Below are 46,214 nucleotides of genomic sequence, written 5' to 3' on the forward strand. Positions count from 1 at the left end.
CCCGCGACATCTATAACGCCGTCTATTCGCCCATCCACGCCCTGGCCAAGCTCGATATCAGCGCCGACGAGATTCCGACCGACCAGGGCTTTGCCACCCGCCGGATGCTTTCCGACGCTAATTTGCCCGAGGAAGTCAGGAATTCCACCGCAATGCGGCAGTACACCGGCGGCTACGACTGTCTGGCCGGCTACAAGGACAGGACCTATCCGCTGATGGAACAGCCGGCGGCCATGGCCGGCTAAGGGGGGACGCCATGGAAGATTTGAAAAACGAGCGCGTCGAACTGCTGATCGACTATATCATGAAAAAGTGCCTGTGGCAGTTCCATTCCCGGGCCTGGGACAGAAAGGACCAAAACGAAAACATCTTGACCCGCACGCGCCAGATCCTGTGCGGCGAGCACGTCAGCTTGGAAACCCCGGCCGACCGCTGCTTCTGGGTGGATGCCGTGCTTCTGGCCGAAGCCTACCGGGAACGATTCCCCTGGCTCATTGCCATGCCCAAGGAACAAATCGCCGACCTGTTGCAGGCGGTCCACGAACGCATGGACTTCCTGACCATCACCGGCTCGCTCAACCTGGAACTCACCGACCAGCACTACTAGAAGGGCATAGCATATGTCTTGCGAATTACAGGAAAAATCACGGGCAGGCGTCATCAATCCGATCATGACCTGCCAGCCGGCCGGGGCCCAGTTCGTCAGCATCGGCGTGACAGACTGCATCGGCATCGTCCACGGCGGCCAGGGCTGCGTCATGTTCGTGCGCCTCTTATTCTCCCAGCACTTCAAGGAGAGCTTCGAACTGGCCTCGTCGTCGGTGCACGAGGACGGCGCGGTGTTCGGGGCCTGCGGCCGGGTGGAGCAGGCCGTCGACGTCCTTTTAATGCGCTACCCCCACGTCAAGGTGGTGCCGATTATTTCCACTTGCTCAACCGAAGTCATCGGCGATGACATCGACGGCGTGGTCAGCAAGTTAAGCGCCGGCCTGCTCAAAGAAAAGTATCCCGACCGCGAGGTCCACCTCATCCCCATCCACACCCCGAGCTTTGTCGGCAGCATGGTCACGGGCTATGATCTGGCTCTTCGCGACTTCGTCATGCACTTTGCAACCAAGACCGAACCAAACGGCAAGCTCAACCTCATCACCGGCTGGGTCAATCCGGGCGACGTCACGGCGCTCAAACACCTGCTGGCGGCCATGGACATCGAGGCCACGGTCCTTTTCGAGATCGAAAATTTCGATGCGCCGCTCATGCCCCACGGCAACCACGTGGCCCACGGCACCACCACCATCGCCGACCTGGCCGGCACGGCCAATGCCCTGGGCACCCTGGCCCTGAACCGCTACGAAGGCGGCAAGGCAGCGGCCTATCTGGAAAAAGAGTTCGGTATGCCGACCATCGTCGGCCCAACACCCATCGGCATCCGAAACACCGACACGTTTCTGGCCAACCTCAAAAAGCTCACCGGCAAGCCCATCCCGCAGTCGCTTGTGCGCGAGCGCGGCATCGCCATCGATGCCCTGACCGATCTCACCCACATGTTTTTCGCGGAAAAGCGCGTGGCCATCTACGGCAACCCCGATCTGGTCATCGGGCTGGCGGAATTTTGCATCGACCTGGAGATGAAGCCGGTCCTGCTGCTCCTTGGCGACGACAACCCGGCCTACGCCCGGGACCCCAGGATCAAGGCGCTGACGGAAAACGTCGATTGGGACATGGAGATCATAACCAACGCCGATTTCTGGGAAATGGAAAACCGCATCAAGAACGAAGGCCTCGAACTCGATCTGATCCTTGGCCATTCCAAGGGCCGGTTCATTGCCATCGACAACAACATCCCCATGCTGCGGGTGGGCTTTCCCACCTATGACCGGGCCGGCATGTACCGCCACCCGGTGGTCGGCTACGCCGGAGCCATCTGGCTGGCCGAGCAGATGGCCAATGTCCTTTTCACGGACATGGAGCACAAGCACAACAAGGAATGGATTCTCAACATGTGGTAGGCGGCGCGCCCTGGCCGCGTGCTTGACTCCCGGCCGCGCCGGCCAGGACCCGGGGGTCCCGGCCGGCGCGGCCGGGACAGGGAGGTGACGATGCAGCGAAGAACCGAAATGGCGCCGGGAAGCAACGCACCACCCGGGCCGGTGGTGACCGGGCACGGGCGCAGGCTTCTCTATTTCTCGTACGGGGCCGAGATGCTCTCCAGCCGCATCCGGTCGCGCTGCGCCGCGCCCAAGGTGGTGGCCACGGCCAGACTGGCCGACCACCGCCTGGGCTTTTACGGCTACAGCCCGATCTGGGACGGCGGCCTGGAAACCGTGCTGCCGGCCCCGGGCTGCGAGGTCTGGGGCGTGGTCTATGCGCTCAGTTTCTCCGATGCCGACAGCCTGGACACCTGGCAGGGGGTGCGGCTTAACGGCACCGGCACGTATTTTCACTCCCCGGCCGAGGTGACGGACGGCCAGGGCACGGTGTATACTGTCCTCGTGTTTAAAAAGGATGTGCTTGGCGAACCGACCCGGCCAAGCCGCCCCTATCTCGACGCCATCGTTGCCGGAGCCCTGGAACACGGCTTGCCGCCTGCCTCCATCCAGTCGCTGCAGGACATGGCGTCAAAGCCGGCCGCCTACCCCGTGCCCAGGTTCGGCCTGGCCCGGCAGCCCGGGGTCCTCTCCGGCGAATCCTGCGCCGATTGCGGCAGCCTGGCCCCGCCCCGGACCGGCCGGCACAACCACGCCTGAACGGCTGCCAACCAAGGAGAAGCACATGTCCGAAGCAAAGCATCCCGGCCATCCCCATGGGGCCATGCGGCGAAAGGACCGGGAGATCACCGACCGAACCGCCATTGACGCCATCATCGACGCCGGCCGGGTCCTGTATCTGGCCCTGGCCGATGACAACATCCCCTTCGTGGTGCCGGTCTTTTACGCCTATGACCACACGGGCCTTTTTTTTCATTGTGCCCGGGCCGGGACCAAGGTCCGCATCATGCAACGCAATCCGGCAGTGAGCTTTGCCATTTCCCTGGATCACGGCGTGATCGAAAGCGACGCGGCCTGCGACTTCGAGGCGCGCCACCGCACGGTCATCGGCTTTGGCCGCACCGTTTTTATCACGGACGAAGCCGCCAAAATAGCAGCCCTGGACCGGATCGTGGCCCGCTTTACGCCGCAGCACTTCGACTACCCCAAGACCAATCTGGCCGCCACGACCGTGGTGCGTATCGAAATAGACTCGGTCAAAGGCAAAACGCACGGCCTGTAACACGCCGGCCGCCCGGACCTGCCGTCAGCCAGACCCGGCCTGACCGGAGGGGCGTCACAGCCTGCCCTCCCCAGCCATCGCCGCAACCACTCGGAAAACAAACGGCCGGGACCCTGTGGTCCCGGCCGTATCTGCTTGGGGTCTGCTGCGTCAGGCGGTTAGAATTTATACGACAGACCGAAGGAGACCTTCCAGGTGTCGCCGTTTCTGGACTGGTTGACCAGGGAATGGCCCCAGACGCTCTGCTGGAACTCGCCATGGGCCCAGCCGGTCTCGACCACGGCGGAGAGGTTCTCATAAATCATGTACTTGTTGTCGAAATTCACGCCATAGACATGCTCGTTGATGGTCAGGTCGCGCCCCATCTGGAAATAGGGGTTGCTGCCCATGAGCGTATTGAGCGTGCGGATGGCCCGGGCGGAGTTGGTGCCGTTGACGAACAAAAACGTCAGGCGATGGGTGAGCTTCTGGACAAAGGAGACATCGTCGAGGGTGACGCCAAGGCCCCAGGAACCGACCGGGCTCATGCCCATGTTGGAGTTTTTGACCAACTCCTGGCTGTCGTCGAACAGGAAGCTGTTGCCGGGTCCCCAGTTGGGACGGATCATGGGCATCCGCTCGGAACCGTTTGCAGTCGAACCGTCTTCGCCGGTGGACCACCAGCCATAGGCCTTGGGCGTCAGGACATCCCAGCCGGTGTATTCCACGCCGGCATCCATGAACCAGCCGCTGCGATGGCTCTTTTTACGGTCGCTCTCGGCTCCTGCGCCATAGATCACGTCGGCGTAGAACTTCACGGGATCAAGAGCGCTGACTTCAAACGCGCCGCCGGCCCACCAGAAGGCGTTCTGGTCGTTTTTCCACAGCTTGGGCGTGGCATAGGTCCCGGCCGAGGTCAGGTTATCGGCGTAAAACGACGAATTCTGCTGGGAGCTTTTGAGCGTGAAGAGATTGGCGTCCTTGCCGGCCACAGCGACAGCGCCCCAGGGCGTGGCCTTGAAGCCGTCCAGGGTGATCGGCAGGGCCAGGAAATAGGCGTCGAGTTCGTCGGCCACCTGGGTGGTCGTCGTATCGTAGGTCCGGTTGGTGTCGATCAGCCGGCCATATCCGGCCATCACCGAAAGGGTCTTGTCGATGAGCGGAGCCTTGACGACAAGGGCGGCCATGCGGTCGCCAAACACCGGCGAACCGTAGAACATCTTGCTCTGCGGCAGGGCCACGTTCTGCAGGCCGGCCGTAACATCCACATCCGTGCAAGGCAGCTTGAACTGCAGATACGCTCCGTAGATCATAATGGCGACTTCCGGGTTGGCGGCAGTGAACGTGCCGTGTCCCCAGGTGTCCTCCACCTTCATTTCCAGGCGGAACTTCACGGCCTCGTTGGCCACAAAGTCCGTGCGCAACCGGAACCGCTCCCAGATTTCAAAGGCTTCCTCGGTTTTCTTGCCGGCCTTGCTCCAGGTCGGTGTGGCGGAGGTCCAGGCCGGAGCGTTCCAGCCGGTGAAATTGCGGTTGGAGAAAAACGATCCGTAGACCAGGGCGTCGCCCACCATGCGCACTTCCGTGGCCGCCAAAGCCGCCGTGGCCATGGCCAGGACGAGAAACACCGCCAAAACCGAGATGCGTGTTTGTTTCATAACTCCCTTCCTCTAAAGCTGTACAAAACCGGCGAAACCCAATGTCGCGCCACCGTTCACGGCGAATGAACGTGCGGCCGAATGTTACAAATTTGAAAAATGACAGCAAATCAAAAGGAATAGAAATTCACAAACAATCACAGGCTGTTAAGATAATCCTTTGAAAAAGCTACTGACACGCTTGCTGTAATTTGCAGAATTTAATATCAACTCAGTCTATTACTTTCAAAAAGTACGATCACGACAAATGCAAGAAGCGTGATCGTCAAAGCACGGACAGACAGACCCTAGGCACTGCCCATTACAGAATAGCATATTGCGTGAATTCTGTGCACAAAACACAACCCGCCAGGAATCGGTACGTCCGTTCAACACGCACGCACCTGACACTCTTTTTTTACAAAGAATCGAAACAGGCGCGAAGCAACCAACCGGCAAGGGCAAGGTCTTGCAGGCACTGGAGACGCTGGACAAGACCCGGCCTCGAGGCCGCGACCCTGTCAACGCCCGGACCGCGACGGCCGCACGCCGCGCGGCCTCGCCATCACTGGGAAAACGGGAAGTGAAAAAGGAAAAGGAATCGGCAGGGGCAGGTCCATGATCACACGGCATCATGGCTGTGCAGGCGGGATTCGTTGCTCGTAACGCTGGCAACACTCCCCAGGCCGGCGGAAGCCGGCGGGGGTGGGCACAGGAAGCGCCCTATCCCGCAGCCCGGGCCTTGGGCGAGGAATTGACCGGGACGCTGGCCGGCCTTGCCCGTTCTTGCGGATGCAACACCCGGCCAAAGCCCAAAAAAACACTCTTTCGGCCCCGCGCCGGCGCGGCCTGGGACGCGCCGGCGCGGGGTTGGGCCTACCAGACGGGATTGCTGATCGGCACGATATAGGTCTGGACCATGTTGTCGTAGCGCAGCACCACCCGCAGGGAGTGGATGCCGAGGTTGGCCGGGAAGTACAGATAGCCCGGCATCAGGCCCATGGGAGCGATGGGGGCGGCCCTCCAGGCATAGGTGGCGATGTCCTGGTAAAGCGTGGCCCGGTACTGGTCCATGCTCGGCTGCTGAGCCAGAGCCGCGCCGCCGACAGCGCCGATGCCGGCGCCGATAAGCGCTCCGGGGCCGGCTCCCCAGCCGCCGTTGAAGCCCGAACCAATAAGCGCCCCAAGGCCCGCGCCCACGGCCCCGCCGGTCAGGCCGCCGACTACCGCCGCCTCGGCGCTCTTCTTGTAGGCCGTGGAGTTGAACACAACATCAGCCGCCGCCGCCACAGGATACGGCGGATATTCCACGCCGCCGGGCCCTATGCCGCGACACTCCTCGGCGTAGACCACCGGGTTGTAGCCCGACTTGTTGCGCACCAGCAGCAGGGTCGGGAACAGGCCGGCCTCATAATAGTTGATGCCGCTTCCGGACCAGGCATAGCGCACCGCACCGATATCCCACTGGGCCGTGCGCACGGCGCTTGGCAGCATGGCCGGATCGACCACCCCGTTGATCTGCGGGTTGGGCGGCGTGTACGTGGCGCACGACGCCAGGGCCAGGCTCAGGAGGAGTGCAGACACAACCTTGGCCGGGCCGGTGAGAAAGGACAGTCGTTTCATAAGACCTCTTGCATGATGCAGACGTGGTTTGGCAGCGGAAAAGACGTCTCCGCTGTTGGCATCTTCTACCGGCAGAACCTGATGGAGTCCATGATCTGGCGCAGGACGGGCCGGGCCGCCGCGAAATCCTTGTTCTCGCTGTGGGCCATGAAGTTCATGTAATAGTTCTCTCCGTCATAGGCCTGCCAGATGATGCGCTGGTAATCATTTTTCTGCGGTGCTTCAACAATTTCCCAACCGATGACGCCACATTTCTTTTTTGCGTCGCCATCGTCCCGACGCTTGGCCTCCAGGTACTTGTTTATGCTGACCATCTCCTTGGCCTGCTTGAGCGAGGCCTCCACCGAGGCCTTGCGCGGAAAACTCGGCACCATCTGCTCCAGGTGGAACTGGAAGCCCCAGGTGGTGCCCGGTTTCATAAACAGCACGGATTCGCTGGCCGGATCGCCGCTCTCCAGTTTCCAGCCGGCCGGGATGGTGAACGCAAAGCCCCGGGCCGGGTTTGTATACGTGGTGTCCATGCCAAGCACCGCGCCGCCGGCCCCGCCGCCCTTGGCGCCGGGGCCGGGGGTTGTGGCCGGTTCGGCGGCTTTCTTGCCGCTGGTCACGGCGTCAAGGCCCTGTTGCAGGATGCCGAACTGGGCCAAGGCAGCATTGGGCAGACACACAGCCAGGGTCAGCAGCAAGGCGGCAAACAAACGGTCCATGCGTTCTCTCCTTCGCTACGGGCGGTTTATCGTCCTTACTCCACCAAAACGCCGGCGTATCCCACCACCTGTCCATAGTCGCCGCTGACCTCGGCCGACGTGGCGTAGGCAGCCAGTCTGGCCGACTTCGCCCCCAGGGCCAGGACGACAAAGAGTCCAAGGACCATGGGCAGCACCCCGCACATGGTGATGCCGGCCTCGCGCACCACCTGATACAGCCCCGGCGGATCGAGGGCCAAAATCCGGTCCAGGGCCAGGGAGTCGCGCGTTTTGGCGGTGTCGTGGGAAACGTAATGGCTCATGTCCGAACTGACGACCACCGAGACCGGCTGTTCCCAGCCGGCCAGGACCCCGGCCACGGCGGCAGCGGTTTCGGCCAAAGCGGCCAGGTCCGGCTCGGCCACGGCCACAGGCACAATGCGGCAGGCCGGGCGGACCTGGCACAGAAACGGCAACAGCACTTCCAGGGAATGTTCGCCCAGATGGGCGGCCTGATCCGGGACCAGTCCCGGCGCGGCCGCCAGCAAGGCTGCGGCCAGGGCATCGTCCACAGGCACGTCGTGGCCCGGGATGCGCCAGACCCCGGACGGCCAGACAGCCAGACGCGCCCCCTGGCCGGTGTGGTTTGGCCCCAAAAGCAGCAGGGTATCGGCCAGACGGGCCGCGCCCAGGGTGCGCCCGGCCACCGGGCCGCTGTAGACGGCTCCGGCATGGGGGGCCATGGCCAAGAGGGTCGGCTGCTTGGACGACGGTTCGGCCTGGGCCAGATAGCCGGCTGTTTCCCGGTCCAGGCCGGCGGCATCGCCGGGATAGAAGCGACCGGCCACCACGGGCTGTCGCAGGCTGCCTTGTCGGGCTGTAGTGTGGGGCATGGCCGACTCCTTGTCTACCGGCCGCGAGGGTCGGGACAGTAGCGCCAATCTAGCCCGGATCGGGGCTTCTTGACAAGAGCGCGGCAGTTACTTGCCCCGGGTCAGGGAGTCGAGGCGGTTTTGAAGGCCGCTGGCGGCCAGATCGGAAGCGGCCATCCGGCCGTAGAGGGAATCGGGCGAGGCGTCGCGCATGGCGGTCAGGGTGGCCCGCCAGCCGTCCAGGTCGCCCATGGCCCGCTGGATGGCGGCCATGCGCATCCGGTTGCCGGCCCAGTCGTCGTCGCCTTCCTTGCAAAGCGTGGCGTATTCGGCGGCATGCTTGAGGGCCTTGGCGTACTCGCCCTGGGCCCGGGTGGATTCCACCAGGATGTTGACGGCAGCCTTGCGCTTGTCGGCGTCGCGGCCGGTCTCCTGAAACATGAAGGCCGCCTCGCCGGCATAGAGCTGGGCCTTTTCGTATTCCTTCTTGGCCATGGCTTCCTTGGCCACGAAATACAGGGCATAGCAGCGTTTTTCGGCCTCAAGCTGCTGATCGCCGGCCATCTTGGCCCAGAGTTTGAGGGCCCGGTCGGATTCGCCGAGATTCTCCAGGGACTCGGCCACGAGATACTCAAGCCCCCGGCGCTGGTTGGGGGTGAACCGCCAGCCCTGGACCTGGCGGGCCAGATCCACGATGTCGCGCCAGGACCGTTCATTCTGGTAGACCGACATGGCCATGGTCAGCGCCCAGTTGCCGTTGTCCGTTTCCTTGGGGCCGACATAGGGCAGGGCCTCGGCCAGGGCCTGGCGGGTCTTGCCCAGGCGCAGGTAGGCCAGGGCCAGCCCGAGGCGGGTGGTGTCGGAGAGCATCCCCCGGTTGGCGTTGATGAGCCGATGGTCCTGATAGGCGGCCACCAGCCGGTCGTAGTCCTTGTGGGCCAGCATGTCGGCGGCCATCTTTTCAAAGGCGGTGATGGCCGTTTCCTCGGCTTTGGGGGCCAGTTCGCTTTGGGGATAGCGTTCCAGATAGGCAGCGGCCTCTTTGAGGCTCCCGGGGTAGTTCTGCTGGTGGAGCAGCCACATGGCGAGCTTGAGCTGGGCCAGCGGGGCCAGCGGGCTTTGAGGGTGGTCGCGGATGATGCCGGCGTAGATTTCCTCGGGGCTGCCGTACTCGGGCTTGTCGAAAAGCGAAAACATCTCGGAGATGGTCGGCTGGTCGTGGACGCCCTGCTCGGCCAGGCGCATCTTGGCCACCAGTCCGCCTTCGCTGTCGGGATAGTCCTTGATGGCCAGATTGTAGAAATCCACGGCCCCGGGTTTGTTGCCGAGCCTGGCAAAGATGTCGCCGAGCTTGGCCAGGACCAGATCGGCATCCTTGACCTTGGGGTCCATGTTGTAAAAGAGCATATAGGCGTCACGCGCTTTCTTGAAATCCCCGTTGCGGTAAGCGATGTCGCCGGTTATGCGCAGTATTTGCGGAAATTCGATATAGTAGCGCGGCCAGCGCTTGTCCACGTAGTCGGCAATCTGAGCCGCATCCTTGTAGCGTCCAAGGCGTACCAGGGTCTTGGCCAGACCCATGGCTCCCTCGCGCACAAATTTGCTCTCGGGAAACTTCTCGACCAGATTCTTGTATTCTTCCTCCGCTTTCTTGTACTCACCCCGGTCATAATAGTATTCACCCCAGGCAAAGTTGACCAGGGGCACGTTGGCGTCGGTCGGGTACTTGCGTGTGAGCACATTGAAATAGCCCTTGGCCTCCGGGATGTTGCCCACGCGCAAATTGAGCATCCCAAGCTGCAACAACGACTCCGGCACCCGGTAGGAGTTGGGGTTGACGTTTATGGCTTCATTGAGCGCCCGTTGGATCTCGTCATAGTGGCCGGCCGGATCGTCCTTGTGCAGATCGACCAGCACCCCGGCCAGGGAGTGCATGGCCTCTTCGCGCACGTCGGGCTTGAGCCCGGTTTTGGCCACCAGATCGCGCATCATGTTCTGCGCCCCAAGCAGATTGCCGCCCAGCCGTTCGGCCTGGGCCGACACCAGGGTGTTGGCGTCGTGGTCTTCTTCCTTGGCCGGCGGCGGCTCGACAGCCGGAGCCGGCGGCGGCGGAGTGGCCTCGGCCGTGGCTTTGGGCGGGGACGAAACGGGCTGCGGTCCGGTCCCGGGCGGGGCGACCGGGCTGCGGGTCTGGCCGCCGCTGGCGATTTCCGGCGGAATCGGCGGTAATTTGACGGGCTGGCGCAGTTCGCCGTTGCCGCTGGCCCGGCCGGCGGCGGCCTGCCCGCCCTGGCCGGCCGGCTTGTCGGCCAGGGCCGGGGACGGAACCGTCTCCAGCCCGGCCGGACGCAGCACCGGGGATTTCTCCGGCCCGACGCGCAGGGCCGTGGCCCGCATGGACGACGGCACGGCGTAAAAGGGTTCCCTGGCCGCTTCAGCCGCTTTGGCCGCTGCCGGGGAGGCTGCGGCCGGAGCCATGGAAGGCGGCAATGGTGGCAGATCAAGGGGTCCTGGCGTGTTGTTGGGCGGCGTGACCGGCAGGGTCAGGGACGAGGCCGGCTTGGGCGCGGCCCCGGCCGGCGGCCAGGTGGTGTTGGCTGCCGCGGTTGGCGCGCCAGGCGTCCAGTTGGCCCCGGCCGGGTCGCGGTAGACCTGGAGCTTGAGTCCCTGCTCGCCTTCGGGCCAGCCGACAAAGCCGAAGGCATCGGATTTAAGGCGCACCAAAACCGTGTCGCCCTCCACCCGGACCCCTTCAAGGAGCCGCGAAGAATGGAAATCCGTCTCGGCCGGAGGTGGTTCGCCAGCCATGGAGCCGGGCGGAAAGGTCAGGCTGATTTCGACCGGACCGGTGCGGGCAATGGTGGGATAGGCCCCGCGCCGGGAAAATTGCAGGATCAGCGAGTCCGTATCCGGCCGGGTGACCGTGGACACGGACAAGGCGGCCGCCGGACCGGCGGATACCATGGCCAGGAAGGCCGCAAGAAGGAGTCGCCGCAAGACGGCGCAGGAGAGAAGGCTCACGCCGGGCTTCCTTGCAAGGAACATGCAACGGCCATGGGCGCGCGACAGGGCACCCCGGGCTCACTCCCCGGCCATGTTGCGTTTTTTGAGCTTCTCGATCAGCGTCGTGCGTTTGATGCCAAGCAGTTCCGCTGCCTGATTTTTTACGCCGCCAGCCCGCTCCAGGGCCTCAACGAGAAGCGTTTCCTCCATGGCGTCGAGAAATTCCTTGAGCCCCATGGATTTCTCGCCCAGATCAGCCAGGGTCGGCCAGCGGAAACCCGCAGCCGCAGCCTCGACCACCGGCGGCGGCAGGACCACGCCGGCGTTGTCGAGGATTTTTCGCGGCAGATCGTGCGGCGTGATCACGTCCTGGTCGCACAGGATGGAGAGGCGCTCCATGAAGTTTTCCAGTTCGCGGACATTGCCGGGCCAGGGATAGCCCAGGATGAGATCCCGGGCTTCGGGGGTAAAGGTCTGGACGCAACGGTTTTTCTGGCGGCAGAAGCGGCCGAGGAAATGGGAGGCCAAAAGCAGGATGTCGTTGCCCCGCTCCCTGAGCGGCGGCAGGTGCAAGGGGATGACGTTTAAGCGGTAATAGAGGTCTTCGCGAAACCGGCCGGTCTCCACCTCGACTTCCAGGTCGCGGTTGGTGGCGGCCACGATACGCACGTCGGCCTTCATGGTCTTGTCGCCGCCAACGCGCTCGAATTCCTTTTCCTGAAGGGCTCGCAGGATCTTCACCTGCAGGCTTAAATCCATCTCGCCGATTTCATCGAGAAAGATGGTCCCGCCCTCAGCCAGTTCAAACCGGCCCTGGCGGGTGCGAACGGCCGAGGTGAAAGCCCCTTTTTCGTGGCCAAACAGTTCCGATTCGAGCAGTTCGCGGGGGATGGCCCCGCAGTTGACCGGGACAAAGGGCTTTCCGGCCCGATGGCTGTTGGCGTGCAGGGCGCGCACGAGCAATTCCTTGCCTGTGCCGGATTCGCCCGTGACAAGCACGGTCGAGTCGGTGGGAGCCACCTTGCCGAGCACCCGCAGCACTTCGGCCAAACAGGCGCTTTGCCCGACCATGCCGGAAAGGTTCAGTTCCATCTGGCCTCCGGAAAAAAGCACCGCCCGATCCTGGCGGCTTTCCATGATCTATAGCTTCGTTCCGGGGCTGTCAATTTCCTGACGGGAAATACCTGCCTGGACACGGAAACCGGGCAGGGCCTTGAGCGGGGCGGCAGTGGGCCTCGGCGGCGGCCAATAAACGGTCTCGCGGCGTTCCGCCCTCCCCTGCCGGCCAGGCCGGCTTCGGGTGCAGCCCGCCTAGACGCGCGTGTCCAGCAGGGTGCCGAGCATGTCGTCCTGGGTGCGGATCACGGCGGCGTTGGCCTCAAAGGTCCGGGCGGTCTCGACCATGTCGACGGCCTGGCGGGCCAGATCCACGTTGCTGGTCTCGACCATCCCGGCGGTCGGCTCATACACGCCGGCCTCGTTTTGGGCGCTGACCGCGGCCGGGCGGTAGCCGCCGGCCGAATCGTCCTCGACCACGTCGCCCACCCGCACGCCCTGGCCGCCCGGGCCGGTGGCCAGCCGCACGTCCTTGGACTTGTAGCCGTCGGTATTGACGTTGGCCACATTGTTGGCCGTAACCGCCATGGACGTGGACATGGCCCCCAGGGCCGACTGGGCTGAGGAGATGGCGTCGATCATGGTGTACGCCTCCTGGCCTGAAAAAAAACAGGCTCTTTCTCTATAATGCACCCTGGGCCGGCGGGCAAGGCGCGTCGGGCGGTCTTTGGTTGAAGCGACGGCCCGGCCATGCTAGAGGCGGGCATGCGCCGCATTCTCCTGCTTGGGCTGGCCATGGCCCTGCTCCTGCCTGCCTCGGGCTGCTACGAAGCGCCGGCAAGCGTGGATCGCTACATCAATACCCCGTATCTCTTCAGCTTCATCCCGCCCCAGGGCTGGACCGTGCGCGAAGAAAAAACAGCCGCCTGCCTGGCTTCGGTGGAAGCCCGGCACGGGGATTGCCGGTTTTACATCTGTGTGAGCGAGCGCCCCGAAGACTTTCTGCCGACCACGTCGGACTTTGCCAATTGCGAGCTGGTCAAAAATTATGTGATGGATACGCTCAAGGGCTACAACGTGAGCTGCCGCCCGTCCACAACCCATGGCCGGCGCAGCTACGACGCCATCTACCTGCGAAACGTGGCCGACGAGGCCGGAACGGTGCGCCTGCAACTCGTTCGCCAGACGTTTTTGTCGCGCGGCCGGATGCTCTATACCCTCACCTCCTACGTGTTTGGCCGCGACGAAGCGGAACTGCGCACCCTGGCTCCGCCCTGCGACAGCGACATCCTGCGCTCGGAAGCGACGTTCTTCCTGCACCAGCCGGGTTCCATGGGCCATTAGCGAGGGGAAGGGAAGAGGAAGAGTGCCTCCGGCGGCCAAAGGGCTGAGCCCTTTGGAATCCCACCTGGGGGAAGTTTGATCAGACCGGGTGCGTTGCCAGGTCGATGGGCGAACATTGCGCAGGAAAAGACGAAAACGGGCCGCTCCAGAAATGGAGCGGCCCGTCTTGCGTCAGAGGAGCCCGGCCGGCTGCCCGGCGGGCTACCTGGGAATGAGGTCGCCAACGGCCTTGGCGGCAGCGATTTCGATGACCGATACACCCTTGGCGGCCAGGGCCTTGGAAAAGGCCTCGCGAATCCCGGCCGGGGTGGACGCCTTGGCCGTGGCCGCGCCGTAGCCCTGGCCAAGGGACACGATGTCGAGCCCCGGCAGGTCCAGGCCCGGCACGCCCGGCGTTTCCTCCAACCGGGCAAAGGCCTTGAGGATGCCGTATTCCTCGTTTCGAAGGACCACGAACACCACATGGGCCCCATGCTGCACGCCCGTCCAGATGGACTGGAGCGAATACTGGAAGGAACCGTCGCCAATGATCGCCACCACCGGCCGATTGCGGCCGGTCTGCGCCTCGGCCAGGGCCAGGCCCACGGCGGCAGGCATCCCCCAGCCAAGCCCCCCGGAAGCCATGACATACGAACTGTCGGGCCGGGTCACCACGCCAAGAGGCGTCGCTGCCAGCTCATGCATGTTGGAAGGCGACTCGTTGACCACGATCACGTCTGCCGGGGCGACCTGGGACAGCACGGCAAAGATCTGGGCCGGGGTCAGGGGCAACGGCGCATTGTCGGGCACGGCAACCGTCGGGGCTTTCTGCCGGACCGGCCCCCGGGCCGGCCGGCTGCCCACCAGGGGAACAAGGGCCTCCAGGGCCAACAGGCTGTCGGCCACGAGGCTGTCGCCGGTGACGGACTTGGCCGCCTCGTAGGGGTCGTCGATGATCTGCACCAGTCTGGCTCCGGCCGGCAGGATCTCCCCGGCCACCCAGGGATAGTAGCGAAAGACCGGCGCACCCACGACCACGACCAGATCATGGCCGGCAAGCGCCTTGCCAAGCGGCCCCACAGCCGGCGGCAGCACGCCGGCAAAAAGTGGATGGTTGCCGGGAAACGGCACCCGCTCGGTAAAGGGTCCAAGCCACACCGGGGCCTGCAGGGCCTCGGCAAAGGCGATGCCGGCCTCCCAGGCCCGGCTGCGGGACAGGTCGCCGCCGTAGACCAGCACGGGATTTTTGCTGGCCCGGATGCGGGCGGCGAAATCCTCGATGCGCGCCGGGTCCGGGGCATGGCGGGTGGAGACGGTGCGGGAGACGTCAAGGGCGTCCATCTCCTTTTCCCAGTCATCGAGCGGCAGGGAGAGAAAGACCGGTCCCGTGGGCTGCTGCACGGCCATGGCGTAGGCGCGCATGAAGGCTCCGGGCACGTCCTGGGGGCGTTTGGGCTCATAGCTCCATTTGACCCAGGGCTTTGGCAGCAGGGTTTCGTCGATGTTGGTGAGAAACGGCTCGCCCAGGAGCATGTCGCGGGTCTGCTGCCCGGCGGTGATGATCAGCGGCGTCTTGTTGAGGTAGGCCGTCAGGATGCAACCCATGGCGTTGCCCATGCCGGCGCCGGTGTGGACGTTGACCAGGACGGGCTTGCCCAGGCCCTGGGACAGGCCGTCGGCAATGCCCACGACGCTTGATTCCTGAAGGGCCAGGACATAGGTGAAATCTGTAGGGAAATTTTTAAGAAAGGTCTCTTCCGTGGAGCCGGGGTTGCCGACGACAACAGTCAGATCGAGACGACGCAGCAGTTCAAACGTCACATCGCGCACAGAAGGCATAGTATTCTCCCGAGGTACGACAGTTGGAGGTGGTTCCATGCTTACGCCGCCCAGGCAGCGCCAAGGCTGTCGGCCCCCTGCTCCGACACGCGGCAGGGAGGTCCGACTATGGCCAGCATTGCCACCAGTCGGGAGGAGAGGTCAAGACGGGAAGGCGTTGGTTGACGGCGGCAGGTTTGCCAGGACGGTGTTTTCCCCAACGGCATGAAGCTGTTCAGACTGCCGGTTCTTGCTGGGTTTTCCCGAGAGCAAATACATTACCGAATGCATATTGACCAATAAAAAGACAACATGATATAATTTTATAAAATAAGCGTTCTGGAAAAGGACAAATCGTTCGCCTGGGATACCGGAAAAGGAGGCCACCACAATGTCCACCGACCCATCCCCCTGGGGCGACGCCATTGTCGGCACGACCGGCGTGTGCATCGTCAGCCTGTATCTCGTCAGCGCCTTCCTGTTTCTGATCTTTTCCCTGGCCAGAGTCTGGCCGCCAATCGCCCTGTGCACCGAAGGCGCGCCGGCCGCTGGCGCATCCGGCCCTGCCAAGCCAGGTGAGAAACCGGCCCAGGCCGGGACAGGCGCGGCCAACGCCCCTTCCGCCAACCAGGCGGAGGAGAAGCCGGCTGAAGCCGAGAAGGGAGCCCCCGGCAAGCCTGCATCCGGCAAAGAGCCGCAAGAACCCGTTCAAGCCGGGGCGGGAACAGGCACGAAAGCCGGCATTTCCGATCCCACCCTGCTGTGCCTCGTGGCCATCGTCGGCGCTCTCGGGGCGATCATTCACGCCATGCGTTCCTTTTACGCTTTTGTCGGCAACGGACAGTTCAAATACTGCTGGCTCCCCATGTATGTCCTGCTGCCCTGCATCGGTTCAGCCCTGGCTTTGATCTTTTTCCTCATTCTCAAAGGCATCCTGTCCAGCGGCGCACCGGCAGGCGTCAGCTACAACACCACCCTCGGCTATCTGGCCGTAGCCGGTATCGTGGGACTTTTTACCGAAGAGACGACGGTGAAAATCCAGGAAGTCGCCCAGAGCATACTGGGCAAGAAGCAGGACCAGAAAGACCCGCTCACCCCCACGCCTCCTCCGGGCAAACCAGGGGCCAATCCTGGCGCGACCGGCAGCTAGGCAGGAACGATGCGGACAGAGGGTGGAACGTGAAAGACGGGAGCGCCGCCAAAGCCTAGGCCGGGCCGGCCACGCTCTTGAGGTTGGCTTCGAGCACCTCGGCCAGCTGTTCGATGGAGTGCGGCTTGGCCAGATAGTCGTTCATGCCCAGGCGTAAAAACCGCTCCCGGTCCTTTTCGCTGGCATAGGCCGTCAGGGCCACCACCGGGATGCGTTTGGACAGGCCCGGCACTTCGCCGTTGCGGATGTGATGGGTGCACTCGATGCCGTCCATGACCGGCATCTGGATGTCCATGAGCACCGCGTCCACCTGCTCCCGGGAAAGCACGGCCAGCGCTTCCTGGCCGTTTATGGCCTCGAGCACGTTGTAGCCAAGACGCGCCAGGGTGCGCCCGGTGGTCAGGCGGTTGATGCGCTCATCCTCGACCAGCAGCACCGTATACTCTTCGGGCGAAAAAACCGGGTCCTCGCTGGTGTAGACCACGGCCGCATCCCGGCATTCATAGTCGGGCATGGCAAAGGGCACCGTGAAATAAAACGTGCTGCCATGGCCAAGCGTGCTTCGAACCCAGATATGCCCGCCAAGCATCTCCACCAGATGTTTGGCAATGGACAGCCCGATCCCGGCCCCGCTCAGGCGTTTGGTCAGATAGTGCTCAGCCAGCTCGAAATCCTCGAAAATCTTCCCTTGCAATTCCTTGGCAATGCCGATGCCGGTGTCGCGGACCATGAAAAGCAGGGTGCAGTACTGGGGGGCGAAGGCGGCCCGGGCCGAGGCGATCCGCTTGGCCCGGACCTCGATGGCACCACAACTGGTGCATTTGAGGGCGTTGTCCACCAGATTGGACAGGATCTGGCGCAGGCGGAACACGTCCCCGACCAGACGCTCCGGAATACGCGGGTCAAGGCGCGTGGAAAAGCTGATGCTTTTGACCTTGGCCCGCACGCCGTAGCTGCGGCCGAGCGAGGCCAGCAGATCGCGCACGCTGCACGACGACAGCACCGGCTCAATGGCTGCGGCATCGATGTCGGCCAGCTCCAACACGTTGTTGACGATGGACAACAGCCGCTTGCCCGAGTCTTCGACGATCTGCCACAGCTCTTCCTGGTCATCGCCCTCGCCACCCGACATGGCCAGCTGGGTGGCCCCGATAATGCCGTTTAGGGGCGTTCGCAACTCATGGGTGATGTTGCCCAGGAACTGGGATTTGGCCTGGCTGGCGGAAAAGGCCAGTTCCTTTTCCCGGCGCAGCTGGTTTTCCGTTTCCTTAAGCGGCGTGATGTCGCGGGAATAGCTGGCAATGGAGGTGACCTGCCCGGCCTCGTCGGCAATGGGGCACAGGCTGACCTGATAGACATGATCCTCGTGGCGCTCTTCATACCAGACGATGGTGTTGTTGACGGCCGCCTCATGGAGGCGTTCCCGCCGCGTCTCGGCCAGCTCCGGAGTCATAGAGCTGTACAGGCTGGCTCCGACCAGACCGGCGACGGTCTGGCCCCGCCGCCGGGCGGCCTCTTCGTTGAGCACCAGGATGTAGCCGTCGATGTCGGATAAAATGATGGAGTCGTGGGTGGCGTCGAGCAGCGCCTTGAAGATGGCCTGGTTTTCCGCCAGCAGATGCTGGGACAACACCAGTCTGGTCACGTCTTCGCGGATGATGATGCCGCCCTGGACCACGCCGTTCTCGATGACCGGAATGCCCCGGATATTCTGGTAGGCCGACTGTCCGCCGCTGCACTCGTCGGTATACAGCGCTTCGAGGTGGATGGTCTCGCCGGCCAGGATGCGCTTTATTTCGGTATCAATGCCGGCGGAGAGGATGCCGGGCAGTTCCTGGAGCTTTCTGCCGACATAATAGTCCCGGTCGCGCTTGCCCCGGGCGAAATTGGCCAGATGCCAGTCGTTGACGAAGGTTATGACGCCCTCGGCGTCGATGCTCATGATCGACACCGGGGCCAATTGAATGATCTGCTCGCAGTTGGCCGCAAGCACGTCTTGGCCACACATAGACTGTCACATACCTACACCAGGGATTACGAGCAAGAGGCATTGCGCCCAGTCCGGCGCACCCCACCCCTCAAAAAACCTATCCGCCTGCAGATAAAGAAAAAAAATAGCCACATCGAGACGTTGACCGGCAGATTCGCCAGGGTCCGGCCCGCGCTGCCGGCCCGCCCCCTACGGCCGATGCGCCGCTGTCCCGGCGCCGCCGGCCAGGGGCCGCTCGTTGCGTCCTTCAATATCGGCAAAAGCGCTGTGGTTGTGGATGGACTCAAAGCTCTCCACTTCCACCCGAAACCACGTCACCTTGGGGTGCTCCCGCAGCGACCGGGCCACCTGCCGGGCCACGTCCTCGACAAACGTGGGATTGGCAAAAGCCTGTTCGGTCACGAATTTTTCGTCCTCGCGCTTTAACAGCGCATAGACCGGCGACGACCCGGCCGCCTCGGCCATGTCGATCAATTCTTCGAGCCACACAAAGCCGGTGAAGCGGCAGCGGATGGACACGACCGCCCGCTGGCTGTGGGCCCCCTGGTCGGAAATGGCCAGGGAGCATGGGCACACCGTCATGACCGGCACATCCACGCCAAGGGTCTGGCGGAATTTCTCGCCCTCAAACTCCCCGGACACATGGCAGCTGTAGTCCATAAGCGCGCAAGCGCCGGTGGCCGGCGAGGTCTTGGACAGGAAATAGGGAAAATGCAGGGCCAGATGGGCGTTTTGGGCCTCAAGCCGGTCGCGCACGTCAGAGAGCAGCGCCCGAAACGACACCAGGTCGAGTTCGCCGGTAAAGCCGGACAAGGCCTCGACAAACCGGCTCATGTGCGTGCCCTTGAACCGGGCCGGCAGATCGACGGACAACTCCACGTCGGCCACTGTGTGCTGCCGGCCGCGCACCCGGTCGCGGACGGTCAGCGGCAGGCGGAAATTCTTGATGCCGACCCGGTCCAGGTCGATGGGGACCTCGGGGGGTCCGCTCTGAACGTCTTGCATGGCCATAAATACAATGCCTCCGACGACTGGCGGGGTCTGCCCGGCCGGCCGCCCCGACCGGGGGATGGTCTCCCCCGGGCCCCCGGATGCGGCTTTGGGGGGGCGGGGACGCGGTTAGTACGCCGCAAGGAAATGCCTGTAAAGCGCCCTGTCCGGGACGACGCGGGCCTAGACGATCTCCTGGCCGGTGGTGGCCAGGGTGAGCTTGCCGTATTTGACCCCGCGCGTGGAAACGAGCTTTTGCGACAGGCGTTGCACGGCCTCGCCCGGTCCCTTGAGGACCAGGGCTTCCAGGCAATTGTGGTGGTCAAGGTGCACGTGCATCGAGGACAGGATGACGTCGTGCTGCTCATGCTGGGTTTCAATGAGCCGCTGGGCCAGGTCGGAGGTGTGGTGGTCGTAGACCAGGGTCAACACGCCGGCCACTTCCTTGTCGGACTGTTCCCATTCCTTTTGCACCAAAACGCCCCGGATAAGATCGCGGATGGCTTCGGAGCGGGTCTGGTAGCTTTTCTCGTCGCAAAGGGCGTCGAATTTTTCCAGCAATTCGGAATTGAGCGAAACGCCGAAGCGAATGGTCTGTCCCATGCGTCTTCCTCCCTATGGTCTGATCTCGTAGAGGCTGATGGTGCTGCGGCACGAAGCCACCGACACGGATTCCTCGTGCAACCGGGTCACGGCAAACCCGTCGGCGGCCAGCCGGTCCCAGACCGGGCGCGACACTTCCCGCCAGGGCTCGGACAGGACAATGCTGCCGCCCGGGGCCAGCAGCGACCGGAAAAGCTGCGTCAGCGGTTCGTAAAACCGCGTTTCATATAAAATGTCGCTGCCCCAGATGCGCTCGAACACGCCCGGCCGGCAGGCCGGACGACGCCAGTCCATGACGGCAAAATCCGCTTCCAGGCCGTTTTCCCGGGCATTGGCCAGGCCGTGGGCCACGGCCGCGGGTTCGTAGTCCACCCCGAGCACCCGGGCGCCGGCCGCAGCCCCGGCCATGGTCGAAAGCCCCATGCCGCAGCCGAGATCGAGGCAATGCCGGCCGGCCACATCAAAGGCCCCGGACCCGAGCCAGGCGGCCAGGAGCACGCTTGCCGGCCACAACTCGGCCCAGTACGGCATGTGTTCGTCAGCCCCGAACGCATCCCGGCCCAGCCCGGCCCACAGCGATTCCATGTCGGCCTGGCGGCACAGCGTGAATTCCCGGCCGGCCAGGGCCAGCCGCATCCGGCCGTCCTGCCACTGCGGAACAGCACGGTTTGGCGGGACAATTGGGGACGGGACATATTTCTGGCTCACCCAAGGCTCCTCAAGGGACCAAAAGCGCATCATGGCGCACTATCCGTGCTACCGTGAAACCCTCAAATGCGCAACAGGGAGCACGGCCGACGATTCTTCGGCCTGCTGTCGGAACAATTGACGGGCACTGCTTGCCCCAGGCCAGCCAAAGCGGTATTTGACGGCCAGCCCGTAACGACCCCAGGCGGGCTGCCACACCGACCGATCATCACGCCAGGGAGAAGCGCCATGCAAAAGGATCTGCTCTATTCCAAAACCCACGAGTGGGTACGCGTCGAGGACGAAATTGCCATGGTCGGCATTACCGACTTTGCCCAGGAACAGCTCGGCGACATCACCTATGTGGAGCTGCCGGCCGTTGGCGACACTGTGGAAGCCGGACGGGAGATGGGTTCCGTCGAATCCGTCAAGGCCGCCAGCGAACTCTACAGCCCGGTTTCCGGCGAAGTCATCGAAGTCAACGACGAACTGGAAGGCACGCCGGAGAAGGTCAATACCGACCCCTACGGCGAAGGCTGGCTCATCCGGGTGCGCCTGACCGACGAACCTGCCGGACTGCTGTCGCCCGAGGAGTACGAGGAACTGGCCAAGGCCGAGCATTAAACCGGAGCGTTCCATGCCCTATATTCCCCATACCCCGGATGAGATCCGGGAAATGCTCGACGTCGTCGGCCTGCCCGACATCGACGCCCTTTTTGCCGAAATTCCGGCCTCGCTGCGGCCCCAGAGCTTCGATCTGCCCAAAGGGGCCACGGAAATGGCCGTACGCACGGCCATGGAGCGGCTGGCGGCCAAAAACCGTATCGACATGGTCAGTTTTCTGGGCGGCGGCTACTACGACCATTATGTGCCGGCCGCCTCGGACATGCTGCTTTCACGCGGCGAGTTCTACACCGCCTACACGCCCTATCAGCCGGAAGCCTCCCAGGGCACGCTGCAGGCCATCTTCGAGTACCAGACGGCCGTCACCCGGCTGCTCGATATGGAATGCTCCAACGCCGGGGTCTACGACGGTGGCACGGCCCTGTACGAAGCCCTGATGATGGCCGTGCGCCACACCCGGCGCAAAAAAGCCGTGGTCAGCGAGACGGTCAGCCCCATCTACCGCATTGTCCTGGCCACCTACACCAAAAACCTCCATCTCGATCTGGTGGTCGTGCCGCATAAAAACGGCCTGGACGACTTCGAGGCCCTTGCGGCGGCCATTGATGGCGAGACCGCGGCCATTGTGGTGCAAAATCCCAATTTCTTCGGCAACGTCCAGGACTTCACCGAACTTTTCACCACGGCCCGGGACAAGGGCGCGGTGTCGATCCTGTCCTGCTATCCGGTGCTCCAGACCGTACTGAAAACCCCCGGGGCCATGGGGGCGGACATCGCCACGGCCGAGGGCCAGAGCCTTGGCCTGCCCCTGTCTTTTGGCGGCCCGTATCTTGGCATCATGACCTGCAAAAAGACCATGATCCGCCAGATGCCCGGCCGCATCGCCGGACGCACCAAAGACCAGCAGGGCCGCACCGGCTACGTGCTGACGCTGCAAGCCCGGGAGCAGCACATCCGCCGCCAGAAGGCCACCTCCAACATCTGCTCCAACCAGGCCTTGTGCGCGCTTCGCGCCCTCATCAACGTCTGCCTGACCGGCAACGAGGGTCTGGCCCGGCAAGCCGCCCGGTCGATTGAAAATGCCAACTACGCTGCCTGGAAACTGTGCTCCATTCCCGGCGTGTCGCTTCTAAACGAAGCGCCGTTTGGCAACGAGTTCGCGGCCGTCTTTCCGGTCAACGCCAAGCAGGTGGCCAGAACGCTCATGGACGGCGGCATCGTGCCGGGCTTTCCGCTGGGCCGCTACTTCCAGGGCCTGGAGAACGCGCTCCTTATCTGCTGCACCGAAAAGCACGACCGCGCCGACATCGACCGTCTGGCCCGGCGGCTGGAGAAAGCCTTATGAGCACTGATTTTTTCCGAAATCCGTGCCCGGCCGCGAAGGGGTGTGGCCCGACGCCCCCAAGACCGCGCCCATCGACTTTATTCCGCCCGGCCTGCTACGCCAGGGCGACCCCGGCCTGCCGTCACTGTCCGAGCTCGACGTTGTGCGCCATTTCACGGCCCTGTCGCGCAAAAACTACGGCATCGACTCCAACTTCTATCCGCTGGGGTCGTGCACCATGAAGTACAACCCCAAATTCACTGAGGAAGTGGCTGCCCTGGCCGGCTTCTCCAGGCTCCATCCGCTCACCCCGCAGCTGCCCGGCGGCGGCGACATGTCGGCCGGGTCCCTTGAAGTGATGTATGAGATGGAACGGTGCCTGAGCGAAATCACGGGCATGGCCGCCTTTACCCTGCACCCCATGGCCGGGGCCCACGGCGAACTGACCGGCGCGCTCATGATCGCCGCCTACCACGCCGACAAGGGCCATAAAAAGACCAAGATCATCTGCCCGGACTCGGCCCATGGCACCAACCCGGCCTCGGCCGCCATTGCCGGCTTCGAGGTGGTGACCATCGAGTCCAAGGACGGCATCATCGACCCCGCCGCCCTGGCCGCCGTCATCGACGACGAGACGGCCGGCGTCATGATGACCGTGCCCAACACGCTTGGCCTGTTTGAACGCAACCTGCCCGAGATCGTGGCCCTTTGCCGCAAATTCGATGCGCTGCTCTACTACGACGGGGCCAACCTCAACGCCATTTTGGGCAAACTGCGGGTGGGCGACGCCGGCTTTGACGTCGTGCACATCAATCTGCACAAGACCTTTGCCACGCCCCACGGCGGCGGCGGGCCGGGCGCCGGTCCGGTTGGCGTGTCCGAGCGGCTCATTCCCTATCTGCCCATCTCCCGGGTCGAGAAAGACGATGCCGGCCGGTTTTCCTTAAGCTACGACCATCCCAAATCCATCGGCTACGTGGCCCCGTTTTACGGCAACTTCGGGGTGGTGCTCAAAGCCTACGCCTACATCCTGCGCCTGGGGCGCGAGGGGCTGACGCGGGTGTCGGAATCGGCCGTGCTGTCGGCCAACTATCTGCGAAAGCGGCTGGCCGACGCCATCGAAGTGCCCTATGACCGGGTGTGCATGCACGAGTTCGTGGCTTCGGCCGCCAAACTCGCGGCCGAGAAAAACGTCCGGGCGCTGGACATCGCCAAGGCGCTCCTCGATCGCGGCTACCACGCCCCGACCATCTACTTCCCGCTGATCGTCAAGGAAGCGCTCATGTTCGAGCCGACCGAAACCGAAAGCAAGGACACCCTCGACGTTTTCGTGGCCGATCTGCTGGACATCCTGGCCCTGGCCGAGACCGATCCCGAGGCCATTCGCGCCTGCCCCACCACCCTGCCGGTCGGCCGGTTGGACGAAACCTACGCCGCCCGGGCCATGGAGATCACCGATGACCTCTAATCCGGCCAGACGGCTGGTGGTGGTCGGAGCCGGCCCCGGCGGCTACGAGGCCGCGCTGACCGGCGCGGCGGCGGGCTTGGCCGTCACCCTGGTCGAGCGCGGCAAACTGGGCGGCACCTGCCTCAATTGGGGCTGCATTCCAACCAAGCATCTGCTGGCCACCACCCTGGCCGTGGAAGCCCTGGCCGCCCAGGCCAAACAGAAGCTGGCCAGCGGCACGGTGACCCCGGATCTGGCCGCCATCCAGGCCAAAAAGAAAAAGCTCATCGCCGCCACCCACTCGGCCATGGCCGCCACGCTCAAAAAAGCCGGCATCCGGCTGGTCACGGCCAACCTGACCGGGGTCAAACCCGGACTGGCCCAGGTGGCCGGCGGCGGCGAAACCGAAGACCTGCCCTTTGACGCCCTGATCCTGGCCCTGGGCTCGCGGGCCGCCAGCTTCCCCGGGGTCAAACCCGACGGACAGGCCGTGCTCGGCGTTGCCCCGGTGCTCGATTTCACCGAAGCGCCCGAGAGCCTGGTCATTGTCGGGGCCGGGGCCATCGGCCTGGAGATTGCCGCCGTCTACCACCGCCTGGGGACCAAGGTGACCCTGGTCGACGCCGCCCCCCGCCTCGCCCCGGCCGAAGACCCGGATGTGGCCAAGGTCGTGGCCCAGGTCATGCGCCGCCAAGGCATCGACGCCCGCCCCGGAGTCAAGGTGGAAAGCCTTGTCACCGAGGACGGCCGGGCCAAACTCACCCTGGCCGGCGGCGAAACCATCCTCGCCGACAAGGCGCTCGTGGCCATCGGCCGCTTTGCCGCCACCGTCGTCCCCGGCCTTGCCGACTGCGGCGTGGCCTTTGCCGACCCCTCGCCCAACCGCTCCTGGATCAAGACCGGCGACACCCTGGAGGCCGCGCCCGGCATCTATGCCGTGGGCGACTGCAACGGCCGGGTGCTCCTGGCCCACGCCGCCGGAAGCCAGGGCGTCTATGCCGCCCGCCACGCCGCCGGCCTGGAATCCGGGCCGTACGCTCCGGGTCCCATTCCGGGCTGCTACTACGGCTCGCCGGAGATCATGCGCGTCGGGGCCATCGCCGCCCCGGGCGACACCATTTCCGAGGCCGCCTTCGTGGCCAACCCCATTGCCCAGGCCCATGCCGACACGGCCGGATTTGCCCGGGTGCTCTGGAAAGACGGCAAAGTGGCCGGCATCACTGCCGTCGGCCACGGCGCTTCGACCATGGGCACCCTGGCCACGGTCATCGTGTCCCAGGCCTGGACCCGCGAGCAGGCCGAACGCCTCATCTTCCCGCATCCCGGCCTGGATGAGACGCTTCGGGCCGCGCTTTTGGGTGAGAGAAAGGTGAAGGCGTAAGTCGAAGCGCAATCGGGGGAAGCGTCTTGGAAGAAGTTTCCCCCCGCGCCCCCCTTCAAGAACGTTTCCAGGGGTGGATGTCATGCCGGCCGCACTCGAAAAATCTTCGGCCACCGACCACTGCCAAACAGGAACCAGGACCATGCTGCACCATTCTATCGCTGCGGATGCTCGGGAAACGACCGGCGTCAGCCGCCGTTTCATCCTTCGGGCCGGCCTGACCGGGTTTTGCGCCTGCTTTATCCCCTGGTCGGCCGTTGCCGCGACCAAGGCCGGCGGCGCTGCGGCCCCGGCCCCGGCCGCGCCGGTCGGCTTTTATGCCGAGAACAAGGCCAAGTTCCTGGCCGATTTCAAAGGGGTGTGCGCCGGGGCCGAGAAATGGATGGCTGCGCGCGTGTCCGAACCCGTGGCCAAGGCCACGGCTGCCGACGCCCAGCGCCGCTTCGAAGCCCTGCTCCCGGGCCTGCCCGATCTCGGCGGCAGATCCAACCGCAACCAGCCCTTTATCACCATGGCCGGCTGGCTGACCGCCCTCACCCAGGCCATGCGGGAAAAAGGCATGACCGCCAAGGATGCCGGACGACTCCTCTACGACCTCTACGCCGCTGATTGGGCTGCCATACCCCCGCAAAAAGCCCAAGCCATGGGCGCTGCGCTGTTTAGCCCCGCCGCCCAGGGCGCGCTCAAGGAATGGGCCGAGGCCAGCCAGCAAAAGCTGCTCCCCGCCGATTGGGTCGGCAAATTCATCCCCGGCGACGGCAAGGCCTTTGATCTCGGCTACGACTATACCGAGTGCGGCGCAGTCAAATATTTCAAAGCCCAGGGCGTGGCCGAAGTGGCCCCGTATTATTGCCTCAACGACTTCCTGGCCTCGCGCGCCCAGGGCACGGGCCTGTCCCGCCAGCACACCATCGCCCAGGGCGATGCGCTGTGCGATTTCCGCTACAAGCAGGGCCGCGCCGTGACCCAGGACTGGAATACCGAGACCCCGCGCTTCGAAGGCAAAAAACCGGCGTAGGGTGCAGGGGTGACGGAGGGGGGAGGAGCGAGAAGAGTGCCTCCGGCGGCCGGGAGGGGGTAACCCCCTCCCGGACCCTCCCTAAAGGGGCTGAAGGGACCGGGTCAGCGTTTCTCCTGGCGACAAGCGCCTAACGCCCATCAAACCGGGCGTTTTTTCATTTCTGACGGTTGGCAGCGGGACGCCCGATTCCAGGCGGCCGGATGTTCCTTTTGTTTCCGGGCGCTCCTTGATTGTTCGTAAAAATATAAAAGTATTGCAGGATGCTATGACGGTTACGCACCAAAAAATTATTCTGGCCTCGGCCTCGCCGCGCCGCCGCGAACTGCTCGGGCTGGCCGGCATCGCCTTCGATATTGTGGTCAGCCCCATTGAGGAACCAGCGCCGGACACGGGCGAACACCCGGCCGCCTATGCCGCCCGCATGGCCAGGCTCAAAGCCGCAGCCGTGGCCGAGCAACACCCGGATGCCGTGGTGCTTGGCGCGGATTCGGTCGTGGCGGTCGGGGAAACGATTCTCGGCAAACCCAAAGACGCGGCCGACGCCCTGCGTATGCTGACGCTGTTGTCGGGCCGCACGCATCAGGTGGTGACCGGCTGCGCCCTCTTCGCCCCGGGGCGCGAGCCGGAGATATTCACCGTTTCGACGGACGTGACGATGCTCGATATTTCCGAAGCGCGGCTGGCTGCCTACATCGCCACCGGCGAACCCATGGACAAGGCCGGCGCCTACGCCATCCAGGGTGGCGCGGCAGCGTTCGTCACGACGATTTGCGGGTCCTATACCAATGTTGTGGGATTGCCGTTGGCGGAAGTTGTTGAGCACTTAAGACAAAAACGCTTGCCATAGCTACATATATTATTTTACTTGGAAAACATCACAAGCTGTTGCATATGCTCTATTTGTATTTTGCATATTCATAACGAACACTATCACATAAGCTATCACTTCAAGGCCTGCAAACCAAAAATACCAACCATCCCACGTTTCATTGCCTATTTTATAAACCATAAGCACAAACGTAATGAGCAGAGAAATCCCCATTACTGCAAACCCAAGAGTAAAAGGACTTGGATTCTTATTTATATGTTTTTCAACCATGACACTTTCCCAAATAATTATTCTTTCACCAAGTAATTCATTTATTTTCTTTTCTACTGCACGAATATACGAGTAATGAACATTTATCCACGATAATACAGAATTCACAACAAGACACAAAACATAGGAAAACTGGGATAGTGAAATTAGTATTTCATTTTTATGCATGGCTGTAATTGATTTTGGATCGCCATTATCAAGTAAAATCTTCATGAATGCAGCGACACCGAGAGAAAACAATGCTATCACTTGTATCTGTGTTCTTTCAAAACCAACCAATTCGCTGCGTAGATCCCGCTTTTCGGCTAACATCGCGTCAACCAACAATTTCTTGTTATCGAACAACAGTTTCTCATCGACGCTTGCAGCCATTTTTTCGGCGACCACGGCAGACTCCTAAGCTAGGAATTCATGAACACATAGACCTCCTTTTTATATGTACTTAAATATAAACATGTCAATTTAAATTACCGCTCAATTACCCACGAACTTCTGCCGCCTATCAGACTCCAAGAGCATTGTGGGCAGCGGCATGAAAGGCCAGCCTATTGATTCAGGGACAAAAGAGGCTGGCCTTCCATTCCATGCCATGACTGCACGCTTGTCCGCCGCAACTTCCCCAGCACCACGCTAGATCGTCTGTTTGAGCGACGTCACCGTGACTTCAAGAACCCGAGTCAGAAACGGAAATTTTTGTTTCATCATATCAAATCCCGGCCCCTGCTTGAAAAATCGAGCGGTGCCTTCAAGTAAAAACCCGGTGCCAGGGCCCATGCGTCCCTCGACTTCCTTGCTGCCGAGCGTCAACAGCACCTTGTTGTTTTGAAGCACCTTGCCCTCGGTCTTGCGCATTTTCCAGGCGGGGATGAGAAGCGTTTTCTCGTCCGGGGTCACCAGATAGGAATTCCAGGTATTGACCACATGGGCCTCACCATCGGCGCACGTCACGATGGACACCACCCCTTCTTTGCCGATCACTTCCTGAAACGTATCCGTAAACATGCCAAGACTCCTTGGGTTGACCGAATTAAAGACATAAACTATCCTGGATTCATCTAGTCCTCAATTCTGGACCCGTCAAGACAGGATCGCCCTTTTGCGGTAAGATAGTGGCATTGGATTGGGAGGTTCAGGGTGCAATTCAGTATCGGGGTCGAGTACGCGTTTCACTCGCTTTTCTATATGGTTGACATTCCTAATGGAAAAACAATCGGGATCAAGCGTATAGCGGAATTGCACGGCATCACCGAGACGTATCTCTCAAAAATCTTTGCCAAGCTTGGCCGGGCGCAAATCGTCAAATCCATCCCCGGCGTCAAAGGTGGCTATGCGTTGGCGAGAAACGCCGAGGACATCTCGTTTTGGGATATCATCGAAGCTGTCGAGGGGCCGGCCTATCTGTTTCAATGCGCCGAGATTCGCAAGAAAAACATCTTTGTGGATGATCCGTCAGTCTTTTCGGATAAATGCCCTTGTCTGATCAAGGTCGTCATCCAGGAAGCAGAAGACGCGTTTCGCAACAGCCTGCGGACCAAATCGCTGCGATGGTTGTTTGATCACGTTCGAGGCGGCTTTCCCGACGCCAAAAAGCAGGCGATGACGGACTGGATCGACAGCGTTTAGGCGCAATCGCCGCTGTCCCGCGTCACGCCCCCTCACCCTCCCCCCGCCCGGCCAGCCCGCGCAGCGTCACTGCGGCAACGACCACCAGTCCGCCGCAAACGGCCCAGGTGCCCGGCAGTTCGCCGTAACCAATGGCCACCAGCAGCGGGTTGCAGATCGGTTCGAGGGTCATGAGCAGCATGGCGGACAAGGCCGGCAGGCGCTTGATGCACCACACGTACAAGGCCAGCGACACTCCCTGCTGCACGATGCCGAGATAGCCAAGCCCGAGCAGGGCAAGGACGCTGTCCGGCAGCTCGCCGGGCAGAAACGGCAGCGCAGCCAGCACCGTCAGCAGATGCCCGGCAATGACCGACGAAACCGGCGAATCCTCGCGCCCGGCCCGCATGCACAGCGTAAAGGCCGCGTAGCAAAAGCCGCTGCCAACGGCCAGGATGTTGCCCCAAAACCCGCTGGCCGAGAGCTTGTCCACGAAAAAAAGCCCCATGCCGCCAAGGGTTGCGGCAATAAACAGCCAGTCTGCCCGGCGCGTCTTCTCGCCCAGAAAATACGGCGCAAGCAAGGCCACGTAGACCGGAGCGGTGTAGGCCAGCAAGATGGCGTTGGCGGCAGTGGTCAATTTGGTCGCGGCCACATTGGTGATCAAAAGGCCGGCATAGGCCGCAGCCGCGCCCAGACGGGCCGGGGTGGGACGGAAATCGAGGCTCCCCCGGAAAAGCACCAGCAGCGTGGCCGCCGACAAGAGGCTTCGCCAGCCGGCCACGGCAATGGGGGCGAGCGGCACCAGCTTGATCGCCAGTCCGCCGGTGCTCCACAGCAGGGCCGTTGCCGCCATGCCCCAGGCGGCCCGGACGTTCTCACGCATGTCGTGTCTCCGGGGGTCGTCTTGCCAGCGCCGCCAAACCGGCGTAACAGCCCGGCACCATGAACCAATCCACTGCGGGAGGCAATCCCGCCTCCGGGGCCGGCCATGTTTGAAGCCGAAATCAAGTATCTGGCCGAGCCCGATTTCATGCCCGCGGGCGAGCGTCTCCCGGACGCCGTCTACCACGATGTGTACTTCGACACCCCGGACGGAGCGCTTGCTGCCTCGGGCCGCGAACTGCGGCTGCGGCGGATGGGCGGGACAGCGCTTCTGACGGCCAAAGCCCCGCCCTTTGACGTGGCAACCGCGTCCAAAGAGGAATTCGAGACGGCGGTCGATGATCCCGAGGCGGCCGCCGCCCTGCTCGCCGCCCTGGGCTACGTCGTGCGCGTGGCCTATGCCAAACACTGCCGTCGGTTCCATGACACGGCAGGCGGCCTCACCCTGGCCATCACCGTGGCCGGCGTGGACTTCGACCGGCGCACCTTTGTGGAAATCGAACATCTGGCCGCCACAAAAGCCGCAGCCAGGGCCGCCCTGCCGGCCATACGCGCCTATGCGGCCGCACTGGGGCTTACCCGGGAATGCCGCGACGCCTATACCGATCTGGCCCTGGCCGCCCTGGCTGCGGCGGCTGCGGACAGGCCCTGAGCCATACGGCCACGCCTGTTTGCGACAATTTCGTCGCTCTTTTCCGCCACTTTTGCAGCATCGCCCCGCACGTTTCCAGCCCATGCCCCGGCCTCGCTGCCGGCCATGCGCAATTGTGCGAACAAAATCAGCGCCCTACTCTTTGTGTCACAAATTCTCCACATTGTTGGTGTACTTTGCACGAGTCTTGCTTATATTAGCAGCTAGCGTCCCCCGCCCCCTACCGGCGAGGGTAATCACATCGAGGAGGTCGCCATGGAATCGGCTCTGACGCTGCGTACAACTGTTCCGCCGGAACTCAGTGACGAAGGCCTCGTTCTCCACCATGTGTCTGTCTTCGAAGTGGAATTCGGCTCCGGGGCCATAGACACCATGCGAAGGGCCATGCGTGAAGTGGCCACCCAGACCGGCGTCAGTTACGACGACGTCATGCTCGGCCTGTCCGGGCATATGTACTGGGTGGAAGCCACGGGAAAGCTCGTGTGCGTAATTCCCCTGCCTGAAAACGACCTCTATCTGGAAGTCCCTGAGGATTTCTGGCGCATCCGCGAACGTTCGCGGGCCACACATTGATCCCCTGATCCAACTGCCGACTGGCGATCCGCTCCCCGTGGGGCGGACCGCCACCCCGGTCCCAAGCCTTGCCCCGCGTCCGCTTTTCCGGCATGGTCCGGCGAAATTTCCGGGATCATGCCATGTCGCCAAGCATTTCCGATTTCCCCAAAGCCCTGTTCGAGGTTCTTGAAACCGACAAGCTCCAGCGTCGTTTTCTGGAAGCCCTGGTCGAATTCCAGAACGTGGAACGCGGTTCGCTTTGGATCAAGCGCCCTGACGGCTACCAGTGCATCGAGGCCACCGGCGACGAGGCCGACCGGCTGGTGGGTTTTCTCGTGCCCAGGGGCAAGCCGAGCATCGTCGGCTGGGTCATCGAAAACGGCCAGATGACCATCGCCGAACCCGGCAAGGACAAGCGCCATTTCAAGGAGGCGGAATCGGGCATGGACGTCAAGTCCACGCTCATTTTGTGCTATCCGCTGGTGCTCAAGGACGGCGACGTCTACGGCGCGGTGGAAATCATCGACACTGCCCACGGCGGCAGCCGGCTGAATTTGTCCAAGGAATATCTGGAACTGCTCGAAGAATTCGTGGCCATCGGTTCCATTGCCCTGGGCAACGCCCTGGCCTTTGCCGACCAGAAAAAAGAAACCCAAAAGCTCAAGCGCATCATCGGCGAATTTCGCGGCGAGACGCCACTTGTCGGGAAAAGCCCGGCCTTCAAGACCGCTCTTGAGGCTGCGGCCAATTACGCCCGCACCGATTTCCCGGTGCTCATAACCGGCGAATCCGGCACTGGTAAAGAGCTTTTCGCCCGGGAAATCCACCGATTAAGCCCCAGAAAAGACAAGCCGTTCCTGGTGCAAAACGTCTCGGCCATACCGGACACGCTGCTGGAATCCGAGCTTTTCGGCTATAAGAAAGGGGCGTTTACCGGAGCCGACCGTGACAAGATCGGCCTGTTCGAGGCGGCCGACGGCGGCACGGTTTTTCTCGACGAAATCGGCGACATGCCCCTTAGCCTGCAGGCCCGCATCCTGCGCGTGCTCCAGGAAAACGAGATCAAGCCCCTGGGCGGCTCGGAAACCCGGCGGGTGGACGTGCGCGTCATCTCGGCCACCAACTGCGACCTGCCCCGGGCCATTACGGCCGGCACCTTTCGCGAGGATCTCTTCTACCGCCTAAACGTCCTGCCGCTTCGCCTGCCGGCGCTGCGCGAACGGGCCGAAGACATCCCGGAACTGCTCGACTATTTCCTGGCCCGCGACGCCGCCCGCCTGGGGCTGGCCCAGAAATCCTTTTCGCCCAAGGCCCGTCGCACCCTGTGCCAGCGGCCGCTGCCCGGCAATGTGCGCGAAATGGAAAATCTCGTGCGCTACCTGCTGGCCACCGTGTCCGGCCCGGTCATCGAGGACGACGACATCCCGCCGCCAAGCGCCCACGGCGATCCGCGCCCGACCAGCCCGGCAGCCTGTCCGGCCCCGGACCAGGACGCGGCCCAGGACGCGGCGCCCGCCGCAGGCCCGGACCTGACCGCCTACACCTGGGATGCGCTGGAACATGCCTACGCCCTGGCCCTGCTGGAGAAATTCAAATGGAACGTGACCAAGGCCGCCAAGGCCGCCGGGGTCAACCGTTCGACGTTTGACTCCCGGCTGCGAAAGCTCGGCATCAATAAGGAATAAGGCTCAGCCAGCCCCACCCAGCGTGAACCGCCAGGCGCAGGCGCAGTCTTCGCGCGTGGTCTCCGGCGGACAGCTCACGCAGGACACCCGGATCCCCGGATCGATGCCGGCGGCAAAGGCCGTATATTCCACGGTGCCGCCCGACACGCACGGATACGGCGGCAACCCCTGGCGGGCGCGGGAGGACTGCACCCGGCACTCCACCATGCGAAGGACGAGTGCGTCCGGCGATTCCTCGATAAAATCCAGCGTGTTGATATTGGCGACAAGCCGGGCCGACAAGGCCGCCCGCAAGGCAGCCAGACCGCCGCGCTCAGGCAGCCCAAGGAGCTCCCTGGCCCGCACCGCCTCGTAATAGCCAAGCCGCGACCAGCAACTGTCATTGACCCGCTTGGCGTCGTGCATCCCCCGCGCGTCCTCCACAGCCCGAAACCACACCCCGTCCGCCGCCAGCCAGGACACCGACAGGGCGGCAAGCAGCTTTTCCAGCCGCTGTGTCCCCAGCCCGGCCAGAAGCGTCGTCACGTCGCTAGGCAGGTCCAGCGCCCGTTCGATGCGCCGGGTAAGCAGCGGCACAAAGGCGTCGCCGGCCTTGGCCTCCAGGGCCACGGCCTCGGCCGTGCCGAACTGATGGGCCGCCTCGGCCAGCCACAAACCGTAATGCACCCCGATCTGCCGCCCGGCCTCGATGACCTTGCGGGCGAGAAGGTGGAGGGCCTCCGGCGTCCCGGAGAGGCTCTGCCTCTCCGGGACCTCTCCGCCGGGGGGGATCATCCCCCCGGACCCCCTGGAAGGGTGGAATTGTCGTGGGTCATGCTTTTTCCTTATTCGCTTGCAGCGGCACAGGACAAATCCATGGTGCAACCGCGCGGCCCTGGTCCCCAGCCGGCGGATTGTCGCCCAGCGCCAAGAACCCATTAAATACTTCTCCCTTTGCAGGGGTCCGGGGGGATCATCCCCCCGGTGGGGTCCGGGGCAAAGCCCCGGCCGCCGGAGGCACTCTTCCGGCCTTCCTCTTCTTCCGTTCCCCCGACTACCCGTCCAGGCTGCCGAGTTGGCGGATCAGTCCGGTCAGGGCTCCGGTCTGGTCCGAGAGGTTTTCGAAATGCCGCGAGGCTTCGGTGGCCCGGTCGGCGTTGTCCCGGGCAATGTCGCTGACCTGGTCCACGCTGTCCATGATGGACTGGGCCGAAACGGCCTGCTGGTCGGCGGCGGTGGCAATGGCCTGGACCTGGGCGGCGGCCTGTTCGGCCACGGTCAGAATCTGGCGCAGCTTGCCGCCGGAGGTTTCGGCCAGACTGGCCACATTGTCCACGGCCTCCAGGGTCTTGTCCACGCTGTCGAGGTTGTCCCGGGTCATGGCCTGGATGGCCTGGATGCTTTGGCCCACTTCGCCGGTTGCGGCCATGGTCTTTTCGGCCAGTTTTCGCACCTCGTCGGCCACCACGGCAAAGCCGCGTCCGGCCTCGCCGGCCCGGGCCGCCTCGATGGCGGCGTTTAAGGCCAGCAGGTTGGTCTGGTCGGCGATGTCGGAGATGACCTGGATGACCGCGCCGATGCCCTCGGACTGGGCACCCAGGCGTCCCATATTGGTCTTGAGATTGTCGGCCATGGTTTTGAGGCCGTCCGTGGCCGTAACCGTGCGCTTGACGATGGACTCGCCTTCGGTGGCGGTTTCCCGGGTGAGTCCGGTTGATTTCGAGGCTTCGGCGGCATTCTGGGCCACTTCGCCCACAGCGTCGCGCATCTGGGCCATGGCTTGCCCCGTGCTTTCCAGGCGCTCTTGCTGGCTGGCGGCCCCGTGGCGGATATCTTCGCCGATGGCGGTGAGGTCGCGGGTGGCGGTGCCGAGGTGCGAGACCACACCGGTCAGGCCCTGGACCGTGGCCAGCATGGCGGCATTGGCGGACTCGGCCTGAACCATGGCCTGCCGGGCCGCTTCGGCCGCCTCTTCGGAACGCCCGGCCTGGAGGATGGCTTCATTTTCCTTTTCGGTCAGGGCCGCGAGATTGGCCTTGAGGGCTACGGCCATGGCTTCCAGGGCCTGCTTGAGCTTGCTGGCCTCGTCGCGGCCGGTGGCGTCGAGATGGACGTCGAGGTCGCCGGCGGCGATGCGCCGGGCCGCTTCGGTCGTTTCGCGGATGGGGCGCACGATGCCGCGCGAGGTGACAAGGCTCATGGGCAAGAGGACCAGCAGGAACATGACGGCAAAGACCACGGAATCAATAAGCGTGGTGCGGTTGGCTATGGCGTGCATCTTCCCGGCTATACCGCCGGCGGCATCGTCCACATTGTCCACATAGACGCCGGTGCCGATCCAGTAGGGGGTGCCGGCGATGGCGGTGGCATAGCCGATTTTGGGCATGTCGCCCTTGCCGGGCTTGGCCCAGGTGAAATTGACGAACCCGCCGCCGGAAGCTGCGGCCCTGGCCAGTTCGCGCACCGAATGGACGCCGTCGGCTCCCTTGAGATCGCCGAGATCCTTGCCGTGCAGGGCCGGATTGACGGCGTGGGCCACGCTGGTGGTGCCGGAATAGACGAAGAAATAACCTGAGCGATCGGATTCGAAAATGGCGTCCTTGATGGCCTCGCGCAAGTAGGCCACCCGGGCCGGTTCATCGGCCAGACCGGCCATGCCCTTGGACAGGGCGCTGGCCATGACGTCGGTTGCCACCTTGATCTTGGCCCGCTCGCCGTCGAGCATGGCTTTTTGGGCTTCAGACGCCCCGGCATCGGCCAGGGTATGGGAAGAATACGTGCCGACGCCGAAAATGACGGCAGCGGCCAGGGCGGAAACGAAGAAAAGGATCAGAAGCCGTGTGGCGATAGGCAGGTTCTTCAAGACAGATACTCCTTGTCTTGGCGAGTGGGAAAGGGCCGGCCCTGGAAGCGGGCCGGCCGGGGCGACGGGATGCCGGGAAGGATTAAAGAGCGGCGCCGCCGACCAGGGCGACAAGATAGGCGATGGTGGCCAGGCCGACGAACTGGCGGGCGCGACGGATAAAGGCGCGGCGTTTGGCAAGCATGAACTCAATCATGCCCAGGCGCTCGTCAGGACGGTCACGAATATGCGGCAATCTGTCGATGTAGTGATCCATGTAGGCGTGTTCGGCAAGCAGGATCAGATAGATTCGGTGGCGGAAGTACAATTGGTAGAACAAGACGAAAACCAGAAAATAGACGACAAAGATCGCAATGGCATATGTCAGACTCAGCATCAATACCTTCCTTTGCGGGCCAGTGGTGCAGGCTGCCGCCATTTCCGTCTTCCCACACTTCGCCCCCGAGTTCAAGACGCTGCGACAACTCTTGCCCCGCTGACGGCCGCGTTGTAGCCTGCCGTCGATCCTACTTTTGCGGAGGCCTCATGTTTACAAACGACCGTTTCGCCCTCCTCGTCTCCGGCCTTGGCCCCATTGGCCGGATGCCCTACGCCCAGGGCACCTGGGGTTCGGCCGCCGCCGTGCTGCTTGCGCCGGTATGTTTCCTGCCACTGCCCATGTTCGCGCGCCTGCTCGTTTTGGCCCTGGTCTTTTATGTCGGGGCCAAGGCGGCCGACCGCACCGAAGCCATCCTTGGCCGCAAGGACCCGGGCCATGTGGTCATTGACGAGCTGGTCGGCCAGTGGCTGACCTTCCTGCCCCTGGCTGCGCCCACCACCTTTGACATGGTGGCCGGCTTTTTCCTGTTTCGGGCCTTTGACATTCTCAAACCGCCGCCGGTGCGGGCCTCGGAGAACTGGCTGCCCGGGGGCTATGGCGTCATGATCGACGACGTGCTGGCCGGGGTCTACGCCTGCATAAGCCTGCTCGTGCTCATCTGGCTGCGCGGGTAAAGAGCCTTGGCCGCGGCCGGTGCGGCCGACGAAGCGGCTTTGCGACCGCACGAGGGTGCAAAGCCGGACCCGCGCCTGGCAAAGGGATCTGCCCCGGGCCGACGGCGCGGCCGGGCTCTCCGGGTGCGGTCAGCTTTGTCACAAAGTGGACAGCTGGCCGCACCCCTCAATTGCACCGAGGCGGCGAATAAAAGTCGCAAGGACAGACCGTCCTGGCCGGGGATGACGATTTTTGCCCACTGCCGGGCGGGCATGGGAAAAAACCGTACTCGGCCAGGGCGAAACGTTTTGCAGGAATGCTGGTTGGTTGATCGCGGCACGGGGTGCGCCGGGGGAATCTTCGGAGCGTGCAGGCCTCGACAAAGCAGAAGCCGGCCAGGCGGCGTCGCGGCCGGGTGTAGCCTAATGAAACAACAGGCCCCGGTAGATGAAGCGTTCGTACACAGAGCAAAGCCGCCGGGCGTTTTTCCGGGCCAGCCCGAAATCCATGAGCCGACAGTACATGTGCACGGGATTGAGCCGATGTTGCAGGTAGTTACGGATGATGTTCATGGCGTTGCCTCGCTTGGGCACTGTTCCCAGTCCCCTTGAAGCGTAGCAAGAAACGTTCCTGCCACATCCTGTCCGAGAGACAGGAGGCTTCATACTGCTTATCGGCTGTTGCGGGCAAAGGCTTACGGAAGGCCGGCGTCGGCCATAAAAAAAGCCCCGCGCCGGCAAGCCGGCGCGGGGCGTCCCGCAAGGGGACAAGAGTCGTCAGGATTTGGTGATGGCTTCGGCCGGGCAGGCGTCGATGGCTTCATCCACGCAGTCGGCATCGACATCGGTGTCTTTCACGATGGCCTTGTCGCCGTCGCCGTTCATCTCGAACGCATCGGGGCAGGTCTCCACGCAAGCTTCGCAGCCCATGCAAGCATCGTCATCGATAACAATGGCCATGTCCGGTCCTCCTTGAGTTTTGTCAGCCGTCGCCCAACCCGGATTTCCCTGAGGAAACCCCCTGCGACAACGTCCGACTTCCGTTTACACGCTCTGTTGTCTCACTGGCACGTTAAACCTCAGCCGCTCCAGGGATGCCCACGCACCCCGGAAAATGCCCTCGCGATCCGCAGCGTGATGGCAGGCGCAACATCGTGCAAACGTACGATTTGCACCCAAATTCAACCCAGGACGGGTACCGTGCCCGGGAAGTTCGTCTATGACGGGGCGCAAACGAAAAGTCAAGAACGGGCGGCCCGGCCCAAGCCCGGGAAAGTGTTGACAACCCGGCGGCATTCTTGAAAACTTGTTAAGTCTCTTTCCCGCCCCTGGACCGGCTGCGGATTTGGCCTTTGACGCCACATTCCAAAACCCGTAGGGTTTTGGGAGCGGCTAAGGGAAGAGATGACGGCTTCGACGAATGGAAACGACGCTGAGGGCCATGTTACCAGATCTGCACGACCTGCTCGAATCCCTGCCCTCCCACGCCGCCGTTCTCGATATGGCCGGCCTGCTGGTTGCGTCCAACACCACCTGCCTCGAACTCCTGCGCGAAATTGATCCCGACATGGGCCTTGGCCGGCCCTTTGGCGATGCCTGCGCCAAAATGCTGACCCAGCCCGTGGGTTTTGCCGTCCAGGAAGGCATTGCCGCCGTCCTCGCCGGCAGTCTGCCGCGCTACGAGATGGACCTGCCCTGCGGTCAGGCTGGCAGCCAGACGTGGCGGGCGCTTTGCATCACGCCGCTGCACGGCCCCTTCCCGGGAGCCCTGGTCACCCTGGCCGACATCTCCCGGCAAAAGCAACTTGAAGAGCACATCCTCCACGACGCGTTCCACGACACCCTGACCGGACTTTTTAATCGGGCCCTTTTCATCAACCGGCTCGATCAGTCCATAAAACGCCTCAAGCGCAGTCCGAAGGCCCTCTACGCCGTCCTGTACCTGGACATGGACCGCTTCAAGCTGGTCAACAAGACCTTCGGCCACGTCACCGGCGACCGGCTGCTCATGGTCATTGCCAACCGGCTGCAGAAGCAGTTGCGCGAACTCGACACCCTGGCCCGGTTCGGCGGCGACGAGTTCGCCATCCTCCTCGAGGACATTGCCGGCCTGGAAGATGCCTGCTCCATGGCCGAGACGGTGCTGCGCCAGCTGGCCCAGTCGTTTCGGCTCAAAAAACAGGATATTTTCGTCACCTGCAGCATCGGCGTGGTCCTGGGCTCGGCTGCCTACGAACACCCCGACCAGGTGCTGCGCGACGCCGACAACGCCATGTACAGCTCCAAGGAGCACGGCGGCGACCACTACACCGTCTTTGACGCCGGCATGCGCGTGCTCACCCAACGGCGCATGGAAATGGAACTGGCCCTGCGCCACGCCATGGAAGCCGGCGAGATCACGGTCCACTACCAGCCCATCGTGTCGCTGACCTCAGGCGACGTCACAGGCTTTGAGGCCCTGGCCCGCTGGCAGCATCCGCGCCAGGGGCTGATCGCCCCCTCGGAATTCATTCCCATCGCCGAGGAGACCGGCCTCATCAATGAACTGGGGGCGCTCATTCTGCGCCAGTCCTGCCGCCGTCTGGTGGAGCTGCTCCGGGCCAATCCGGATTTTACCGACCTGACCCTGTCCGTCAACATTTCCGGACGCCAGTTCAAACGACCGGATTTTGTGGACGAAGTCTCGACGATCCTGGCCGAAACCGGCATCAATGCCCAGCTTCTCAAACTCGAACTGACCGAATCCGTGCTCATGGACGACGCCGACGAGGCCGTGCGCACCATCAAGCGCTTAAAGGCCCTGGGGGTCAAGGTGGTCATCGACGACTTCGGCACCGGCTATTCGTCCCTGTCCTACATCCAGCGCTTTCCCTTCGACAGCCTCAAGGTGGACCGGTCGTTTGTGGGCAACATGAACGAGGCGGAACAGAACATGGAGATTGTGCGGGCCATTATTGCCATGGCCCACAAGCTCGGCCTGGAGGTGGTGGCCGAGGGGGTGGAGCTGGCCGAGCATCGCACGGCCCTGTCAGAATTGCGCTGTGAAAGCGCCCAGGGGTTCTTTTTTTCCAAGCCGGTTCCGGGCGAGGAACTCGACCTGCTCATGCGCAAGCACTGGAAAAACGAAGCGCAACCGCTTCTGTAAGACCCAAAAAAAGAGATTCGCCGTTGGCGCGGGAGCTGCTTATACAGCCGGTTCCGAAGCTTTGCTTCGGGAACTCTTACTCATACGCCTAGCGAATCTCTGCCAGTGACGCCTCAATGCGTCGGGTATGGATGCATCTTTTTATTTTGCCCACCCCTCCGTCTCTGTTGCTGGCATATTGTCTGGGGATGAACTCCCCTTGCAAGAGAGAAATAACCACCCCGGATGCATTGTAAAGACCCGGTCACGCCTTAATTGCGGCGGTGGGCATGGCAGGAGACCAGAAAAAGTGCGGCCCGCAGTTTGAGCACCTCGCGCGGGGCGCGCTCCATCACCCCATGGGCCGGCATCGGCTCCATGGTGGCCAGGGCTGTTTTTTCCCGCAGGCCGCTGTCGGCGTAGCCCATGGAGACAAGTTCTTCCAGGGCGGCCAGGACGTTTTGCCGCTCCTGGGAAAAGGCCTCGCCCAGTCTGGCGGCATGTTCGGGGTGGTGGACGTCGAGAACCGGCGTGGCTGCGTGGGGCATGGCGGGATGGGACGATTTCATGGCAGACTCCTTGCTGTCTTGTCGGCCGAATCGGACCCACCGTTAGGGGCCGGACAAAATTTCCTGGCACGATTGCTGCTTTCCCTGGGGAAACGCAGGGAAGCGATATCCGTGAAACAGACACCACTCCATTTTCGACCCATCCGACGCCGGACCGCCTGGCTGCTGCTTGCCGCCGCAGTCCTGTGTCTGGCCGTCGCCATGCCCCGGCACGGTCAGGCCGCCGATCCGGCCCTGGCCGCCGTGCGCCAGCCCGACGAAGCCGTCAAAACACCGCCCAAGCCGGCCCCGGTCCAGGATGGCCGGGAGCTTCGGGTGGTGCTCAAAAAAAGCGCCCCGTCCGAAGGCACCCCGCGCGTCGGCGGGGCGGCCTCCTTTGAAGCCCGGATCTTTCGCGGCGAGACAGACGTGACCGGGTCCGACTACGAGTGCCGTTGGCAGGCTGACGCCGGCGCCAAATTTTTGGAGGCGGCCGGCCCCTGCACCAACACCGCCGTCTTCATGCGGCCGGGCCGCCAGCGGGTCTGGGTGGAAGTGGTGCCGAAATCCGGCCCCTCGGCAGGCCTTGCCGCCGTGTCCGACCCGGTGGTGCTGGAAATTTCCCAGCCAAGCTTTGGTCTGGCCGCCTCCCCGGCCGCACCACTGGTTGGCGAAGAGACAACCGTGGTGATCCGGGATTTCCCGGTCCACGACGGGGTGGAATTTCGCTGGGATCCGCTGCCGGCCCATGCCAAGCTCGTGCGGGTGGGCGAACGCAGCCTGACGTATTACCCGACCGAGGCCAAGACGGTTGCGGTCAAGGTGGCGGCCGTGGCCGCCAACACCGGCAAATCCGGCGGGGCGCTCGGATCGGCCAAGGCCGACATCCCGTCGCGCCACTATGCCATTACCGTGGACAACCGGGGACTGGCCGAAGCGCCGGCCACAGTCTGGCGCGACGGAGAAGGGCCGGTGGCGGCCGAGGGCGTGGCCGTGGGCCAGCGCGTGGGCCTTCGGGCCGCTGTGGCCCCGACACCCCCGGACCAGCCCCTGGCCTATGCCTGGGGCCTTTGCCCCGGAGCCCGGGCCGCCGGCGGAGGCGACACCCGGGAGATTGCCGCCTCCCGCCGGGAAACCGGCCCCTGCCCGGTCTCGGTCGAGGTGCGCGATAACCGGGGCCTGCTCCTTGGCCGGGGCCAGGGCGAATTCACCGTGGCCGTCTCCCAGGCCGATCTCGACGCCGCAGCCGAGCGGGCCAGGGAAGTGGACCGGCTCGTGCGCGAATCGGCCACGGCCTGGGCCGAGGGCGACCCGGTCCGGGCGGCAGCCGCAGCCGGGCAGGCCGTGCGCCTGAGTCCCAAAGATCCCGCCACCGTCGCCGCCCTGGACCGGGTCGTTCGCGACAAGGGCCGCCTGGACGACCATCTGGCCCGGGCCGGCGCGGCCCTGGCGGCCGATGATTTCGACGAAACCACGGCCATGCTCGACGCCGCCGCCAAGATCAATCCCAAGGCATTGGCCATTGCAACAGCCCGTCAGGCCATGGAAGCCCGCAAGGACGTTCTCGGCCGCATCGGCAGATTGCTGGCCCAGGCCCGGGACAAATGGAACGCCGGCGAAGTGGAAGGGGCGCTTGGGCTGGCCGGCAAGGCCCTGGAACTCGATCCGGCCCATGCCGCGGCCAAATCCGAACGCGAGCGGCTGGTCGCCGCCCGGGACCGGCTTATTGCCGCGCTCAAGGAGTCTGCCGGCTATCTGACCGCCAAGCGTTTCGACAGCGCGGCCAAGGCCCTGGACGAAGCCCGGGCCATCAGCCCCCGGTTCGGAGCCGTGGCCGAGTTGGAAGCAGCCATCGCCGCCCGAAAAAAGCGGGCCTGGAGCCTGGATGAACGGCTGGCCCGGGCCAGGGACCAGTGGAACGCCGGCGATGCCGACGCGGCCCTGGCCACGGTCAGCGAGGCCGCAGCCCTTGATCCCGAACACCAGGGAGCAGCCCAGGCGCGCAAAAATCTGGCCCTGGCCCGCGACAAGCTGGCCCGGGCCGAGGAACGGGCCGAGGCCGCCCTGGCCGAAGGCAAACTCGACGAGGCCCGCGCCGCCCTGGCCGAGGCCGCCAAAGTCAATCCCCGCCACGGGCGCATCGCCGAATTGCAGGACGCCGCCACCCACCGGGCCGGCCGCGACCAGCGTCTGGCCGCCCTGGCTGCCGAAGCGGCCAGACGAAACGCGGCCGGCGATCTTGACGGCGCGCTCTTGGCCATAAACGACATGCTGGCCCTGGTTCCCAATGATCCGGCCATCATGGCCCACCGGGCCAAGCTGGCCCGGGCCCGGGACGCCGTGGCCGACGCCCTGGCCCGCACCCGCGATTTCCTGGCCGGGCGGCGCTTCGATCTGGCCCTGGCCGCCCTGGCCGAGGCCGAAAAAATCAATGCCAAACTGCCGGTGGTGGCCGAGTGGCGGCAAAAAGTGCAGGCGGAAAAATCCCGCAGCGAAACCGACCTGACCGCCACCCTGGCCCAGGCCGGCAGCTTGGCCGACACCAGGGAGTTCGACGCGGCCAGGCGGCTTCTCGATGCCGCCCGGGAGACCGGCCCCCTGCCTCCGGCCCTGGCAGCCAAGGCCAAGGAACTGGAGCGGCGCATCGATGCCGGCCGGGCCCGCCACGAAGATGCCAAACGCGAACAGACCAACCGGGGCAAATCCGCCGCCCCGGCCGACGCCGACCGGGCCGGACGCTGCGAGGCCCTGGGCCGGCAGGCCGGCAGCAAGCGCGACGCCGGCGACCATGCCGGGGCCATCCGCGACTACCAAACCTTGCTGACCCAGTGCCCGGACACCTGCCAGGCCTACAACAATGTCGGCACCTCGCTCTTTTCCCTGGGCTACGCCGCCGAATCCCTGCCGTGGTTTGACGAGGCAGTCAAATGCGACCCTGCCCAGGCGCTTTTTCGCGACAACGCGGCCCTGACCCGCAAACGGCTGGCCGCCGCCCAACCCCCGGCTTCCGATGCCCAGGCCCTTTGCAGCGCAGCCTTTGAAAAAGCCGAAAACCGCCGCAGCGGCGGCGATCTGGCCGGGGCAGTCGAGGGCTACAAGGCCGTGGTCAACCGCTGTCCGGACTTCTGCGCCGCCTACAACAACCTGGGCCTGACTCTGCACAAGCAGGGCAACACCCCGCAGTCCCTGCCTTTTTTTGAACAGGCCCTGCGCTGCAATCCCCGGGACAACTTGTTTAAGGAAAACTACGAACTGACGGTCAAGCGCCTGCGCACGGCGGAAAAGCGGCCCTGACGCCCCAGCCCGGGCCGCCCGGAAAACGCGCTCCCCGACAGCCGCGCCCGCCGCTCGTCCGGGCCACCCCGGCCGGGACGCCCATTTTCTGGCTGCCCTCCGGGAGAGTGCCCTCCCCCCGTCCGCCGCTCCTGCCGTCCAGCCACAGGCGGCTCCGGCCGGCGCAAAACCGTCATCGCGCAAGCAGGGGCGTCGCACCTCCTTTTTTCCCACTCTGCCGGACGCGCGGTTCCGCCCCACGGCGGTTCACGGCGCAGCGTGCAGCCAGCGGCGCTGATCAAGCAGCGCTACGCGCCCCCCTGGCCGTCCGGCCACCAGTTCCCCCTGCCGGGCGCACCATAAAAAAGCGGCCACCGGGATAACCCGGCGGCCGCCTTGCACTCACAATGTGAGAAAAGACTAGTAGGTGGCGCGGAATTCGTCGCGGCGGTTCTTGGCGTAGGCGGCTTCGCCGGTGCCCGGATCCAGGGGACGTTCCTTGCCGTAGCTGACGGTGGACAGACGATCGGAGCCGATGCCGAGGTTGGACAGGTACTGGGCTGCAGCCTGGGCGCGACGCTCGCCAAGGGCCAGGTTGTATTCAGCCGTGCCGCGCTGGTCGCAGTTGCCTTCGACAATCAGCTTGATCTGGGGGTACTGGCGCATGATCTCGGCCTTGCGGGTCAGGATCTGCCGGGACTCGGCGCTCAGGTTGGAGCTGTCCAGGGCGAAGTGGACCATCTGGGCCAGTTCGGTGGAAGCAGCGCCAAGCTTCTCGCGAAGGGCGCGTTCCTGTTCCAGACGAGCCCGCTCCTGCTCTTCCCAGCTGGTGCCGGAACCGTCACCGGGGCCGCCGGCCTTTTTGGCGCAACCAAAACCGGCCAGGGAAAGCATCAGGACCAACATAGCCATAATCAACATCTTCGAACGCATCATGTTTTCTTCCTCCTCACATTGCCCGCCTGGGCATTAAAATACCGCAGGGCTTTGCCCCGGGCATCGTCCCGGGTGCTGGCGAAGCACCACTGGAACCGGCCCCCAATTACGCCTCCTGCAATAAATTGCAACAGGGAATTGGCGGGGGTTCCGGGGAGTTGCGCAATCTTGCCCAACCCGTTGACACCATTGTCCAGGTCCGAAGCAGCTCCGGCCCTGACCGACCCTCCCGCGCCAGGGGGGGCGAAGTTATTGGGCCAGCGGCCCCCAACTCGGCATATAGGCAGCCCCGTCGCCGGTGGGAACCATCACCGGGGTCGCGCCATGCCGGGTGGTCACGAAGATCTTCTTCGACCCGCTTCTGGTGGACGAAAAGGCGATGAAGTAGCCGTCCGGGGAAAAGGAGGGGTTCTCGTCAGAACCGCCGCCGGAAGTCACCTGGGTTTCCTGGCCCGTGCCCAGGTCCAGGACGAAGACCTTCTGCGCTCCACCCATCTGCTTGGTGAAGGCAATGAGCTTGCCGTCAGGGCTCATGCTCGGGTTGGTGTTGTAGCCTGAGGAGGTGACCCGCCGGCCCGCGCCGCTGCCGGCCACATCCTTGACATAGATATTGGGGCTGCCGGTCTCGTCGGAGACATAGGCCATGGAGCGTCCCGAGGCGTCGAAGGTCGGCGACACTTCGATGCCGCTGCCGGACACAAGGGGCCGGCCGGGCTGGTAGCCGGCGCCGAGCAGATAGATGTCGGCCTTGCCGTGGATGGTCAGGCTCACGGCCACCTGCCCGTCGGGCAGGAAATGCGGGCTGACCACGTTGGTGGAGGGCAGGGTATAGACCTGCGGCTTGCCGCCGCCGGACCAGAGGCCGAGATAGTGGCCGCGCGAACCGATCAGGGTAAAGACGATGCGGCGTCCGTCAAAGGACCAGGCCGGGCTGACGGCCATGCCAAGCTCGTTGTAGCTGGTCACCCGGGTCAGTCCCCGGCCGGTGGGACGCACGGTCCAGATGTCGGTGCCCTTGCCAGAGCTGGGTTTGACGAAGGCGATCTGGGAATTGAAAAAGCCGCCCTGGCCGGTGAGCGCCTGCATGAGTTCCATGCAGAAGCGGTCGGCGATGTCGGGCAGCTGGGCGTCGGTGACCGAATCGTAGCCTTTGCCGACGAGCACCTTCTGGGAATAGACCTCAAAGGCCCGCAGTTCGACGTTGCCGAGGTTGCCGCCGGGGGTCCAGTTGGCGGTGACCAGGACATCGACCTTGGCCAGGCTAAACGGCTTGAAGTCGATCTGGTCGGCGGTTGCGCCGTTTACCTGCCCCGGCACGTTGGACGGGGGGACGATCTGCAGGAAGGGCAAAAACTGCAGGTCCTTGTTGATGAGGTCCTGGAGCTTGTCGGCCGGGGTGAGCTGGCCGCCGCCGGCAAAGGGCCGGGCCATGACCAGATTCATCTTGGCCTGCCCGGGTCCCTGGATATCGACGGCAAGGGAGGTTTGGGCCTCGGCCCGAAGGGCCGCAAGGCACACAAGGACGGCCAGGGCCGCACTCCACAATCCGGTCAAAAA

General features: G+C 63.7%; 42 protein-coding genes and 1 pseudogene. 20 read left to right on the plus strand and 23 right to left on the minus strand.

All coding sequences use genetic code 11. The features are described from left to right. The 5 genes and pseudogenes from DVDV_RS07680 to DVDV_RS07700 form a co-directional block, all read left to right on the plus strand. A pseudogene (locus DVDV_RS07680) lies at window positions 1–245 on the plus strand (nitrogenase iron-iron protein, alpha chain); the annotation flags it as partial. A gap of 11 nt (window positions 246–256) precedes the next feature. Further along, window positions 257–607, plus strand: a complete 351-nt coding sequence (gene anfG / locus DVDV_RS07685; protein WP_075354099.1) for a Fe-only nitrogenase subunit delta — start codon at window positions 257–259, stop codon at window positions 605–607. A gap of 13 nt (window positions 608–620) precedes the next feature. Continuing rightward, a complete protein-coding gene (anfK, locus tag DVDV_RS07690) occupies window positions 621–2,009 on the plus strand; it encodes a Fe-only nitrogenase subunit beta (protein ID WP_075354100.1) in 1,389 nt (462 codons plus the stop codon). A 90-nt stretch (window positions 2,010–2,099) separates the two neighbouring features. Further along, window positions 2,100–2,747, plus strand: a complete 648-nt coding sequence (locus DVDV_RS07695; protein WP_083634703.1) for a gamma-glutamylcyclotransferase — start codon at window positions 2,100–2,102, stop codon at window positions 2,745–2,747. A gap of 25 nt (window positions 2,748–2,772) precedes the next feature. Further along, window positions 2,773–3,270, plus strand: a complete 498-nt coding sequence (locus DVDV_RS07700) for a pyridoxamine 5'-phosphate oxidase family protein (RefSeq protein WP_075354101.1) — start codon at window positions 2,773–2,775, stop codon at window positions 3,268–3,270. Between the two features lie 158 nt (window positions 3,271–3,428). Here the strand turns inward: DVDV_RS07700 and DVDV_RS07705 are convergent, their stop codons facing one another. The 7 genes from DVDV_RS07705 to DVDV_RS07735 form a co-directional block, all read right to left on the minus strand. Next, window positions 3,429–4,907, minus strand: coding sequence for an outer membrane homotrimeric porin (locus DVDV_RS07705; RefSeq protein ID WP_075354102.1), 1,479 nt, complete (start codon window positions 4,905–4,907; stop codon window positions 3,429–3,431). 855 nt (window positions 4,908–5,762) lie between these two features. Then, on the minus strand, window positions 5,763–6,509 hold the full coding sequence (locus tag DVDV_RS07710; protein WP_075354103.1) for a hypothetical protein: 747 nt from the start codon (window positions 6,507–6,509) through the stop codon (window positions 5,763–5,765). Between the two features lie 65 nt (window positions 6,510–6,574). Beyond that, on the minus strand, window positions 6,575–7,216 hold the full coding sequence (locus tag DVDV_RS07715; RefSeq protein WP_075354104.1) for a hypothetical protein: 642 nt from the start codon (window positions 7,214–7,216) through the stop codon (window positions 6,575–6,577). Window positions 7,217–7,251: 35 nt separating this feature from the next. Then, window positions 7,252–8,088 carry an AmmeMemoRadiSam system protein B gene (amrB, locus tag DVDV_RS07720; protein WP_075354105.1) on the minus strand — a complete coding sequence of 279 codons (837 nt, stop codon included), beginning with the start codon at window positions 8,086–8,088 and terminating at the stop codon, window positions 7,252–7,254. An 87-nt stretch (window positions 8,089–8,175) separates the two neighbouring features. Then, window positions 8,176–11,088, minus strand: coding sequence for a tetratricopeptide repeat protein (locus DVDV_RS07725; protein ID WP_254845303.1), 2,913 nt, complete (start codon window positions 11,086–11,088; stop codon window positions 8,176–8,178). Window positions 11,089–11,148: 60 nt separating this feature from the next. Further along, window positions 11,149–12,162 (minus strand): sigma-54-dependent Fis family transcriptional regulator, encoded by a 1,014-nt coding sequence (locus tag DVDV_RS07730; RefSeq protein WP_075354132.1) that lies wholly within the window; start codon window positions 12,160–12,162, stop codon window positions 11,149–11,151. A 219-nt stretch (window positions 12,163–12,381) separates the two neighbouring features. After that, window positions 12,382–12,768: a flagellar basal body rod protein FlgC gene (locus tag DVDV_RS07735; protein ID WP_075354107.1), complete on the minus strand. Its 387-nt coding sequence runs from the start codon at window positions 12,766–12,768 to the stop codon at window positions 12,382–12,384. Between the two features lie 123 nt (window positions 12,769–12,891). Here DVDV_RS07735 and DVDV_RS07740 point away from each other — a divergent pair, with 123 nt between their 5' ends. After that, complete coding sequence (locus DVDV_RS07740; protein WP_075354108.1) at window positions 12,892–13,470, plus strand: hypothetical protein; 579 nt, start codon at window positions 12,892–12,894, stop codon at window positions 13,468–13,470. A gap of 201 nt (window positions 13,471–13,671) precedes the next feature. On the opposite strand, the gene mdlC is transcribed toward DVDV_RS07740, so the two are convergent. Further along, entirely contained in the window at window positions 13,672–15,288 is a 1,617-nt protein-coding gene (gene mdlC / locus DVDV_RS07745; RefSeq protein ID WP_075354109.1) for a benzoylformate decarboxylase, read from the minus strand. A 370-nt stretch (window positions 15,289–15,658) separates the two neighbouring features. On the opposite strand from mdlC, the gene DVDV_RS07755 reads away from it, so the two are divergent. Then, complete coding sequence (locus DVDV_RS07755) at window positions 15,659–16,417, plus strand: hypothetical protein (protein ID WP_075354111.1); 759 nt, start codon at window positions 15,659–15,661, stop codon at window positions 16,415–16,417. A 55-nt stretch (window positions 16,418–16,472) separates the two neighbouring features. On the opposite strand, the gene DVDV_RS07760 is transcribed toward DVDV_RS07755, so the two are convergent. The 4 genes from DVDV_RS07760 to DVDV_RS07775 all read right to left on the minus strand — a co-directional run bounded on the left by DVDV_RS07760 (window position 16,473) and on the right by DVDV_RS07775 (window position 20,708). Continuing rightward, window positions 16,473–18,425 carry a PAS domain-containing sensor histidine kinase gene (locus tag DVDV_RS07760; protein WP_075354112.1) on the minus strand — a complete coding sequence of 651 codons (1,953 nt, stop codon included), beginning with the start codon at window positions 18,423–18,425 and terminating at the stop codon, window positions 16,473–16,475. A 171-nt stretch (window positions 18,426–18,596) separates the two neighbouring features. Continuing rightward, window positions 18,597–19,412 carry a GTP cyclohydrolase FolE2 gene (folE2, locus tag DVDV_RS07765; protein WP_075354133.1) on the minus strand — a complete coding sequence of 272 codons (816 nt, stop codon included), beginning with the start codon at window positions 19,410–19,412 and terminating at the stop codon, window positions 18,597–18,599. A 168-nt stretch (window positions 19,413–19,580) separates the two neighbouring features. After that, window positions 19,581–20,000 carry a nickel-responsive transcriptional regulator NikR gene (gene nikR, locus DVDV_RS07770; RefSeq protein ID WP_006921837.1) on the minus strand — a complete coding sequence of 140 codons (420 nt, stop codon included), beginning with the start codon at window positions 19,998–20,000 and terminating at the stop codon, window positions 19,581–19,583. Between the two features lie 12 nt (window positions 20,001–20,012). Beyond that, a complete protein-coding gene (locus tag DVDV_RS07775) occupies window positions 20,013–20,708 on the minus strand; it encodes a methyltransferase (RefSeq protein ID WP_075354134.1) in 696 nt (231 codons plus the stop codon). 228 nt (window positions 20,709–20,936) lie between these two features. Here DVDV_RS07775 and gcvH point away from each other — a divergent pair, with 228 nt between their 5' ends. From gcvH to DVDV_RS07805, 6 genes are all read left to right on the plus strand, one after another. Next, entirely contained in the window at window positions 20,937–21,311 is a 375-nt protein-coding gene (gene gcvH, locus DVDV_RS07780; RefSeq protein WP_075354113.1) for a glycine cleavage system protein GcvH, read from the plus strand. A gap of 13 nt (window positions 21,312–21,324) precedes the next feature. Next, window positions 21,325–22,656: an aminomethyl-transferring glycine dehydrogenase subunit GcvPA gene (gene gcvPA, locus DVDV_RS07785; RefSeq protein WP_075354114.1), complete on the plus strand. Its 1,332-nt coding sequence runs from the start codon at window positions 21,325–21,327 to the stop codon at window positions 22,654–22,656. A 22-nt stretch (window positions 22,657–22,678) separates the two neighbouring features. Further along, window positions 22,679–24,103, plus strand: coding sequence for an aminomethyl-transferring glycine dehydrogenase subunit GcvPB (gcvPB, locus tag DVDV_RS07790; RefSeq protein WP_075354115.1), 1,425 nt, complete (start codon window positions 22,679–22,681; stop codon window positions 24,101–24,103). Next, window positions 24,093–25,463 (plus strand): NAD(P)/FAD-dependent oxidoreductase, encoded by a 1,371-nt coding sequence (locus DVDV_RS07795; RefSeq protein WP_075354116.1) that lies wholly within the window; start codon window positions 24,093–24,095, stop codon window positions 25,461–25,463. The genes gcvPB and DVDV_RS07795 overlap by 11 nt, the downstream gene beginning before the upstream one ends. Window positions 25,464–25,605: 142 nt before the next feature. Beyond that, a complete protein-coding gene (locus DVDV_RS07800; protein WP_075354117.1) occupies window positions 25,606–26,481 on the plus strand; it encodes an L-2-amino-thiazoline-4-carboxylic acid hydrolase in 876 nt (291 codons plus the stop codon). A 268-nt stretch (window positions 26,482–26,749) separates the two neighbouring features. Then, window positions 26,750–27,331 carry a nucleoside triphosphate pyrophosphatase gene (locus DVDV_RS07805; RefSeq protein ID WP_075354118.1) on the plus strand — a complete coding sequence of 194 codons (582 nt, stop codon included), beginning with the start codon at window positions 26,750–26,752 and terminating at the stop codon, window positions 27,329–27,331. 9 nt (window positions 27,332–27,340) lie between these two features. On the opposite strand, the gene DVDV_RS22175 is transcribed toward DVDV_RS07805, so the two are convergent. Together DVDV_RS22175 and DVDV_RS07810 are read right to left on the minus strand one after the other, a co-directional pair. Continuing rightward, a complete protein-coding gene (locus tag DVDV_RS22175) occupies window positions 27,341–27,970 on the minus strand; it encodes a hypothetical protein (protein WP_139311555.1) in 630 nt (209 codons plus the stop codon). Between the two features lie 243 nt (window positions 27,971–28,213). Further along, window positions 28,214–28,585, minus strand: a complete 372-nt coding sequence (locus DVDV_RS07810) for a pyridoxamine 5'-phosphate oxidase family protein (RefSeq protein WP_075354119.1) — start codon at window positions 28,583–28,585, stop codon at window positions 28,214–28,216. Between the two features lie 132 nt (window positions 28,586–28,717). Between DVDV_RS07810 and DVDV_RS07815 the strand changes: the two genes are divergently transcribed. Continuing rightward, entirely contained in the window at window positions 28,718–29,206 is a 489-nt protein-coding gene (locus DVDV_RS07815) for an Rrf2 family transcriptional regulator (RefSeq protein ID WP_075354120.1), read from the plus strand. 22 nt (window positions 29,207–29,228) lie between these two features. Here DVDV_RS07815 and DVDV_RS07820 read toward each other — a convergent pair whose 3' ends face one another. Continuing rightward, entirely contained in the window at window positions 29,229–30,071 is an 843-nt protein-coding gene (locus tag DVDV_RS07820) for a DMT family transporter (protein WP_075354121.1), read from the minus strand. Window positions 30,072–30,176: 105 nt separating this feature from the next. On the opposite strand from DVDV_RS07820, the gene DVDV_RS07825 reads away from it, so the two are divergent. The 3 genes from DVDV_RS07825 to DVDV_RS07835 all read left to right on the plus strand — a co-directional run bounded on the left by DVDV_RS07825 (window position 30,177) and on the right by DVDV_RS07835 (window position 32,962). After that, window positions 30,177–30,722 carry a CYTH domain-containing protein gene (locus DVDV_RS07825; protein WP_075354122.1) on the plus strand — a complete coding sequence of 182 codons (546 nt, stop codon included), beginning with the start codon at window positions 30,177–30,179 and terminating at the stop codon, window positions 30,720–30,722. Between the two features lie 255 nt (window positions 30,723–30,977). Next, window positions 30,978–31,295: a hypothetical protein gene (locus DVDV_RS07830; RefSeq protein ID WP_075354123.1), complete on the plus strand. Its 318-nt coding sequence runs from the start codon at window positions 30,978–30,980 to the stop codon at window positions 31,293–31,295. 122 nt (window positions 31,296–31,417) lie between these two features. Next, window positions 31,418–32,962 (plus strand): sigma-54-dependent Fis family transcriptional regulator, encoded by a 1,545-nt coding sequence (locus tag DVDV_RS07835; RefSeq protein WP_075354124.1) that lies wholly within the window; start codon window positions 31,418–31,420, stop codon window positions 32,960–32,962. Window positions 32,963–32,965: 3 nt separating this feature from the next. Here DVDV_RS07835 and DVDV_RS07840 read toward each other — a convergent pair whose 3' ends face one another. The 3 genes from DVDV_RS07840 to DVDV_RS07850 all read right to left on the minus strand — a co-directional run bounded on the left by DVDV_RS07840 (window position 32,966) and on the right by DVDV_RS07850 (window position 36,180). Beyond that, a complete protein-coding gene (locus DVDV_RS07840; protein WP_083634704.1) occupies window positions 32,966–33,736 on the minus strand; it encodes a DUF6125 family protein in 771 nt (256 codons plus the stop codon). 259 nt (window positions 33,737–33,995) lie between these two features. Beyond that, complete coding sequence (locus DVDV_RS07845; protein WP_075354125.1) at window positions 33,996–35,804, minus strand: methyl-accepting chemotaxis protein; 1,809 nt, start codon at window positions 35,802–35,804, stop codon at window positions 33,996–33,998. Between the two features lie 82 nt (window positions 35,805–35,886). Continuing rightward, window positions 35,887–36,180: a hypothetical protein gene (locus DVDV_RS07850; protein WP_075354126.1), complete on the minus strand. Its 294-nt coding sequence runs from the start codon at window positions 36,178–36,180 to the stop codon at window positions 35,887–35,889. A 149-nt stretch (window positions 36,181–36,329) separates the two neighbouring features. Here DVDV_RS07850 and DVDV_RS07855 point away from each other — a divergent pair, with 149 nt between their 5' ends. After that, window positions 36,330–36,797, plus strand: coding sequence for a phosphatidylglycerophosphatase A (locus DVDV_RS07855; RefSeq protein WP_075354127.1), 468 nt, complete (start codon window positions 36,330–36,332; stop codon window positions 36,795–36,797). 402 nt (window positions 36,798–37,199) lie between these two features. Here the strand turns inward: DVDV_RS07855 and DVDV_RS22710 are convergent, their stop codons facing one another. Together DVDV_RS22710 and DVDV_RS07860 are read right to left on the minus strand one after the other, a co-directional pair. Further along, the gene (locus DVDV_RS22710; protein ID WP_175577079.1) at window positions 37,200–37,349 is read right to left on the minus strand and encodes a hypothetical protein; all 150 of its coding nucleotides are present in this window, start codon (window positions 37,347–37,349) and stop codon (window positions 37,200–37,202) included. Between the two features lie 204 nt (window positions 37,350–37,553). Then, a complete protein-coding gene (locus tag DVDV_RS07860) occupies window positions 37,554–37,736 on the minus strand; it encodes a ferredoxin (RefSeq protein ID WP_075354128.1) in 183 nt (60 codons plus the stop codon). Between the two features lie 481 nt (window positions 37,737–38,217). Between DVDV_RS07860 and DVDV_RS07865 the strand changes: the two genes are divergently transcribed. Further along, window positions 38,218–39,921, plus strand: coding sequence for a bifunctional diguanylate cyclase/phosphodiesterase (locus DVDV_RS07865; protein ID WP_075354136.1), 1,704 nt, complete (start codon window positions 38,218–38,220; stop codon window positions 39,919–39,921). Window positions 39,922–40,172: 251 nt separating this feature from the next. Here the strand turns inward: DVDV_RS07865 and DVDV_RS07870 are convergent, their stop codons facing one another. Next, window positions 40,173–40,469 carry a hypothetical protein gene (locus DVDV_RS07870; protein WP_075354129.1) on the minus strand — a complete coding sequence of 99 codons (297 nt, stop codon included), beginning with the start codon at window positions 40,467–40,469 and terminating at the stop codon, window positions 40,173–40,175. Window positions 40,470–40,580: 111 nt separating this feature from the next. Here DVDV_RS07870 and DVDV_RS07875 point away from each other — a divergent pair, with 111 nt between their 5' ends. Further along, on the plus strand, window positions 40,581–43,742 hold the full coding sequence (locus tag DVDV_RS07875; RefSeq protein WP_254845304.1) for a tetratricopeptide repeat protein: 3,162 nt from the start codon (window positions 40,581–40,583) through the stop codon (window positions 43,740–43,742). A 399-nt stretch (window positions 43,743–44,141) separates the two neighbouring features. On the opposite strand, the gene pal is transcribed toward DVDV_RS07875, so the two are convergent. Further along, entirely contained in the window at window positions 44,142–44,657 is a 516-nt protein-coding gene (pal, locus tag DVDV_RS07880; RefSeq protein ID WP_075354130.1) for a peptidoglycan-associated lipoprotein Pal, read from the minus strand. 249 nt (window positions 44,658–44,906) lie between these two features. After that, the gene (locus tag DVDV_RS07885) at window positions 44,907–46,211 is read right to left on the minus strand and encodes a PD40 domain-containing protein (protein WP_075354138.1); all 1,305 of its coding nucleotides are present in this window, start codon (window positions 46,209–46,211) and stop codon (window positions 44,907–44,909) included. Window positions 46,212–46,214: the final 3 nt, after the last annotated feature.

Origin of the sequence: Desulfovibrio sp. DV, from assembly GCF_001936595.1 — a bacterium.
GTDB lineage: Bacteria > Desulfobacterota > Desulfovibrionia > Desulfovibrionales > Desulfovibrionaceae > Solidesulfovibrio.

Excerpts from the sequence above, each read along its gene's own strand:
- DVDV_RS07855 (WP_075354127.1), top strand. The coding sequence starts at position 36,330 with ATGTTTACAAACGACCGTTTCGCCCTCCTCGTCTCCGGCCTTGGCCCC.
- nikR (WP_006921837.1), bottom strand. The coding sequence starts at position 20,000 with ATGGGACAGACCATTCGCTTCGGCGTTTCGCTCAATTCCGAATTGCTG.
- DVDV_RS07755 (WP_075354111.1), top strand. The coding sequence starts at position 15,659 with ATGTCCACCGACCCATCCCCCTGGGGCGACGCCATTGTCGGCACGACC.
- DVDV_RS07710 (WP_075354103.1), bottom strand. The coding sequence starts at position 6,509 with ATGAAACGACTGTCCTTTCTCACCGGCCCGGCCAAGGTTGTGTCTGCA.
- gcvH (WP_075354113.1), top strand. The coding sequence starts at position 20,937 with ATGCAAAAGGATCTGCTCTATTCCAAAACCCACGAGTGGGTACGCGTC.
- DVDV_RS07860 (WP_075354128.1), bottom strand. The coding sequence starts at position 37,736 with ATGGCCATTGTTATCGATGACGATGCTTGCATGGGCTGCGAAGCTTGC.
- DVDV_RS07795 (WP_075354116.1), top strand. The coding sequence starts at position 24,093 with ATGACCTCTAATCCGGCCAGACGGCTGGTGGTGGTCGGAGCCGGCCCC.
- DVDV_RS07870 (WP_075354129.1), bottom strand. The coding sequence starts at position 40,469 with ATGAAATCGTCCCATCCCGCCATGCCCCACGCAGCCACGCCGGTTCTC.
- DVDV_RS07760 (WP_075354112.1), bottom strand. The coding sequence starts at position 18,425 with ATGTGTGGCCAAGACGTGCTTGCGGCCAACTGCGAGCAGATCATTCAA.
- folE2 (WP_075354133.1), bottom strand. The coding sequence starts at position 19,412 with ATGCAAGACGTTCAGAGCGGACCCCCCGAGGTCCCCATCGACCTGGAC.
- DVDV_RS07735 (WP_075354107.1), bottom strand. The coding sequence starts at position 12,768 with ATGATCGACGCCATCTCCTCAGCCCAGTCGGCCCTGGGGGCCATGTCC.
- anfK (WP_075354100.1), top strand. The coding sequence starts at position 621 with ATGTCTTGCGAATTACAGGAAAAATCACGGGCAGGCGTCATCAATCCG.
- DVDV_RS07740 (WP_075354108.1), top strand. The coding sequence starts at position 12,892 with ATGCGCCGCATTCTCCTGCTTGGGCTGGCCATGGCCCTGCTCCTGCCT.
- DVDV_RS07715 (WP_075354104.1), bottom strand. The coding sequence starts at position 7,216 with ATGGACCGTTTGTTTGCCGCCTTGCTGCTGACCCTGGCTGTGTGTCTG.
- DVDV_RS07830 (WP_075354123.1), top strand. The coding sequence starts at position 30,978 with ATGGAATCGGCTCTGACGCTGCGTACAACTGTTCCGCCGGAACTCAGT.
- DVDV_RS07835 (WP_075354124.1), top strand. The coding sequence starts at position 31,418 with ATGTCGCCAAGCATTTCCGATTTCCCCAAAGCCCTGTTCGAGGTTCTT.
- DVDV_RS07825 (WP_075354122.1), top strand. The coding sequence starts at position 30,177 with ATGTTTGAAGCCGAAATCAAGTATCTGGCCGAGCCCGATTTCATGCCC.
- DVDV_RS07805 (WP_075354118.1), top strand. The coding sequence starts at position 26,750 with ATGACGGTTACGCACCAAAAAATTATTCTGGCCTCGGCCTCGCCGCGC.
- DVDV_RS07695 (WP_083634703.1), top strand. The coding sequence starts at position 2,100 with ATGCAGCGAAGAACCGAAATGGCGCCGGGAAGCAACGCACCACCCGGG.
- DVDV_RS07810 (WP_075354119.1), bottom strand. The coding sequence starts at position 28,585 with ATGTTTACGGATACGTTTCAGGAAGTGATCGGCAAAGAAGGGGTGGTG.
- amrB (WP_075354105.1), bottom strand. The coding sequence starts at position 8,088 with ATGCCCCACACTACAGCCCGACAAGGCAGCCTGCGACAGCCCGTGGTG.
- anfG (WP_075354099.1), top strand. The coding sequence starts at position 257 with ATGGAAGATTTGAAAAACGAGCGCGTCGAACTGCTGATCGACTATATC.
- DVDV_RS07865 (WP_075354136.1), top strand. The coding sequence starts at position 38,218 with ATGTTACCAGATCTGCACGACCTGCTCGAATCCCTGCCCTCCCACGCC.
- DVDV_RS07820 (WP_075354121.1), bottom strand. The coding sequence starts at position 30,071 with ATGCGTGAGAACGTCCGGGCCGCCTGGGGCATGGCGGCAACGGCCCTG.
- DVDV_RS07730 (WP_075354132.1), bottom strand. The coding sequence starts at position 12,162 with ATGGAACTGAACCTTTCCGGCATGGTCGGGCAAAGCGCCTGTTTGGCC.
- mdlC (WP_075354109.1), bottom strand. The coding sequence starts at position 15,288 with ATGCCTTCTGTGCGCGATGTGACGTTTGAACTGCTGCGTCGTCTCGAT.
- DVDV_RS07700 (WP_075354101.1), top strand. The coding sequence starts at position 2,773 with ATGTCCGAAGCAAAGCATCCCGGCCATCCCCATGGGGCCATGCGGCGA.
- DVDV_RS07840 (WP_083634704.1), bottom strand. The coding sequence starts at position 33,736 with ATGATCCCCCCCGGCGGAGAGGTCCCGGAGAGGCAGAGCCTCTCCGGG.
- gcvPA (WP_075354114.1), top strand. The coding sequence starts at position 21,325 with ATGCCCTATATTCCCCATACCCCGGATGAGATCCGGGAAATGCTCGAC.
- DVDV_RS07705 (WP_075354102.1), bottom strand. The coding sequence starts at position 4,907 with ATGAAACAAACACGCATCTCGGTTTTGGCGGTGTTTCTCGTCCTGGCC.
- DVDV_RS07850 (WP_075354126.1), bottom strand. The coding sequence starts at position 36,180 with ATGCTGAGTCTGACATATGCCATTGCGATCTTTGTCGTCTATTTTCTG.
- pal (WP_075354130.1), bottom strand. The coding sequence starts at position 44,657 with ATGATGCGTTCGAAGATGTTGATTATGGCTATGTTGGTCCTGATGCTT.
- DVDV_RS22710 (WP_175577079.1), bottom strand. The coding sequence starts at position 37,349 with ATGAACATCATCCGTAACTACCTGCAACATCGGCTCAATCCCGTGCAC.
- DVDV_RS07800 (WP_075354117.1), top strand. The coding sequence starts at position 25,606 with ATGCTGCACCATTCTATCGCTGCGGATGCTCGGGAAACGACCGGCGTC.